This window comes from Streptomyces sp. NPDC043746 (assembly GCF_056436485.1).
Genome location: NZ_JBWKCM010000005.1, coordinates 272,767 through 330,437, shown reverse-complemented (window position 1 = coordinate 330,437; position 57,671 = coordinate 272,767). Strand labels below are relative to the sequence as shown.

General features: G+C 70.9%; 33 protein-coding genes, 1 tRNA gene and 1 pseudogene (1 of these 35 running past the window's edge). 16 read left to right on the top strand and 19 right to left on the bottom strand.

Going from position 1 to position 57,671, the window contains the following annotated elements:
* From AC0682_RS08600 to AC0682_RS08590, 3 genes are all read left to right on the top strand, one after another.
* Positions 1-801, top strand: partial view of a protein phosphatase 2C domain-containing protein gene (locus AC0682_RS08600; protein WP_478531730.1) — the 3' portion only. It extends 621 nt beyond the left edge of the window; only the last 801 of its 1,422 coding nucleotides appear in the window; its start codon lies beyond the left edge, outside the window; the stop codon is at positions 799-801.
* Positions 802-825: 24 nt separating this feature from the next.
* Positions 826-2,169, top strand: a complete 1,344-nt coding sequence (locus tag AC0682_RS08595) for a vWA domain-containing protein (protein WP_478531729.1) — start codon at positions 826-828, stop codon at positions 2,167-2,169.
* Positions 2,170-2,262: 93 nt separating this feature from the next.
* A complete protein-coding gene (locus tag AC0682_RS08590; RefSeq protein WP_478531728.1) occupies positions 2,263-3,645 on the top strand; it encodes an FHA domain-containing protein in 1,383 nt (460 codons plus the stop codon).
* Here the strand turns inward: AC0682_RS08590 and AC0682_RS08585 are convergent.
* On the bottom strand, positions 3,642-4,646 hold the full coding sequence (locus AC0682_RS08585; RefSeq protein ID WP_478531726.1) for a methyltransferase domain-containing protein: 1,005 nt from the start codon (positions 4,644-4,646) through the stop codon (positions 3,642-3,644). The genes AC0682_RS08590 and AC0682_RS08585 overlap by 4 nt on opposite strands.
* A gap of 115 nt (positions 4,647-4,761) precedes the next feature.
* Between AC0682_RS08585 and AC0682_RS08580 the strand changes: the two genes are divergently transcribed.
* Positions 4,762-5,166 (top strand): globin, encoded by a 405-nt coding sequence (locus tag AC0682_RS08580; protein WP_478531725.1) that lies wholly within the window; start codon positions 4,762-4,764, stop codon positions 5,164-5,166.
* A 75-nt stretch (positions 5,167-5,241) separates the two neighbouring features.
* On the opposite strand, the gene AC0682_RS08575 is transcribed toward AC0682_RS08580, so the two are convergent.
* From AC0682_RS08575 to AC0682_RS08545, 7 genes are all read right to left on the bottom strand, one after another.
* Positions 5,242-5,967 carry a DUF8010 domain-containing protein gene (locus AC0682_RS08575; protein ID WP_478531723.1) on the bottom strand — a complete coding sequence of 242 codons (726 nt, stop codon included), beginning with the start codon at positions 5,965-5,967 and terminating at the stop codon, positions 5,242-5,244.
* The gene (locus AC0682_RS08570; RefSeq protein WP_026237383.1) at positions 5,964-6,386 is read right to left on the bottom strand and encodes an acyl-CoA thioesterase; all 423 of its coding nucleotides are present in this window, start codon (positions 6,384-6,386) and stop codon (positions 5,964-5,966) included. Before AC0682_RS08570 ends, AC0682_RS08575 begins: the two co-directional genes overlap by 4 nt.
* Before the next feature lie 5 nt (positions 6,387-6,391).
* Entirely contained in the window at positions 6,392-8,056 is a 1,665-nt protein-coding gene (gene ettA / locus AC0682_RS08565) for an energy-dependent translational throttle protein EttA (RefSeq protein WP_079167604.1), read from the bottom strand.
* 173 nt (positions 8,057-8,229) lie between these two features.
* The gene (locus AC0682_RS08560) at positions 8,230-9,768 is read right to left on the bottom strand and encodes a Cys-Gln thioester bond-forming surface protein (protein ID WP_478531721.1); all 1,539 of its coding nucleotides are present in this window, start codon (positions 9,766-9,768) and stop codon (positions 8,230-8,232) included.
* A 189-nt stretch (positions 9,769-9,957) separates the two neighbouring features.
* Complete coding sequence (locus AC0682_RS08555; protein ID WP_478531719.1) at positions 9,958-10,443, bottom strand: single-stranded DNA-binding protein; 486 nt, start codon at positions 10,441-10,443, stop codon at positions 9,958-9,960.
* A 114-nt stretch (positions 10,444-10,557) separates the two neighbouring features.
* The gene (locus AC0682_RS08550) at positions 10,558-12,567 is read right to left on the bottom strand and encodes a YfjP family GTPase (protein ID WP_478531718.1); all 2,010 of its coding nucleotides are present in this window, start codon (positions 12,565-12,567) and stop codon (positions 10,558-10,560) included.
* Positions 12,564-14,207 carry a dynamin family protein gene (locus AC0682_RS08545; RefSeq protein ID WP_478531717.1) on the bottom strand — a complete coding sequence of 548 codons (1,644 nt, stop codon included), beginning with the start codon at positions 14,205-14,207 and terminating at the stop codon, positions 12,564-12,566. The genes AC0682_RS08550 and AC0682_RS08545 overlap by 4 nt, the downstream gene beginning before the upstream one ends.
* A gap of 364 nt (positions 14,208-14,571) precedes the next feature.
* Here AC0682_RS08545 and AC0682_RS08540 point away from each other — a divergent pair.
* Positions 14,572-14,644: transfer RNA gene (locus AC0682_RS08540), tRNA-Arg, on the top strand.
* Between the two features lie 497 nt (positions 14,645-15,141).
* Here AC0682_RS08540 and AC0682_RS08535 read toward each other — a convergent pair.
* The 4 genes from AC0682_RS08535 to AC0682_RS08520 form a co-directional block, all read right to left on the bottom strand.
* Positions 15,142-18,216: a pPIWI_RE module domain-containing protein gene (locus AC0682_RS08535; protein ID WP_478531715.1), complete on the bottom strand. Its 3,075-nt coding sequence runs from the start codon at positions 18,214-18,216 to the stop codon at positions 15,142-15,144.
* A gap of 82 nt (positions 18,217-18,298) precedes the next feature.
* Complete coding sequence (locus tag AC0682_RS08530) at positions 18,299-22,066, bottom strand: pPIWI_RE_Z domain-containing protein (RefSeq protein WP_478531713.1); 3,768 nt, start codon at positions 22,064-22,066, stop codon at positions 18,299-18,301.
* Positions 22,059-23,327: a pPIWI_RE_Y domain-containing protein gene (locus tag AC0682_RS08525; RefSeq protein WP_478531711.1), complete on the bottom strand. Its 1,269-nt coding sequence runs from the start codon at positions 23,325-23,327 to the stop codon at positions 22,059-22,061. The genes AC0682_RS08530 and AC0682_RS08525 overlap by 8 nt, the downstream gene beginning before the upstream one ends.
* Entirely contained in the window at positions 23,320-25,176 is a 1,857-nt protein-coding gene (locus AC0682_RS08520) for a PD-(D/E)XK nuclease family protein (protein WP_478531709.1), read from the bottom strand. The genes AC0682_RS08525 and AC0682_RS08520 overlap by 8 nt, the downstream gene beginning before the upstream one ends.
* A gap of 106 nt (positions 25,177-25,282) precedes the next feature.
* Here AC0682_RS08520 and AC0682_RS08515 point away from each other — a divergent pair, with 106 nt between their 5' ends.
* Positions 25,283-26,848 (top strand): serine/threonine-protein kinase, encoded by a 1,566-nt coding sequence (locus AC0682_RS08515; protein ID WP_478531708.1) that lies wholly within the window; start codon positions 25,283-25,285, stop codon positions 26,846-26,848.
* A gap of 66 nt (positions 26,849-26,914) precedes the next feature.
* On the opposite strand, the gene AC0682_RS08510 is transcribed toward AC0682_RS08515, so the two are convergent.
* Positions 26,915-28,936, bottom strand: a complete 2,022-nt coding sequence (locus tag AC0682_RS08510) for an HsdM family class I SAM-dependent methyltransferase (protein WP_478531706.1) — start codon at positions 28,934-28,936, stop codon at positions 26,915-26,917.
* 157 nt (positions 28,937-29,093) lie between these two features.
* Complete coding sequence (locus tag AC0682_RS08505; protein ID WP_478531705.1) at positions 29,094-31,244, bottom strand: UvrD-helicase domain-containing protein; 2,151 nt, start codon at positions 31,242-31,244, stop codon at positions 29,094-29,096.
* A 174-nt stretch (positions 31,245-31,418) separates the two neighbouring features.
* Between AC0682_RS08505 and AC0682_RS08500 the strand changes: the two genes are divergently transcribed.
* From AC0682_RS08500 to AC0682_RS08485, 4 genes are read left to right on the top strand one after another with little or no spacing between them, the layout of a single operon-like run.
* The gene (locus AC0682_RS08500; protein WP_478531704.1) at positions 31,419-31,802 is read left to right on the top strand and encodes a DUF4357 domain-containing protein; all 384 of its coding nucleotides are present in this window, start codon (positions 31,419-31,421) and stop codon (positions 31,800-31,802) included.
* Between the two features lie 24 nt (positions 31,803-31,826).
* Positions 31,827-32,768, top strand: a complete 942-nt coding sequence (locus tag AC0682_RS08495) for an ABC-three component system protein (RefSeq protein ID WP_478531703.1) — start codon at positions 31,827-31,829, stop codon at positions 32,766-32,768.
* Positions 32,765-33,055, top strand: a complete 291-nt coding sequence (locus AC0682_RS08490) for an ABC-three component system middle component 6 (RefSeq protein ID WP_282699382.1) — start codon at positions 32,765-32,767, stop codon at positions 33,053-33,055. The genes AC0682_RS08495 and AC0682_RS08490 overlap by 4 nt, the downstream gene beginning before the upstream one ends.
* Complete coding sequence (locus tag AC0682_RS08485; RefSeq protein ID WP_478531701.1) at positions 33,033-34,784, top strand: ABC-three component system protein; 1,752 nt, start codon at positions 33,033-33,035, stop codon at positions 34,782-34,784. The genes AC0682_RS08490 and AC0682_RS08485 overlap by 23 nt, the downstream gene beginning before the upstream one ends.
* Before the next feature lie 15 nt (positions 34,785-34,799).
* Here AC0682_RS08485 and AC0682_RS08480 read toward each other — a convergent pair whose 3' ends face one another.
* On the bottom strand, positions 34,800-35,060 hold the full coding sequence (locus tag AC0682_RS08480) for an ATP-binding protein (protein ID WP_478531756.1): 261 nt from the start codon (positions 35,058-35,060) through the stop codon (positions 34,800-34,802).
* Positions 35,061-35,495: 435 nt separating this feature from the next.
* Between AC0682_RS08480 and AC0682_RS08475 the strand changes: the two genes are divergently transcribed.
* The gene (locus tag AC0682_RS08475) at positions 35,496-36,347 is read left to right on the top strand and encodes a helix-turn-helix domain-containing protein (RefSeq protein ID WP_478531700.1); all 852 of its coding nucleotides are present in this window, start codon (positions 35,496-35,498) and stop codon (positions 36,345-36,347) included.
* Positions 36,344-36,547: a DUF397 domain-containing protein gene (locus AC0682_RS08470; protein ID WP_478531698.1), complete on the top strand. Its 204-nt coding sequence runs from the start codon at positions 36,344-36,346 to the stop codon at positions 36,545-36,547. Before AC0682_RS08475 ends, AC0682_RS08470 begins: the two co-directional genes overlap by 4 nt.
* 25 nt (positions 36,548-36,572) lie before the next feature.
* Here the strand turns inward: AC0682_RS08470 and AC0682_RS08465 are convergent, their stop codons facing one another.
* The 3 genes from AC0682_RS08465 to AC0682_RS08455 form a co-directional block, all read right to left on the bottom strand.
* Positions 36,573-40,733 (bottom strand): Eco57I restriction-modification methylase domain-containing protein, encoded by a 4,161-nt coding sequence (locus AC0682_RS08465; protein WP_478531697.1) that lies wholly within the window; start codon positions 40,731-40,733, stop codon positions 36,573-36,575.
* On the bottom strand, positions 40,730-43,690 hold the full coding sequence (locus AC0682_RS08460; RefSeq protein WP_478531696.1) for a helicase-related protein: 2,961 nt from the start codon (positions 43,688-43,690) through the stop codon (positions 40,730-40,732). Before AC0682_RS08460 ends, AC0682_RS08465 begins: the two co-directional genes overlap by 4 nt.
* Before the next feature lie 87 nt (positions 43,691-43,777).
* Positions 43,778-49,051, bottom strand: a complete 5,274-nt coding sequence (locus AC0682_RS08455) for a DEAD/DEAH box helicase (protein WP_478531694.1) — start codon at positions 49,049-49,051, stop codon at positions 43,778-43,780.
* A 245-nt stretch (positions 49,052-49,296) separates the two neighbouring features.
* On the opposite strand from AC0682_RS08455, the gene AC0682_RS08450 reads away from it, so the two are divergent.
* Both AC0682_RS08450 and AC0682_RS08445 read left to right on the top strand, forming a co-directional pair.
* On the top strand, positions 49,297-50,268 hold the full coding sequence (locus AC0682_RS08450) for a serine/threonine-protein kinase (protein WP_478531693.1): 972 nt from the start codon (positions 49,297-49,299) through the stop codon (positions 50,266-50,268).
* Between the two features lie 280 nt (positions 50,269-50,548).
* The gene (locus AC0682_RS08445) at positions 50,549-51,691 is read left to right on the top strand and encodes a Fic family protein (protein ID WP_478531692.1); all 1,143 of its coding nucleotides are present in this window, start codon (positions 50,549-50,551) and stop codon (positions 51,689-51,691) included.
* An 18-nt stretch (positions 51,692-51,709) separates the two neighbouring features.
* On the opposite strand, the gene AC0682_RS08440 is transcribed toward AC0682_RS08445, so the two are convergent.
* Positions 51,710-53,092 (bottom strand): tyrosine-type recombinase/integrase, encoded by a 1,383-nt coding sequence (locus tag AC0682_RS08440; RefSeq protein WP_478531691.1) that lies wholly within the window; start codon positions 53,090-53,092, stop codon positions 51,710-51,712.
* 463 nt (positions 53,093-53,555) lie between these two features.
* Between AC0682_RS08440 and AC0682_RS08435 the strand changes: the two are divergent.
* Both AC0682_RS08435 and AC0682_RS08430 read left to right on the top strand, forming a co-directional pair.
* Positions 53,556-54,620: pseudogene (locus tag AC0682_RS08435) on the top strand (IS701 family transposase); the annotation flags it as partial.
* A 679-nt stretch (positions 54,621-55,299) separates the two neighbouring features.
* The gene (locus AC0682_RS08430; protein ID WP_478531689.1) at positions 55,300-57,291 is read left to right on the top strand and encodes a glycosyltransferase family 2 protein; all 1,992 of its coding nucleotides are present in this window, start codon (positions 55,300-55,302) and stop codon (positions 57,289-57,291) included.
* Positions 57,292-57,671: the final 380 nt, after the last annotated feature.

The window sequence follows — 57,671 nt, the reverse complement described above, 5'->3', positions numbered from 1 at the left end:
CACCACCGCAACGAGGACTCCTTCGCGGTCTCCTCCACCGCGCTGCCGGACGGTTCGCCCGCCGTCGTCGCGATCGTCTGCGACGGTGTCTCCTCCGCGAGTCGGCCCGACGAGGCGTCGGCCGCCGCCGCGAGCGCCGCCAACGAGGCACTGCTGGAGTCCCTGCCACGCGGCACGCACCCGCAGCAGGCGATGCACGAGGCGATCGTCGCCGCGGCCGAGGCCGTCAACGCCCTGGCCCAGGACCCGTCCGAGGCGGCGGAGCACGAGGCCCACCGTCGGCAGAACGCCCCCGCCTGCACCCTGGTCGGCGCGATCATGGCGGGCGGGCTCCTGGTCGTCGGCTGGGTCGGGGACAGCCGGGTCTACTGGGTGCCGGACGACCGGAGCGGCCCGCCCGCCCGGCTCACCGAGGACGACTCCTGGGCGGCGCAGATGGTGGCGGCGGGGCTGATGAACGAGACGGAGGCGTACGCGGACGAGCGCGCCCACGCCATCACCGGCTGGCTCGGCGCCGACTCCTACGAACTGGAGCCGCACACCGCCGCGTTCAAGCCGGACCGCCCGGGCCTGGTCGTGGTCTGTACGGACGGCCTGTGGAACTACGCGGAATCCGCCGAGGAGATGGCCGCGGCCGTGCCTCCGGAGGCCCACCGAAGCCCGCTGCGGGGCGCCCAGGTGCTCGTCGGACACGCGCTGGACGGTGGGGGCCACGACAACGTGACAGTGGCGCTGCTGCCGTTCGCCGTGGAGCCGCAGGGGGCAGGATCGAGTCCGGGATCGGCCGCCGGCACCGGGTGAGCCACTAGGAGGGGGACAGACCAGATGGCCAATTTCTCCAAGTCGAACGTGCCGCGGTTCTCCGTCGAGGTGTACCAGAACGAGTACCTGCCGGAGGGCGGCCGCGAGGTCAACGCCATCGTCACCGTCACCTCGACCGGGGGCGGCACGACCGGCGGCGTCCCGCTGGCGGGGACCGCGCCCTCAGCCGCGGCGGACGCGGCCGTGGTGCTCATGGTCGACTGCTCCGGTTCGATGGACTATCCGCCGACGAAGATGCGCAACGCGCGCGACGCGACGGCGGCGGCCGTCGACGCCCTGCGCGAGGGAACCCGGTTCGCGGTGGTCGCCGGTACGCATGTGGCGCAGGACGTCTACCCGGGCAACGGCCGGCTCGCGGTGGCCGACGCGGCCACGAAGGAGCAGGCCAAGGAGGCTCTGCGGAGGCTGAGCGCGGGTGGGGGGACGGCGATCGGCACCTGGCTGCGGCTGGCCGACCGGCTGCTGGACACGGCCGACGCCGACATCCGGCACGGCATCCTGCTGACCGACGGCCGCAACGAGCACGAGGCACCCGAGGGTCTGCGGGCCGCGCTGGACGCCTGCGCGGGCCGGTTCACCTGCGACGCCCGGGGCGTCGGCACCGACTGGGAGGTCAAAGAGGTCACCTCGATAGCCTCCGCGCTGCTCGGCACCGCCGACATCGTCGCGGACCCCTCGCACCTGGCCGCCGACTTCACGCGGATGATGGAGAACGCGATGGGCAAGGAGGTCGCGGACGTGGCGCTGCGGCTCTGGACGCCCGTGGGGGTGGAGATCCGGTTCGTGAAGCAGGTGGCGCCCACGGTCGAGGACCTGACCGGTCGGCGCACCGAGGCCGGCCCGCGCACCGGGGACTATCCGACCGGCTCCTGGGGCGACGAGTCCCGCGACTACCACATCTGCGTCCGGGTCCCGGAGGCCGGGATCGGCCAGGAGATGCTGGCGGCCCGGACCTCGTTGATCCTGCCCGACTCCACGGGCGCGGCGGCTTGGCAGGTGCTCTCCCAGGGGCTCGTACGGGCGGTGTGGACGGACGACACGGTGGCCTCGACCTCGATCAATCCGCAGGTCGCGCACTACACGGGGCAGGCGGAACTGGCGCAGGTCATCCAGCAGGGGCTGGATGCCCGCAAGTCCGGCGACTTCGACGGGGCGACGGCGAAGCTGGGCCGGGCGGTGCAGCTGGCATCGGTGTCCGGGAACGAGGAGACTGCGAAACTGCTTTCGAAGGTGGTCGACGTGGTCGATGCGGCGACCGGTACTGTGCGACTGAAGGCGAAGGTCGCGGAGGCGGACGAGATGACCCTCGAAACGCGCTCCACGAAGACGGTTCGCGTCAAGAAGTAGCACGTCAGCGGTACCACGTCTTCGCGAGTACAGCAGCCACGATCGACAGCATGACGGCCCCGGGGCCGGACGAGGAGAGGGGGAAGCGCCGACATGCCGACCTGCCCGAACGGACATCAGTCGGGTTCCGAGGACTGGTGCGAGGTCTGCGGACACCGCATGACCGGAACGGGCGCCCCCGCCGGCGCCGTACCCCCGCCGCCTCCGCCGCCGCCTCCCGCGCCCGGCTACGGCTACCCGCCCGCCGACAACGACGGCGGTCCGCCGACGATGCAGGCGGAGCTGTGCCCGCAGTGCCGTACGCCGCGCGAGGCGATGGCGCCGTTCTGCGAGGAGTGCCGCTGGAACTTCATCACCAGCACGGCGACCTCGTACACGCCGCTGGCCCCGCAGCACCGCACGCCCGGTGGCTCGGGCGCACCCGGCGGCCCGCCGTCCGGCCTCGACCTGCCGCCCGGCTTCCTGGCCCAGCAGGGCCCGCCGTCCGGAGGCCAGGGGGGCCAGGGAGGTCCCGGCCGTGTCCCGCAGCAGCAGGACCCCTTCGAGTTCCAGGGCTCGCGGCCCTCGCAGATGAACCGCCCCGCCGAGCCGCTCGCCCCGGAGCAGCCCGGTCCGGGCGGCCAGGACGAGCGCGGCGGCTCCACCGGCCCCGGCACCCAGAGCGGTCCGGGCGGCCAGGGCGGCCCCCCGCCGCACGCGTTCCAGCAGGGTCCGCCGCCGCCCCCGCCGGTCTTCCAGCAGGGCCCGCCGCCCGGGCACCCGCGGCAGGCCGCTCCGGCGTTCGAGCCCCGGCAGTCGGCGCCTTCGCCCTTCGCGCCGCCCGAGCAGGCGCCCCAGCAGCAGCCGCAGCCCCAGCAGTCGCCGCAGCCTGCCCAGCAGCGGCCTCCACACGGGGGCGGTGACGACGACTGGGTCCTCTCGCCGCCTTCCCAGGCCCAGGCGCCTCAGCCCCCGCAGGGGTTCCAGCAGCAGGACCCGTACCGAAGCGGAAGCCCCGACCGGGACCAGGCCCCGTCCTACGGCGACGACGACTACGGCCAGGGGCAGGGTCAGCCGCAGCAGGCCGCGCCCACCACCTGGACCGCGGTCATCGCGCCGGACCGGGAGTACTTCCTGGCGATGATGCAGCGCAGCGGCCCCGAGGCGAGCGGGCTGAACCTGCCCGCGTACTCCCCCGAGCAGCGTCTGCCGCTCACGGGGAGCCAGGTCACCATCGGCCGCCGCCGCCACAGCACGGGCGAGTCCCCCGACATCGACCTGTCCGTGCCGCCGGAGGACCCGGGCGTCTCCCACCAGCACGCGGTGCTCGTGCAGCAGCCCGACGGCGGCTGGTCCGTGGTCGACCAGAAGTCCACGAACGGCACCACGCTCAACGGCGCCGAGGACCCGATCCAGCCGTACGTCCCCGTTCCCCTCCAGGACGGCGATCGGGTGCACGTCGGGGCCTGGACGACGATCACGATCCGCCGGGACTAGGAGCCCTCGTCCAGGGGCCAGGTGTACGGCCCCTCCGGATCGTCCAGCCAGGCCCACTGACGGCCGTCCGCGACCGTGACGCCGTACCGCTCCCGCTGCGGGCGCTCCTCGCGCTCCCAGAGGGAGAGGGCATCGTGCGGGTCGAGGCTGCCCGCCGTCAGGGTCAGCAGGAACCGGAAGAGCTCGTCCCCCATCGCGCGCCGCGGCACCCCGCCGGGGCGCGCGATGGGTTGAGGCGGCGGCGAGGCCCCGCGCAGGGGCACGAAGTACGCCGGGGTGTGCAGGAAGTGCCCCTCGGCGCGCGGACCGTGCGCCGTCGCGCGGACCTCCAGCAGCACGAGCCCGGTGGCGACCGGGGCCAGGATCAGCGCGCCCGGTGTGCACTGTTCCGGCCAGGCGGACGGTACGGAGGGCAGCGTGCAGGTCGCGATGATCCGGTCGTACGGGGCTCGCCGCGGGCAGCCCCGGGCCCCGTCGCCGGTGACGACCGTGGGGCGGTACCCGGCGGCGGCGAGGTGGGCGCGGGCCGACTCGGTGATCTCCGGGTCCAGATCGACGCTGGTCACCGCCGCGTCGCCGAGCCGGTGGGAGAGCAGCGCCGCGTTGTAGCCGGGGCCGGTGCCGATCTCCAGGACGGTATGCCCGTCCCGTAGCTCCAGCGCCTCCAGCATCAGGGCCATCAGCGAGGGCTGGCTGGAGGAGGAGATCAGCTCGCCGTCCCGCATCCGGGTGGCCAGCGCCTCGTCGCCGTACACACCACGCAGCCAGCGTCGGCGCCGTACGGGATCGGGGTCCTCGCCCCAGAGCCGCTCGTAGCCGCCGATGCCGTGCACGTAGTAGTACGGCACGAACAGATGGCGCTCCACCTCCTCGAAGGCGGCCCGCCAGGCGGGGTCGGTGAGCCCGCCCCGCGCGACGATGTCCCGTACGAGGGTGTGCCGCGCCTCATCGGCCTCGGGGTCGGAGCCGGTCCCGGCGGGAACTTCCCGGTGTGCGCCCATGACTCCACTGTCCTGCGGCGGGGCGGCGGAGGCGACCGCACGCCGGGCAGGAGGGGTCCCGGCCATTGGTCCTAGGACCCCTGACCTCGGCCGCCGCGTCTGCGACCATGGACGGGTGACAGAGATTCCGCGCGACACGCTTCAGGAGCAGACCTTTTACCAGCAGGTCGGCGGCGAGGAGACCTTCCGGCGCCTGGTCCACCGCTTCTACGAGGGGGTGGCGGGCGACGAGCTGCTGCGGCCGATGTACCCGGAGGAGGACCTGGGCCCGGCCGAGGAGCGCTTCGCCCTGTTCCTGATGCAGTACTGGGGCGGCCCGCGCACCTACAGCGACCACCGCGGCCATCCGAGGCTGCGGATGCGGCACGCCCCGTTCCGGGTGGACCGGGCGGCCCATGACGCCTGGCTGGCCCATATGCGGGTGGCGCTGGACGAGCTGAGCCTGGCGCCCGAGCACGAGAAGCAGCTGTGGGACTACCTGACGTACGCGGCGGCCTCGATGGTCAACACGGCGGACTGACGGCAACGGGCCGGAAGGAAGCTGACGAGCCGGGCTGATCGCCCGGCTCAGTTGTGCCCCACGGCCGGGATCCGCTCAGCTGTGCCCCACGGTCAGAGCCAGCGCACCCAGCCCGCCCACCGGATCGCGCCGCAGGGCGACCGAGCCGAACGGGGTCCGCAGCCGCAGCCAGCCGCCCGCGGCGAGGAGCGAGACGGGGAAGCCGGGGTCGGGGCGGAGGAAGCCGAGGGACTGGGCGGCGTGGACCGCCCGCAGCGGCAGCTCGGTGGCGCCGACCGGGCGGGACCAGATCTCCCGGCCGATGCGGTCGCGCTCGGCGCGGGTGCGCAGCTCCTGGGGCAGTGCCTCGTCCCGCGTACGGAATTCGGCGACGGCCTCGTCGAGGGCGGCGCGCAGGGCCTCGGGGCCGGGCAGCCCGGCCTGCTCCCGCCAGGGACCCCGGGGCGGCAGGACACCGGTCCAGGGCGGCCCGGTGACGGGAGCGGGCAGCGCACCGCCCCGCTCGCCGGCGTCCTTCCCGGAGGCGTCCCCCAGGTCCTCCCCGGAGACGTCGAGGGACTCCAGCAGTTCCCCGGCCGACACCGTGACGTCGAGCGTCTCGGGCCGGGCCAGGCGCGCCGCGCGGATGGCGAGGACCTCGAAGGAGGGCGGGCGGCCGAACACGGCCAGCGCGTCGCCGCCGCCCGCCTGCAACCGGACCGCGGCGGCCCGGTCGTAGTGGAGCAGCCGACCGAGGAAGGCGGCGAGATCCGCCGCCTCCCTCGGGTCGGCGAACAGCAGCGACTGCACAGGCACGGTCATGCCGCGGCGGGCTCCTCTGCCAGGTACTCCTGGAGGAAGAGCTTCTCCTCGGCGGAGATCCGCCGGGGCCGCTCCGCCGCCAGGTCGTACGGGACGACGACGGTCGAGGCCCGTACGTACACCTGCTCGGGGTCCTTGATCTCGTAGGCGATCGTCAGCGACGCGGCGCCTATCTTCGTGACCCACGACTCGACGGTGACCGGCTCGTGCCGGTGCACGAGCGGCCGTACGTAGTCGATCTCGTGCCGGGCCACGACGGACCCGCCCGAGAACGACGGCGAGCCGTCCCCCGGCGCCAGCCGGAACATGAAGTCGATGCGCGCCTCCTCCAGGTAGCGGAGGAAGACCACGTTGTTGACGTGGCCGAAGGCGTCCATGTCCGACCAGCGCAGGGGGCAGCGGTAGAGGTGACGAGCCAAGACCATCAGCCTCGCGTGAGCTTCTTGTACGTGGCGCGGTGCGGACGGGCCGCGTCCGGGCCGAGGCGCTCGATCTTGTTCTTCTCGTACGACTCGAAGTTGCCCTCGAACCAGTACCACTTGGAGTCACCCTCGTAGGCGAGGATGTGCGTGGCGACGCGGTCCAGGAACCAGCGGTCGTGGGAGATGACCACTGCGGCACCCGGGAACTCCAGGAGCGCGTTCTCCAGCGAGGACAGGGTCTCCACGTCGAGGTCGTTGGTGGGCTCGTCGAGGAGCAGCAGGTTGCCGCCCTCCTTGAGCGTCAGCGCCAGGTTGAGGCGGTTGCGCTCACCACCGGAGAGGACACCGGCCGGCTTCTGCTGGTCCGGGCCCTTGAAACCGAACGCGGAGACGTACGCCCGCGAAGGCATCTCGACCTGGCCGACGTTGATGTAGTCCAGCTCGTCCGAGACGACGGCCCAGAGGGTCTTCTTCGGGTCGATGTTGGCGCGGGACTGGTCGACGTAGGAGATCTTGACGGTCTCACCGACGCGGATGGAGCCGCTGTCGGGCGTCTCCAGGCCCTGGATCATCTTGAACAGCGTGGTCTTGCCCGCGCCGTTGGGACCGATGACGCCGACGATGCCGTTACGGGGCAGCGTGAACGACAGGTCGTCGATGAGGACCTTGTCGCCGAAGGCCTTCGAGAGGTTCTCGACCTCGACGACGATGGAACCGAGGCGCGGGCCCGGCGGGATCTGGATCTCCTCGAAGTCCAGCTTCCGCATCTTGTCGGCCTCGGCCGCCATCTCCTCGTACCGGGCGAGACGGGCCTTGGACTTGGTCTGGCGCCCCTTGGCGTTCGACCGCACCCACTCCAGCTCCTCCTTGAGGCGCTTCTGCCGCTTCTCGTCCTTGCGGCCCTCGACCTTGAGGCGGGCGGCCTTCTTGTCGAGGTACGTGGAGTAGTTGCCCTCGTACGGAATCGCGCGGCCGCGGTCCAGTTCGAGGATCCACTCGGCGACGTTGTTGAGGAAGTACCGGTCGTGGGTGACGGCGACGACGGCACCCGCGTACTTCGAGAGGTGCTGCTCCAGCCAGTTCACCGACTCGGCGTCGAGGTGGTTGGTGGGCTCGTCGAGGAGGAGCAGGTCCGGGGCCTCGATGAGGAGCTTGCAGAGCGCCACGCGGCGCTTCTCGCCACCGGAGAGGTTGACGACGGGCCAGTCGCCGGGCGGGCAGCCCAGGGCGTCCATGGCCTGCTCCAGCTGGGCGTCCAGGTCCCACGCGTTGGCGTGGTCCAGGTCCTCCTGGAGCTTGCCCATCTCCTCCATCAGCGCGTCGGAGTAGTCGGTCGCCATCAGCTCGGCGACCTCGTTGAAGCGCTTGAGCTTGCCCATGATCTCGGCGGCGCCGTCCTGGACGTTCTCCAGCACGGTCTTGTTCTCGTCCAGCTCCGGCTCCTGCATGAGGATGCCGACGCTGAAGCCCGGGGACAGGAACGCGTCACCGTTGGACGGCTGCTCCAGGCCCGCCATGATCTTCAGCACCGTGGACTTGCCGGCGCCGTTGGGGCCCACGACACCGATCTTCGCACCGGGCAGGAAGTTCAAGGTGACGTCGTCAAGGATGACCTTGTCGCCGTGCGCCTTGCGCGTCTTGCGCATGGTGTAAATGAACTCAGCCAAGAGAAACCGTCCGGCAGCAATAGAGGTGTGGGCAGATACACCCATCTTGCCTGACGTCCGTCCCCGGACGGAAACCCGTTGGGGGACGGACGGGCTCCGGCCCCGGGGAGCGACGGGCTCCGGCCCCGGGAACCGACCGGCTCGGTCCCGGGGGCCAGCCCCGGGACCAGCCGTTACGCGCCGGTCCGTGCGGCCTCTTCCTTCCGGCGCAGGACGAAGAGGGTCCCGCCGCCGACGGCCATGAGGACGACGGCGAGGGCGGCGATCATCGGAGTGGTGCTGGAGCCGCCGGTGGCCGCGAGGTCACCCTCCAGGCCCGAGGTCGCACTGCCGGTGGAGGCGGGAAGGTGGTCGCGGGCGCTCTGCGTGCCGATCCCGCCGTCCTCGTCGCCCGGGAGGTCCTTCTCGGCCGCGATGACGCTGCCGCTGGTGGCGCAGTCCAGCACGCCGGTGAAGTTCCTCCGGAAGCCGCCGGGGCCGGTGATGGTGAAGTCGTACGCCTGGTCCTCGGCGACCGGGATCGTGACCGTCTCGGTGGCTCCGCCGGCCACCGTGTGCTCGGTGCCGCCCAGCTCGAAGGTGAAGGGCTCGTCGCCCCGGTTGACGGCGGTGATGTCCACGCCGCCGGCCACGCAGTTCTTGCGGGCGGTGAGCGCGGGGGCGGCGCCCGTCTCGGACCAGGTGGCGGTGGCCCGCGCGGAGACCGTGGACCCGCTGGAGCCGGCCAGGATCTGGGTCTGGGTGCGGGTGGTCCCGGCGAAGGCCCGGCCGACCGGGACGGAGGTGGTGGTCTGGACGGTCAGTGAGGCGGAGCCGTCGGCGGAACCCTCCGGCACGTCGAAGTAGAGGCGGGCACCGTCGACGGCGGAGGTGACGGGCGTGCCCTCGTCGTCGGTCACCGCGATACCGCTCGCCGCCGCGTCCACCGGAGGCGACACGGAGACCTGGCCCGCGCCCGTACGCACGGTCACCGGGCCCAGCCGCTCGCCCGCCCGGCCGGACACCGCCGCGGGCTCCAGCGTCAGGGAGGCTCGGGGTTCGGCGACGTTGCGCGCGCTCTTGTGCAGCCAGTCGGCGAGCTTCTCGGCGTGCTTGTCCGACGCGGTGACGTCGGCACCGTCCGAGTACCGCCAGATGGCGACCTGGGTGCCGGCGGCGGCGGTCCGCTCGGTGAGCGGTCCGGTGCCCGCCGCCTGGGCCAGCGCGGCGAGGTCGTCGACCTGGGGGTAGGAGTGCTGGAGGATCCACCGGATCTTCCCGGCGTTCCGGTTGGCGCCGAGCGAGGTCTCGGCCCACGGGGTCTCCAGGTACTTCGCCTGGTCCTGGGCGGGATGGTGGAGGTCGACGCAGTACGTCTTGAGCCTGCCTCCGCCGTCCACGGTCATCTCGAAGAGCCCGGCGGGCAGCTCCTGCGTGCGGGCGGGCGCACCGTTCTCACCCGGCATCCGGAGCACGGCGTTGTCGAAGGTCTTCAGCCCGTCGAGCACCGCCGCCGCGCCGCCCTGGTGCCGCCCCGGGTCGGCGGCCGCCGCGCCCGCCCCCGCCAGGGTGGCCGCCGCCGTGACCAGACCGGAGAGCAGCAGCACGGCCACCGGGCGGAGGAGGCCCCGTCCGCGCCCGGAGGTCCCCCCGGTCCGCGCCCCTCTGCCGCGGGCGGCGTGCCCCGCCTGCGCGTCGGACGGCGAAGCGGACACTGAAGGCGCAGAAAACACAGAATTCCCCTCCGGGCGAGGCCCTCGCGCGTGGTGCGCGTGTGGGGAATGCCTCGCCAGCAGACTCAAGTGACCCATGAGCTCTGGGAATCCTAAGGAACGGGCGAACCGCAGTCCCCCGTCCCGCCTCCGCCCAACCATTCCGAATCGGAATCGTTATGGCCCTGTCGCCCACCCCCACCAGCTTTTTCAGGACACAGCGGCCCTTTCGGCAACGCGTTCGGAGACGCCTGGCGACAGGGCCGGTGACGCGCCGGAACCATCTCCTGACGCTCCGTCGGATTTACTGCGCGAGGCCGGGGCCGGAGGCGGCCCGGTCCTGACGACCCTGCGGAAGGCGGCAGTCCCCCGGCTCAGGTCATGGCCGACCGCGACCGCCTCCACATCCACGAACGTCCTTCGTCCGCCGTCCTGTTCCTCCTCGCGGACCTTCAGCCTGCCGTGCACCACGAGGGGTTCCCCGATCGCCACCGACGCGGCCAGATGCGTGGCGAGCGTCCGCCACGCCCAGACCGTGTAGAAGCTGGTGGGCCCGTCCGTCCAGAGCTGGGTCTCGCGGTCCCGGCGCCGCGGGGTCACGGCGAGGCGAAATCGCGCCATTCCCCCGGCCGCCGTCTCGCGGAACTCCACCGCAGTGGCGGCGTTCCCCACCAGTGTCACCATCGTCCCGTTCATTTCCGCCCCCGCATTCCGTCTCCTGTGTTCCGGGTGGCCGATGCCCGTCGTTCCCGGCCACCGGTACCGACTTCATGGTGGACGCCGCGGACGGAGTGCGCCGGAGCCTGTGGATTACCGGCCGGTTGTGGAGAACTCCGTCACCGCCGCGTACCGCTCGCGCACCTCCCGGTAGCGCACCAGCTCCGCCGAGACCGGGTCCAGGACCCTGGCCCGGCCGCACGCGGCCGCCGCCTCGCGCAGCCGCCGTTCGGCGTCCTGCCCGTAGCGCCGGGCGGGCCCCCGGATGGCCGCCGCGCAGGACCACTCCACCAGCGGCCCGCCGACGACCCCGGCCAGCATGATCAGGGCGGGGGTGACGAGCCCGGGCTCCAGCACCCCGACGATCTGGCCGAGCAGCCACAGCCCGCCGAAGATCTGGACCAGCGTCATGGAGGCCTGGACCAGCACGGCGGCCGGCCACCACTTCGGGCGGGGCGGTTTGGCCGGACGGCCGCCGAGCGCCACACCGGTCACCGGACCACCACGGCCCGCGGCACCGGCGCGCCCGCCCCCTTCGGGAGCACCCGCGCCCTTCCCGGACGGTTTGTCCGACCCCTTCCCCGAAGACCTGCCCGAGCCTTTGACAGGACCCGCCGCCGCCTTCACCGCCAGCTCGTCCAGCGCTTCCGGCAGCCCCTTCGCCCCGGTGAACGCCGCCTCGCGCACCGCCTGGGCCCAGGGGGTGGGCAGCCCGTCGGCGGCGTCGTCCGCGACGATCCGGACCGCCTGCTCGACGCGCTGCCGGGCCGTCAGCTCCTCTTCCGGCGGGGCGAGCGCCTGGCCCATCCGGTCCAGGCTGCCCGGCAGCCCCCGGGACTCGTACCAGCGCCAGAGCCGCAGCCACGGCGTCCCGCAGGCGCGCCCCGCGTTCCGGCGCCACTCCCGCTCGGCCGCCTGCCCGGCGGCGGCCGCACCGACCGCCTCGGCCAGTCGGTCCGTGAACTCCTCCCGGGCCCGCTCCCCCAGCCCCGGCCGCCCCTCCGCCACGTACACCGGGCGCAGCCGCGCAGCCGCCGCGTCCACATCGGCGGAGAGCCGGCGGGTGGCGGCCGTGCGGTCCTGGACGAACCGGCCGACCAGCTCGCGCAGTTCGGGCACCCCGTCGCCGGTCAGGGCGGAGAGGGACATGACGGTGGCGCCGGTTTCGCCGTGCTCGCCCAGGGCCATGCCGTCCTCGTCCAGGAGCCGGCGCAGGTCGTCGAGGACGAGTTCGGCGGCCTCGCCGGGGAGCCGGTCGATCTGGTTGAGGACGACGAAGGTGACCTCGGCGTGGCCGGCGAGGGGGCGCATATAGCGTTCGTGCAGGGCGGCGTCGGCGTACTTCTCCGGGTCGACCACCCAGATCACCGCGTCGACCAGCGCCAGCACCCGGTCCACCTGGTCCCGGTGGGCGGTCGCGGCGGAGTCGTGGTCGGGCAGGTCGACCAGGACGAGCCCCTGGAGCGCCTCGTCGAAGGCGGCGGGCCCGGGGTGCGGCCTGCGGCGGAGACGGCCGGGGATCGCGAGGCGGTCGAGCAGCCCCGCGGCCCCGTCGGTCCAGCTGCAGGCGATGGGCTGGGAGGTGGTGGGGCGGCGCAGCCCGGTCTCGGAGATCTGGGCCCCGGCGAGGGCGTTGAACAGGGTCGACTTCCCGCTCCCGGTGGCCCCCGCGATGGCGACGACGGTGTGCCGCGAGGAGAGCCGCTGCCGGGCGGCGGCCTCGTCCAGGACGCGTCCGGCCTCGGTGAGGGTGTCCCGGCCGAGCCGGGCCCGGGAGAGGCCGACGAGTTCGCGCAGGGCGTCGAGCCGGGCCGACAGCGGCTCGCCGCAGGGCCCGTACGCCTCGACCCGCGGCCGTACGTCGTCCTCGTCGGCCGCGGAGGCGGAGCCCGTACGGGAGTGGCCCCGGCTTCCCGCACGGGAGTCGCCCCCTCCCGAGTCCGTACCCCCTGACCCGTCGCCCCGCCCGTCGGCCGGGGCCGCGCGTCGGGCGATGAGCCCGTCGTCCCAGCGCCCGTCGTCCTTCCCGGGAGCCTCCTCCTCCCGCGGCCCGCCTGTGGCCGCCGTACCGTTTCCCTGGTTCTCGTCCGTGACGGCGGTCATCGCTGCCACCTCTCCTTCTGCATGACGGACAGCGCGGCGATCAGTTCGGCCTGCGGTTCGGGGGCGACGTCGAGCGCGTCGAGCGGGGCGAGGCGGCGGTCGCGTTCGCCACCGAGCACCTGGTCCAGACAGCTCGTCAGCAGTTCGCCGCCCTTGTCGCCCAGGCGCAGCGCGCCCTGGGCGCCGATGTGCTCGGCGAGCTGCTCCCCGGCCGTTCGGGCCCGCCGTCCGCCGAGCAGGGCCGCCGCGAGCAGGGCGGCGACGCTTTCGGGGTCGGGTGCCACACTGCGTTCGAGCTGCCGTACCTCTTCTTCGGCCAGTTCCTCCAGGACCCGCCGCCACCGTCGTACGGCCACGGCGATCCGCCCCTCGATGTCCTCGACGGGCCCCCACCCCCCGGCCTCCCGCCCGGCGCCCTCGAACCGGAAGACCCCTGCGGCGGCCTCACGGCCCCACTGCGTACGGATCTGCGCGTCGGCGGCAGAGACGGAGCACTGGAGGAGGGCGATGAGGCTGTCCACCAGGGCGTCGAGGAGTTCGCCGGGGGCACTGTAGAGGGGGTAGCCGCGCCACCGGGTCCGCGCGTCCCCGGAGAGGACCGCCCCGCTCTTCAGCCGACGCCGGATCCGGTCGGCCTCCTGGGCGTACGCGTCCTCGACGACTCCGGTGAGCCGGACCGACGCGGCGTACTGCGCGGCGACGGCCGATGCCAGCGCGGGCATCCGCACGTTGAGCGACTCGATGAGCCCGGAGGCCGTGCGCCCCACCGCCTGCTGCCGGGCGGCGGGGTCCTGGGCCCGGTGGGTGAGCCAGGCGCGCAGCGGGGCGACGGCGGTGGTGGGGAGCAGTCCGCTGCCGCCACCTGCGGATTCGGGGAGTTCGGGGATGGTGAAGCGGGGTACGTCCCCGAGTCCGGCGCGGGTCAGGAGCGCCGCGTACTGCCGGGAGACCTCGGTGATCACCTGGTGGGGGACCCGGTCGAGGACGGTGACGAGGGCGGCGTCGTACTCCTTGGCCGTACGCAGCAGATGCCAGGGCACCGCGTCGGCGTACCGGGAGGCGGTGGTGACCATCACCCAGACGTCGGCGGCGCAGATGAGCTCGGCGGCCAGGATCCGGTTGCGGACGACGAGGGAGTCGATGTCGGGGGCGTCGAGGATGGCGAGGCCGCGGGGCAGGCTGACGGCGGTCTCGATCCGCAGCACGTCGGCCTCGTCGTCCGCGCCGGTCCCGAGGTCGTCGAGCCCGTCGAGGTCCCGGGGCTGCCCCGGCGGCAGCCAGATCCGGGTGAGGTGCGGGAGCACCCGTACTCCCGCGAACCAGTGGTGGTCGTCGGGGTGACACACCAGTACGGGTGTGCGTGTGGTGGGCCGGAGCACCCCGGCCTCGCTGACCCGGCACCCCACGAGCGAGTTGACCAGCGTGGACTTCCCGGCCCCCGTGGACCCGCCGATCACGGCGAGCAGCGGGGCTTCGGGGTCCTTGAGCCGGGGCAGGAGGTAGTCGTCGAGCTGCGCGAGGAGTTCGACCCTGGTCTGCCGGGCGCGTTCGGCCCCCGGCAGGGGGAAGGGAAGACGCACGGCGGCGACACGGTCGCGCAGGGCGGAAAGTGCGTCGATGAGCTGAGGCCGTACGTCCATGGTCACCACATGCGAAGAATGCCCAATTTTGGCGCCCTTTTGAAGCTTATAGGCCCCTCTGCGCGGCGGTTCCTCCCTCCGGACAGCGTCCGGAGGGAGCCCTCGGACCGACCACGGCGAGACCACGGGCCGACCATGAACCCGCTCCGGACAAGGGGGACGAGTGGGACGCAGGCATAACGAGTGCACAACACCCGGGCCGCATGGCGCGAAAAGCAGTGCAGGATCCGCACTCACCTGCGATTATCGGTTCGCTTCACCGAACCTCCACATCGTGCCACGCAGGTGAAGCAACCGGGTCCAGGCGATCAGAGCCCTATCCTTGTCCCGGCACGGCCACGGAACCACCCGACCAGGGCTCCCGGCCCCCGTAGCTCAGTGGATAGAGCAGGCGCCTTCTAAGCGCTTGGCCGCAGGTTCGAGTCCTGCCGGGGGCGCACGTTTATGCAGGTCAGAGGCGGTTTTTAGCCCTTTGTGAGATCGCTCGCGAAGGGCTATTCCATTGCCCGAGAGGGCGATTTAACCTAGTTTGCCCCCCTAATGAGGGCCCTCCGTCCCGCATGCGTCCCCCGATTCGGGCAGCACATCACCACCCGCTGCAACTTGCGAGAGAGTAGTCGCTGGTCAGAGCCATACTGACGAGTTGTCAATCAAGAACAGGGCAAGCGTCAAAGCGGCACCTGCCCTGTTCTTTCTCGCTGGCGCGGGGCCGGTTCGGAGAGTGCGAAACCCAAGCGTTCGACGAGGCTTGGTGATCACCAGCTGGGAGGGAGCCGACGGGCTGAGCGGCCGCGCGTCGACCACCGAGGCGGAGGACCTTCTCTCGCGCGTCCCTCAGGATGAAGACGCCTGGCAGCATGGACGCTTCATCACTATGGAGACCCACACGCGGAACCGCGTTGTCCCGCAGCGCAACGCGTCGCACAGAAGAGCTTCACCCATCCTCTTCTTCCAATTCCATCTCGGGTTCCGTGGTCAACCCGGCAGCGTCCATCAGGTCCGGGTCCAGGTCGTTCGCCGTCGTACTCCGCTGTCCCCGCTCGTCAGTGGGCTCCGCCGTCTCCTGTCCTGGAGTCACATCACTTTCCGTGAACATCGGAAGGACATACGCCTGGGCCAGTCCCGCCAGGTGCAGAGGGAGCGGCAGGGACAGTGCCGCTGCATAGTCCGGCGCCTGGCGCAGTTGGTGTACGGCGAGGGCCAGAGCCTCGGCCTCATCCGGCTTGCCCAGTGCGGGGACGGCCGGATCGCCGTCCGCGTGGCAGCCGAGAACCGAGATCTCGACCAAGGTCGGGTTCCAGGCGCTGGTGCCAGCCTGTGAGGTGAGGTTGCCCGCGGCGTTCACCCGGGTGGCGAGGCGGTCGAGAGCGGGCGATACCGCATGGGTACCGGGGCGTTCCGTGGTGCTGTAGAAGATCCGGTCACGTGAGGGAACCCCGCCCGGCGGCGGGGTGGTCGGGGCCCAGAAGCCGGCTGGCTGTCCGTGCGGCTTACCGGGTCCCGCCAGGCCCCACCACTGCGCGGTCTCCCGTCCGCCACACCCGCGGACGCGCACAAGGCGCAGTTCGTCGTCTAGCCGGCCCGCGGGAGCGTGGCCCACCTGGATCAGATCCCGCTCGATCCGGCCGTCCTGCAGCCACGGCCAGTGCAGCCTGCTGTTCTGCGCGTGGGTGATCAGCGCGGTGGGCTGACCGCGCAGCGAGTGCAGTACGCGCTGCAGGAATGCCGACGTCTCCCTGCGCTGCTGGGCGAGGTTGGTACGCCACTGCTTGCCGGTCACACGGGAGCTCGCGGGGTACGGGTCGCCGTCCTGTGCGTCTGGCTCGGCACATGCGTCGGGGTCGATCTCGGCCTGCTTGACCAGGCCGAGGAGGAAGCGCGGATACGGCACCCACTCCCCCGCGGTGTCGTCCCAGCCGCGCACGGCCGCGAGGCCGACCGCGTCCGGCAGAGGGGTGGTCAGGACGGCCACAGGCAGGTGCTTGGGCAGCCGGGTCGGGCCGTCCTTGCGGCGCTTCACCATCCAGACGGCGGCGTACTGAAGTCCGTCGGGCAGGTCGTCGCCGAGAGTGTGCCGCGGCAGTACGCGAATGCCGAGCTGACGCAGTCCGTCGAGCCAGGAGCTGTGGGTGCGGTGCTCGATGCTGTCCGCGTTGTCGATCTGCCGGTCGGTGGACGGGGTCACGACGAACTGGGTCAGTACCCCTGCGTCGGCACACCCGAGGCGGACAGCGAACTTGGGGTCGGTCGTCAGCGGGCGGAAGGTACTGCGGTGGGCGATCTCCACCAGAGCGAGTTCAGGGTGGTCGGGGTCCGCACCGTCCGCACTCAGCCATGAGCGCAGAGCGCGGCGGCGCTCACCGATGGCCGTCGCGATGGCCGCGCCCTTGGCCTTGACGGCCGGGTCGGGCACCAGCCGGTCCCCGAGTCCGTCGGCCAGCGGCAGACACCGCAGTCGTAGGGTGAGTTCCTCCGTCCGCCATTCCAGAACGACCGGTGCCCCGGGCCTGGCCTCGTCGAAGTCCCGATCCGTGATCGCTGCGGCCGAGGCACCGCCATCCCCGTCCAGGCCCAGGGCGTGTGCGAACTGGGTCACCGCTTCCTTCCGCACCTCGGGTGACTGCCACAGCAACCGGACCTCCACCAGCGGCGGGCCGCTGCGGTGCGAGTGCCCGCCGACGATACGCGCCTGTGCCGCGAGGTTCGCCCTGCGCGCCTGGGTTTCGCGCAGCAGCTCGGTCTTCTTGGCCTCGTCGGTCCTCGGTTTGGGCCGCCGGTTCTCCGGTGCACCGATGCCCTTGCCGCGCCCCCGCCTCAGATCGGGTACCCGCACCACCGTCTCCGGAAGAGCCTGCTCGGCCCATTCGGTCAGCTGGGCGCGCTGGTTGGGCATGAAACCGGTACCGATCTCGTGCTTCCCCATCCTGGTGCTGTGCACGACGGCGGCGCGTACGCCGCGGCCCTCGCCGATCCAGGAACCCGGTTCGGCGAGGAGGTGTTCGGGGTCGGGGAAGTTCCCGGCGAGGCTGAGCCCGCGCAGGATGCCGGCGGTGTCGTTCTCCGACCAGGCAAAGGTGTCGGCCGCCCGGTCCCGGCGCAGCCTGGCGAGTGCGTAGCGCTCGGTGGCCGGTGCTCCGGGCAGCCAGGGGATGGTGGGCCGCAAGTAGACCGTGGTGGCCTCCCGGTAGGACAGGTTGAGGCGTTTGGTGGCGGCCCGTGGATGCGTCGCCCATCGTCGTACGCCCCAGTGCAGATGGAGGCGCGGCCTGGCGTCGAACGGCGTGGTGTGCAGCGAGATGTTGAGTACGACGGAGAACCACCACTCCTTGCGCTTGACGGTTCGGCAAAGAGGCTGCGACATGAGTTCGGCGCCTTGGTCGCGGGGTCCGCGAGGCACAGCGCGAAAGCGCAGCTCGCCGCCTTCGAAGGGGTAGGGGTCAAGGGTCAGGATGCGGCGGGCCAACGCATCGGTGGCGAGCTGGAACTGCCGGGGATCGAGGGCTGCGGTACCGCCCTCGGTGACGGGGGCGGTGAGCAGTTCGACACCGGTGACCGGCTGCCACTCGGGCAGGTTGCTCTTGAGCCCGGCGCTGCTCGCGAGCAGCAGCGAACGGAATCCTGGTTCCTGCCGCGCGCCCTTGGGACCGAGTGTGCGCAGCCAGGCGTCCAGGAGCTGCCGCAAGGAACGGTCCGGGAGCGGATCGGTCGCCGAGGCAGGGACGTACATCCAGTAGTCCTCGGCGATCCGTCGGGTCTGCTCCGGCCCAGGCTCGACGGGGATACGAGGGCGGGGGCGCACGATCACGTCGGGGGCGAGGGTCTGCAGCACGCCGTCGAGTCGGCGCGTGGGCAGGGTCAGCTGCCGCTTCTCCTCGTCGCGCCCGTAGTTGTGCAGTTCGAGAAGTTCCGCGTGCCAGTGTTCGGGAAAGGCGAGTGCGCGGAAGTCCTCGATCCAGGGCTCACCGCCCTGGGCAAGGTGGTATGCGGATCGGCGGATGTGCTGGTACATGTCGGTTCTCCTTGCGATGTCGTACGGGGTCGGTCGCACGCCGTGTCGTCGACGGCCTTGGAGGTGGCGCGGTCCCGGTGGGTCAGTCGGTGCCGCGCGCATCGGGCGCAGCATCCAGACCGCACAGCGCCTCGTACAACGGCCGATAGAGCAGCTTGACGAGTTCGGTGTCGGCCGGGTCGGGATCGGTGCCGCCGGTGGTGTTCTCCGTGCCGGTGTCGGTGAAGTACGGAGCGAGGACGTCCCGAAGGCGTACCAGGAGTCCCGGGTCGCTAGTGCGGGACCGCCCGCTCCTGTCAGCGACGGGTGCCTGTGCCGCCGCCAGCCGTGGTGCGAAGGCGGCGTCGACGAAAACGACGCGGGCCGGCACGCCACCGCGGACGAGGCGGCCGATGACCTGCCAGATGGTGACGAGCTGGTCCCAGACGAAGGACTCCTTCTCGTCGTCGGGAAGCGCGGAGTAGATGTAGGGGCGGGACAGTACATGCCGCCAGACACGGCGGGCGACGGTCCGGAAGGTGCCGCCAGCCGCGTCGAGACCGTCCGCCTCTGCCACCAGCTCGCCGAACGTTCCCTCCGGGCTGGTCAGTCGACCGCGTACGAACCTGCTCGCCCAGTCGTTGATGGCGAACACCGCCAGGGACAGGTCATCGGGACGAGGGTGGGGGCGGACCAGGAAGAACACCGTCCCGAACGCCGCCACCCTCTCCTCGCCGGGGCGCTGGGGGGTGGTGAGAATGTTGTGCCCTCGCTCGACGGCGAGTAGGGGGGCGACGAGGAGTTCCGCGTCCGGGTCCTCAGCGAAAGAGGCGAGGTCTCCGCGCCGCACCGCCCCCGTGGTCCGTGTCCTGCTCCCCGTCGACGCCGCGCCGTCGACCGCCGCTTCCAGTTCCGCGTCGTCGGCGGCCAGGACACGTACGCGACCACGCCAGCGCGGGATCTCGTCCAGGGCCGCGGCGGCCACCCCGGCCTCCGCGTAGCTGCCGACCAGAAGGAGGGCGCGCCTGCGGCGCTGGTCGGGGATCTGGGCGAGTTCGCTCTGCAGCGGGGAGGTGGTTCCGTCCCTGCGGGGACGGGCCAGCCGGTCGATCATCAGACGCAGGACGTCCTCGCGTTTGTCCGGGTCCTGTCCGGAAAGGCGGATCGGCTGGCCGGCCGCATCGTGGACGAACTCGGTGCGGAACACGGTGTCCCGGATGGACCGCAGCGCCCTGCTCTGCGGTTTGAGGACCGCCCGGACCGGAGCGAGGACATGGGCACGGGTGGACGTGCCGGCCCAGCTGGTGCCCGACATCAGCAGCACGTGCGGTCCGGCCTCCTCCCGGGCGGGATCGGCGCCGAGCTGGGGAAGGCCGAGGAGCAGTTCCCGGCCCACGCCCGCGCAGCGGAAGAAGCGCAGGGTTCCGGTGCGGCGGCCGTCCCTGTCGCGGGCGGCCGCCCGTTCGTCGATCAGATACTGGAAGCCGAGGACGTTGCCCATGGGTGCCTCGGGAAGGAGCGGCGCGTAGTCGAGGGGTGGCCGGCGGGTCAGTTCGTGGCTCGCCGCGTCGAGCCGCAGCGCTGCCTCCACCTGAGGCCACAGGAACGTCACCCGGTCCAGGCGCTGGTGCAACGCGGCAAGCACGAGGGTGAACTCCAGTCGTCTCGCATTCAGTTCACGCCACTCCTCGGTGAGAGGCACCTCCTCGCTCGGCGGCTCCTTGCCCTGGCGGGCGGTGGACCGCGGGCGCTGCTGAGGACCCGGCGCTCCGACGAGGAAGGAGTCGAGGAGCGCGCGGACCCGGCCGCGTGTCCGCTTCTCGTCGAGGGTGTGCAGGACGTCGTGGGCGAGGGCGGTGAGCTCGTCGGCGGGCGTCAGATAGGGGCCCCGCCCGCCGAGCGGATCGTCCCGGAAGGTGTCGAAGAACGCGGTGATCTCGCTACGGCGATGCGCCCAGGGCACTTGCGGTCCGGGGACCCCGCACGCTCCCGGCTGATCCTCGCCGCCGCTGTCGTCCTCGTCCTCATACAGTGCCTTCTCGTCTTCGACGTCCCCTGCCTCCGTGCCGTCGGGACGCTGGACGAAGCGACCGGGTGTCAGCGGATACCAGGCGTTCAGCAGCTTCTCCTGAAGGGTCCATGCGCTGAAGTAGTCGATCTGCGCCCAGTTCCGCAGCCCTTCGTCGTCGATGAGCATGGCGAACAGCCGGTCCGCCGCGGAGCCGACGATGTCCAGAGCGGCGGACCACCGTTCCACGTCCTGGTCGGAGAGCTGCAGTCGTCCCTGCCGGGCGAGTTCGGCGATCTCATGAGTCTGCAACTGGTCGAGCCAGGATTCGGAGACACCGGTGGTGACGAGAGTGGCCGACGGCGCGAACATCTGGTCCAGCTGCATCTGTACGCGGTCGGCCTCGTCGACGACCACGATGTCGCTGCGCAGGCAGGCCAGTTCCAGGTAGCGCAGACGTTCGGCGTTGAGCTGGCGCGGTACGGCCGTCTGGACCAGACTGGCGGGGTTCGCCACCCAGATCCGCGCGTCCACGAGGTCACGCGCGGCGGAGTGGCGGGGGCAGGCGCTCCACAACGGGCAGGCATGCGGGGTGCCCCACTCCTCCTCTTCGTCACGGTCGTCCTCGGGGGGCTGGCTCCCGGCGGCGCCACGGGCGCGTTCGAGTTCGCGTACGGCGTGTTCGGCCGCCGACTCCTGAGCGTCGCCGGAGTCGGCGGCCGGCCGCACGGGGTGCAGGCCGCCGCACGGTGCGTCGTTGTAGCGCAGCGGCTCCGATGTGTCGAGGGCGCGCAGCGCGTCCAGCGGGCAGGCGGTGCTGAGGTGTCTGAAGGCCGCGTCGGTGTGGGCGAGGAGTGAGTGCGCTCCGCGCGCGGCGAGCCTGCGGTGCAGCCTCTGGGTGTGCTGAGGCCGCGTGGTGCCGCCCTGGATCAAGGCGGCCTTCAGACCGAGACCGCGGAAGAGTTCGGTCAGGGTGAGCTGCTCGGCCACGTCACCGACGACGAGTGTGATGCGCAGGTCGTTGTGGTGCGCCCAGACCGCGAGCAGAGTCATCAGGGTCGACTTGCCGGCGCCGACCATGCCGACAAGGTGGGTGAGCCGGTCGAGCGGCAGCGCGGACGCCGGCGCGAAGGCGGTCCCGTCCGGGGTGCGGGTGTCGAGGTCGAGGTCGTGGAGGCGCTGGGCCCAGTTGCCCGCCTTTCGGCCGAGACGCCGCTCCTCCTCGTCCATCCAGCGCGCCACGTCGGCGAGTTCGCCGAGTGGTACGTCCAGCGGGCCCGCAGTGGCGGGGCGTGCAGTGGTGAGGGGGTGCCCCGGGAGGGGGTCTCGTACCAGGTCGGCCGGGATGGTGACGGAAGTGCGCCGGTGGCGGCGGTCCATGAAGCGGTACTCGCCCGCCACCGCCTGCTCCAGCGGCTTGACGGCGAATCCGGGCAGGTGCGCGAGCGCTTCGTCGTACGCGGCGAAGCGGTCGGCGGCGACCACGAGGGGAAGCCGGTACGCCGGTTCCCCCTCCGCCGGGACACGGTACGCGCGCAGTCTCTCCGGCAGTCGCAGGTAGGCATCCAGGGACTGGTGCCACATCCGCGCACGGCGCATCGGCCAGAGCAGGTGCCGGGCCGCAGCGAGCGCGACCTGTTCCGCCTCGGCGACGGACAGCTTCGCGGCGCGTGCGAAGGCGAGGCCATAGCCGCCCAGGAGTGTCCACGCGCCGTCGGCGGCGTGGCCGGGCGCCACGGTCTCCATCAGCCGCAGGGCGAGTTCGACCTGGCACAGCAGGGCGGGCCGGGTCCTGGCGTGCTCTTCGGGCCAGGGCCCCAACGCGGCCACGACCGGCTGGTACCAATTGCTGCGGTCACGCATAGTCCACTCCGTCCTGCCCGGCGTCCTCGGCCGGTGTCGTGTTGTCCGCGGGGCGGTTCCCGGTGGCTCGCCGACCGGGACCTGACGGTTCGCCCGCTCCGGTGGGAAGCGGGCCGATGAAGGTGTCCGGCCCGCGGTCACCTGCCAGACGCAGCCGTGCGGCCCGCACCAGCTGCCTGTCCGTCAGCAGCCGCAGTCCACCCGCATGAGCGCCCCGCTCCCTGGCATAGCTGTCGAGGTAGTCGCGGCGTGTGCGGACCCTGAATTCCGGGACGACCCAGCAGGCTTCGTCGTAGGGAGGTTCGGCGCGCACCGCGGTCGCGCTCCGGCCGAGGAAGGCGGGATGCGCCCAGTCCTTGACGTCCACGGCCCACACGTGGCCGTCGGGGAACGTGACACGCACGTCGTACGAGTCGAAGTTGGGCCACATCTCGACGGTGAGCCCCAGCGCCCGCAGCTCGCTCTCCAGGGAGATCTCCGCCTGTCCTGGCCCGGTGACGGACAGCCGCAGCGGTTTGCGCAGTTGGCGCACTTCTCCTACCTGTGCCGCCACGAGTTCCCGGCCGTGCGGCGCGGGACCCCGGTGTCGGCACTGGTCCCGCTCGCACCACCACTCGGTGTCGGAGACCGGATGCAGCAGGGTCAGGCAACGGTGGCAGCACAGGTAGGAGCCGTCCCGCCGGAACCCGGCGGGGACGGGGGCGTAGATCTCCTCGACGAGGAACCGGACCGGGTCGAGGAAGAGGTCGCAGCTGACCTCGGCCCATTCCTCCTCGGTGAGGACCGGCCGGGTGACCAGGAGGCGGCGGAAGGCCGTGTACGACTCGGGCGAGGACATGGCGCGGCAGGCCCGCAGGGCTTCGTGGATGACCATGCGGTCGTACTGGCGTCCGGTGCTGTCGCCGTATCCGCGGACGGCGAGTTCGTGGCAGAGCTGTGCGGGTTCCCCCGAGTCCTCGTCGATCAGCCGGTCCGCGGTGTCGAACAGGTCGGGGGGCAGCTGGTCGAGGGGCCAGTTGCCGAGCGGCCGGGCGCGGGCCCAGCGCATCATCTCGGGGACGCCGGCCGGGGGCTTGGCCTCGTTGCGCAGGCACTGGAGGACCAGGGCGTCCAGGGCGCGCTGCGCGCTGGGCGGGTAGGGCAGGGTGAAGGCGTCGAGGTCGTCGACGGCGGCCAGATGCAGGACGGCGGTGGCCACGTCCCGGAGCAGGACGACGTCCGGGTTGAACAGCCAGTCCGGTGTGGGCTGGTGGTCAGTCATGGACCGGAACACCTCCTCGCGACTGGGGTGGGACGCTCGGCTTCGGGCCGCCCGCGTGCGAGGGCACGTCGGCGCTGTACGGCAGCGGATGGTCGGTGACGTAGGCGGTGCCGGGCCGGCACCAGGTCCGTGCCTGGCAGCCGTGGCAGTGACGTCCAGTCCTCGGTTCGTACGTGGTGTCCTCCAGGAGCGGCTGGGCGAGGCCGGCGATGACGTCCCGGGCCTCGTCGACGATCTCGGCGCGGCCAGGGTCGACGCGTTCGAGCCTGCTCTCTCCGTGGCCCTCGCGCAGATGCTCCAGTTCGACCCAGGAGCGGCGCGGGTCGTCGCCCAGCGCCCTCGCATGGAACAACAGGACGCCGAGGGCCAGTTGCGGGTACGTGCGGAGCAGCGGCTCCCGGTCCCACAGCGGACGGGCGGACGTCTTCGTCTCGCGCCAGACCCACCGGCCGCGATGGGTGTACACCAGATCGGGTACGGCGAGGACGACGACATCGAGCTCCGGCACGTAGGCCGTGACCCGGTGCTGTACGAGTACACGCTCGTCGGCGTCGAGTCCGTTGAGCGGGCACAGCAGCCGGTGCTCGGCCAGCATCCCGGCGGCCTCACGCGCGGAGGCGTCGTCCAGACCGGTCTCGGACCGCAGCGCGGCCGGATCGGGTGCCGCGCGGTCCCGGCAGCCGCGCACCGGCCGTTCGCCGTGTCGCGCGTCCAGCCAGGAGTCGACGACCCTGCCGCGCCGCGCTCCGTCGTTCTCGGTGGACAGATCGTTGAGATGCAGGCGTCGCACCAGGTGGTACTGGGCGGGGCATTCGGCGTACAGCCTCAGATCCCAGGCGGAGACGGAGCGGCGCTTGCGTGCGAAGGACGGGGGCCGCCCGCCCCACAGGCCCGGGGTGCGCCTCAGGTCCGTACAGCCGGCGATGGCCTTGCAGTCCACGCAGCTCTCGCCGGGGCGGGTGCCGGTCGCGGTCGCTGCAACGAGGAACGCGGGCACCGTGTCGCCCTGGAACCGCTTCCTCGCCTCGCCGGGCCCTTCGCCGAACCGTGGTGCCACGCCTAGCAGCGGTTCCACCGAGCCGTCGGCGCATCCCACGTCGAAGACGCGCACCAGGGCAGGTGAGCGGGTGGTGTCGGTCGCCTCGGCCGGGGGTTCGTCACGCGCCCTGCGCCGGGGCGTGGGTGCCCCGTACGCCATCACCTGTGCCACGGCCCCGAGTTCGGCCTCGGGGCGGCTGCTCTTGGCCCGGCCCAGTGAGGGCAGCCACAGATCGCGCACCGTCCCGTCGGCGGAGGCGTACATGCGGCCCCACAGGGTGTGCTCGTACTGCCGGGCACCGCGCGCATCGGGGGCGTCCGTGCGGCGGGTGCGCCACGTCCACGAGAGCTTGACCGCCGCGGTCGGCGGCAGGCCCGACTCCTCGGCGGCGGCCTGCTCCCGGTCGCGGGCCGCGATGTACCGCTCCAGGGCGTGGGCGGTCCACGCGAGATGGACGGGGTGGACCGGCGCGCCCCGGCCACGGAACGGCCCGCGGGTGCCGCGCAGTTCCGTACGCACCCGCTCGACGGACCAGCCGTGATGCTCCACGAGGTCGAGCGCCGCGAAGAGCGGGGCGAACGAGAACTCCTCGTACGGCGTGGAGAGGAACGGCGCTGCCGGTTCGGCCACGAGCTGGGGCCGCATCGCGATGCGGCGGTGTGTGGGACAGGCCGCGGCGTCGGGCCGGGCCATCCGGGGACTCGCCCTGATCAGCCAGTCGTCTCCGGTGACGCCCGGTGGATTCTGCATGGTGACCCCCGTGAAGGGCGGCATGGGCAGGAAGGCGTCCAGGACCGTCGGGCTTCGCACACCCTCACACGAAGTCCCGGACACAACACCAGCATGACATACGTCTGTGAACTGAGTCCATGAACATCTCGCGAGAGGGTCACTTCACGCTACGCTGGTGTGCTGAATGGTGCGGGAGCCGAAGGAGCTGCGCGGCGTGGACGCGGATTCATACGCGGAGATGTACAAGCCCGGCACGGGCGATCTGATCGACGGACGCTACGAGTTGACGGAGTCGCTCGGCAAGGGCGGGATGGCCCACGTCTGGCGCGCCCGCGAGGTCTCCCCGGGCCACGAGGCTCCCGAGACTGCCGCGGGGCGCGAGGTCGCCGTGAAGTTCCTGCGCCACGACTCCGAGGCCCTGTACGCCCTGGACCCGGAGGAGAGGGCGGCCGAACTCGCCGTCAGGAACGCCCGGTTCCGGCGCGAGGCCACCCTGCTGGGCACGCTCGACCACCCGGGTATCACGGAGCTGTACGGCAGCGGATCGCACCGGGGTGTGCCGTACATCGCCATGCGCCTGGTGACCGGGGTGAGTCTGCGGACCTTCCTCGACGAGCACACACCGCTGCCGCTGATGTCGGCGATCGCCGTCGCCGTACAGATGGCGGGCGCACTCGCCTGTGCACACACGTTGCCGGTCGTGCACCGCGACCTCAAGCCTCCCAACATCATGATCGACGACGAAGGGGCGGTCGTCCTCATCGACTTCGGTATCGCCAAGCCGCTACGGGCCGATGCCACCCGGTACACGGCGCACGGTTCCACGCTGGGCACCCGCGGCTACCTGGCACCCGAACAGCTCCTGGAGCGCGAGCCGACCGCGCGTACGGACGTGTACTGCTTCGGCTGCGTCTTCTACGAACTACTCACCGGACGCCCGCCATTCCCGCTCGGCGCGGAATCCGGTCTGACCGAGAGACATCTCTACGAGGATCCCCTGCCGCCGAGTGTGTACGCCGCGGGCATCCCCGAGGCGATCGACGACCTGGTGATCCGTATGCTCGCCAAGCAGCCCGGACAGCGTCCGCCCGTCGACGAGGTCCTGGCGGTCCTCGCCCCGCTCGGCCCCCAGCCCGGCGACCCCGAACCCCGACCGCGCACCCACCCCGACCCCACGGCCCCGCTGCGCCAGCCCGAGGACCGGGCTCCGCGCACGCACCGCGCTCCCGCCGCGCCACCGGTAGCGCCCCCGGTGGCGGGCGAGGAGGAGTGGCTGGACGCCCGCACGGTGGAACTCCTCTGCACACGGGCCGAGTCGGAGATCGCCGCCGGTGAACCGGGGGACGCGGTCGGCCGTCTGCGCGAACTGGCGGAGCGGGTGCGCGCGGAGTGGGGAGCGCGCCGCCCGCTGGTGCGCCGCGTATGGCGGGGAGCGGCGGACGGGCTCCGGCTGGCCGGGGACTTCGGCTCCGCGGCCCGTCTCTACCAGGGCATCGACAACGCTCTCCTGCACGGCGACGGTCCGGCCGAGCGGGCGGAGCGGGCGGTGGTGCGGCTGCGGCTGGCCGAATGCCGCCTCGCCTTCGGTGAGCTGGACGCCGCCGTCGCCGCCGTCGACGCCGCGGGACGTACGGCCGCGGGCCTGCCGGGCGAACTCGCCGTACAGGTCGAGTCCGTACGGTGCGAGGTCGATGTCCAGCTCTCCGCCCGGCTCGCGGATGCGCACGACCAGGGCGGGCCAGGGGCCTGACCGCACGGCAGAGCGACGTCATGCGCCTCGTCTCGCCGCACGCGGCGCCTGCACCTCTCGGGCGTTCTACACCTCGCCCGCCAGCCGCCCGGCCGCCAGTTCGTCGCCGAGGCTGTGGACGAGGTCGGCACCGAGGTCGGCGGTGCGCCGCGCCAGTTGTTCGAAGGCGGCGAGCTCGCGGAACGCCTCGCCGTAGCGCCGCTGTTCGCGGAGCGGCACCTGGCGGACCTGGAGGCGCCGGACGTCGATGCGGGAGGAGCTCGTCGCGTGCGTCCCGGCCTGCCGGACGTTGGCCGGAGCGCGCAGCGAACCGGCGAGGAACCAGGCGTCGAGCTGCTCGGGCTGCACTCGCACGGCGTGCAGTTGGGGACCCAGGGCGGTCGGCGGCCCTTCGTGGACCCAGGCGGAGAACGTCCGCGCCACCCCCACGACCACGATGTCCCCGGGCTCGGCGATCACGGCCTCGCGCACCGCGGGGTCGTCGACGGCGAGATACCCCCTGGGTTCACCGCCCGACAGCAGATCGGGGACCGTCAGGAGCGGAATGTCCTCGGCGGACGGCGCCCCGGTGCGGACCGCCACCTCCGGTGGCTGCTGGCCGCCGCGCAGGGTGAGCGCCCCCGCCCGCGCCAGCTCGGCGACGGTGGTCGCCGTCGGCGGGTCCTGTGCGGCAGAGGTCAGCTCGAGCGCCGCGAGCAGCCGGGCCGACTTGGACACCCTGGCAGTCAGGTCCTTGAACTCCCGCCAGGATGCGGCCAGTCGGGGCGCGGTGTCCGCCGGGGACGGGGTGATGTGGCGTCCCGGAGTGAGGTCGACCTCGTCGTCGAGGAGCTCGATGACGGGTACAAGCCGTACGAAGGGAGAGACCTCGGCCGGATCCGTCCGCCCGACGGCCTCACGCACGAAGTCGCCGATCGCAATCCAGTCGGGGGCCCACTCACGGCCCTGGTCCCGGGGAAAGCGGGACACGCCGTCGGCCACCAGCAGGTGGCCTCCCGTATGTGGCTTCTCACCTGGTACGGGCGCCCGCAGCACCCACAGGTGCAGGGAGACGCTGTGCGGCGCGGCGCAGCCCGGCGGCAGCGCCACGACAGCCTTCAGCTGGCCGGTGCGCAGCAGCGATCCGCGGATGCGTCGACCCGCTTTTCGCGCCGCCACGGCGGGGGGCAACAGCAGCACGGCCGCGCCGCCGGGTCGCAGCCCGGCCAGGCAGTGCTGGACCCAGGCGAGTTCGGGTTCGGTACGCGGCGGCAGCCCGTGGCTCCAGCGAGCGTCCGTGGCCAACTCCTCGTATCCCCAGTCCCGTTCGTTGAACGGCGGGTTGCACAGGATGATGTCGGCGGGGACGCCGGCGAACAGGTCGTCGCGCAGAGAGTCCCCTTCCCGTACGTCGATACGCGCCGGCTCTGTCTCCGATGCGTCCTCGGCGAGGCGCAGGCGGACTTCAGCGAGGGCCGCGAGTACGGGATCACGGTCGCCGCCCAGCAGGACCGGTGACCCACCGCCTGCCCCCTTGACCACTTCGGTCGCGGCCATCAGGAGGTGGCCGGTGCCGCAGGCGGGGTCCATCACCGTGAGGCCGCCGTCGACAGCCGCGACGCGGGCGGCGAGCTCCGCCATGAGCGCGGCCAGCGGCTCGGGGGTCGTGGCGATCTGGCGTACATGGACATCCAGCCAGCGGCGCAGCAGGAAGGCGAAGGTCTCCGGGCCTCCCTCGCGCCTCCCGAGATCCACGGCCCGCTCGATCAGCGCCGCCACCTCTTCAGGGAACGCGGACTCGCCTGCCGCACCCCGGCCGGCGAGCCTCCTGCCCACCTCCGCGACCGCCGCCCCTGTCTCGTCGCGTCCGCCGAGCGCCTCGAAGCGGGGCCAGAGCCATTCGCGCTCGGCGGACTTCTTGAGCTTCTTGTTGTCGCGCAGCCAGTTCTCGACGTCGGTGAGGGAAAACTGGGGGTTGACGTCCGTGCCGGCGATCCGGGCGGGGAACGACGGATGACGCCGCCGCCAGTTGCTGACGGCTGCACGCCCGACGCCCGCGAGACGAGCGATTTCCGCCAAAGACACAGGTACGGCACCGGGCGTGGACATCTGGACTCCCTGGACGTTTCTCAATGACTGCGGACACTCCCCCACCTACGGGCGCGTGTTCAAGCCACTTTCCCCTCCCGCGCGTCCGGCAGACTACTACGGCAAGACGCGAGCATTGACATTGTTCACAGGCCGACCGCACGTATCGCCTCTCCCGCTATCTCACCCCGTCGAGGAAGATGCTCGGCCGCCCGCTGTACGACATGTACAGCGCCTCTCTCGCCCGGGTGCTCGCCACGAACAGCAGGCACCGTTCCGCGGCGAGGTCCGTCGCGTTCTGCAGGGGATCGACGTCGGCCGGCGTCACCGCCGGCGAGAACGGGAACGCCGACGCGGTCACCCCGGCCACGGCCACACAGCGGAATTCAAGGCCCTTCAAACTGTGCAGACTCGACACCCGCACCCCGGCCGCGTCATCGGACTCCCCGTCCTTGACCCGCACCACGGGCAGTCCCGCCCGAGCCAGTCGGTCGCCGATCCGCGCGGTCTGCGTGTGGAACCGGGCACACACCGCGATCTCGGACGGCGCGACCCCGGCCGCCACCCACGCACCTACCCTGCGCACGACGGCATCAGCTTCGGCCGCCTCGGTCCCGTGCCCCTCGCACAAGGGCCGCTCCCCGTGCAGAAGGGACCGGTAACCGGAGAGCGAATCCGGCGCGTCACCGGTCAGGTCCGCCACGGGCTCCCCGTCGAGCAGCGCCCGCGACCAGCGCAGGATCTCCTCCGTGGAGCGGTAGTTGAGGCGCAGCCGCGCGCCACGCCCCGCGACGGAGATACCGAGCGAGCGCAGCGAGACCCGGGAGTCGTAGATCCGCTGGTGCGGGTCGCCGGTGAGGAACAAGTCGTCGGGCCCTTCGGGCACCAGGGCCCGCAGCAGCCGCCACTGGGCGGGGTGCAGGTCCTGCGCCTCGTCCACCACCACGTGGTCGTACGAGGGGCCCTCACCCGGCCTCTCCTTCAGCAGCCGGGCGGCCTTGGCGCACAGCTGCAGCCAGGTGCAGGCACGGTCGCGGGCGAGCTCCTCCTCGAACTGCGCCATGGCCTGCCAGAGCCGCGGACGCTGCCCGGCCGCCAGTTTGCTGCCGCGCCCACGCCGAAGACACTTCTCGTACTCCTCGCGGGTGCGCAGGTCCTGGGCGAGCAGCACATGCCGGTACTCCTGGGCCAGGAAGGCGTCGCTCCACGGCAGTTCGAGCCTGCGGGCCAGACGCTGCCAGCGCCGCCGCTCGTCCTTGTCCCCGAGGACGCTCCCCGGGTTCCCGTGCATCTCCCGCACGATGCGGTGCGCGGTGGCGTCGACCGTGGTGACGGTGACCCGGTCGAGGAGCGCCCGGTCGTGGTCGAGGAGCAGGGCGAGGCCGGAGCGCAGCGAGCGGGCGAGCGCACTGGTGTACGTGGTCAGCAGGACGCGAGCGTCGGGTGAGCGCCCGAGCAGATGCTTGACCCGGTGCAGGGCGACCACGGTCTTGCCGGTGCCGGGGCCGCCGGTGACCTGGGCGGGCCCCGTGTACGCGGGCCGGTAGGCCACCCGCCGCTGGGTCGGGTGGAGGAAGATCCGCCACGCGTCGAAGGGCTTGGCGAGGATGCCGGCGAGTTCCTCGGGCCCGGTGACAAGAGCGATCCGGCTGCGGGTACGACTGACGGCGGCGGCCAACTCGCCCTGCATCTCCTCGGACCCGTCGCCGACGACCGCCTGCCGCGCCGCGACGAGGTCACGGTAGATGTCGTCGGGGGCGAATCCTTCCGCGAGCAGCCACAGCGCCTCGAACTGGTCCTCGGGCATCAGCGACCCGAACGCCTCCAACTGCGCCTTGCCGGTGATGACGCGGGCGGCACGCAGCGTGACGTCGTCGACGCCGAGGTGCCGCAGCACGGTGTCCGACCAGTCGGCGAACAAGAGCTTCGGCGCGGCCTCGGCCTCCTCGGCAAAGTGCGGGGTGATCTGCTCCATGGCGGTGAGGTCACGCACTTCGAGACAGCGGGTGACCGCGTTGACGGAGTACAGCCGCCGCTTGGCCCAGGAGTACGCCTTGTCGTGCGAGACCACATGGACGAAGACGAACACGTCACTGCCGTCGTCGGGCGCGAGCAGCACGATGCGCTGTCCGTCGTCGACCCGGATGGTGCGCATGCGCGGATCGCGGGAACCGACCACGGATTCCAGATGCAGACCCTTGTCCGCATGCAACTGATGGACTGTCAGCTGCTGGAACTTCGCCATCGCCTTGTGGACGCGGGCGCGAGACGGCTTGTCGAGCCGGTCCACACCCTCCCAGAAGGTGTTGGTGATCGCGATCTGCGGCACTTCCTCGCCCCTTCCCCCACCCAGTAGCAGCCAATTGACTGAGTTTACAGTCGAACAACACTCCGGCAACGACCCACCCCGCGAAATCGGACTTGACGACGAGTCGTGAGGTCGGTTACTTTTTTTCTCCTCATGACACAAGGAGAAAAAATTACCCGAAGAAAGGGAGTCCCGGTGCCCGAGCACCACATCACCGTTGACGCCGAAGTCTTCGCGCGCCTGCAGCGCGAGGCCAAGCCGCTGATCGACACACCCAACAGTGTGCTGCGACGTCTGCTCGGCCTGGACGAGGCGATGGTCCAACCAGGCGCGCTCGCCAAGCTGCTCGCCGCAGGTCTGCTGCAACCGGGGCAGCGATTGACCTGGCGCCGCCGCAACCTCGGGCAGGAGCACCGCGCGCACGTCACCGCCGAGGGAAGCCTTCGCCTGGAGGACGGCCGGATCTGCGCATCGCCGTCCGGCGCATGCGAGGCGGTGACCGGCGCCAAGGCCAACGGCTGGGACGCCTGGCACACGGACGACGGCACTTCCTTGAGTGCTCTTCGTGGCAGAGCCTGACGACTTCGACGGGGGATCGACCACGTGGACTTCACTCAGCGCATGCTCGCGCAGCTCACCCTGCGCCAGCAGCTCACCGACATGCCGGGCGAGAGCTTCGAGCAGCTGATCCACCATCTGCTGAGCCTGCGGCACCCCGACTTCGTGCCCGTACGCACCCACGGAAATCTCGGCGACCTCGGTGCCGACGGGCTCCTCCTGTGGGACCGGGTGCTCTGGGCGTGCTACTCGCCGCAGACCGACGACATCGGCCGGGTCAAGCGCAAGTTCAGCAGCGACCTGGACAAGGCGCTCGCCAAACGGCCCGGCGCCTTCGACACGTTCCGCTTCGCGGTCAACGATCTCAAGGGCGTGCACCCGGAGTTGAGCGTGATGATGTCCGAGGCGCAGGAGAAGCTGCGCCCGCGCCGGGTGGAGCACTACGGCTGGCACCGGCTGTGGAACGACGTCATGCGGCTCGACAGGATCGCCACGGAGGAGCTGCTCGGCCGTGAACTGCCGGTCCAGGACAGGACATACGGCATCGGACTCAGCGATCTCGAGGCGCTGCTCGCCCGGCTCGGTGAGCAGCGACGCACGGCGGAACCGCTCGCCGTCATCCCTGAGGTCAACAAGTACAAGATCGAGTGGAACGGCCTGACCGGTGACGTCCGCGGCGCGCTGATCCAGGGGATCGGGCACAGCCACCTCGTCGAGGGGTACTACGCCGGGCTCGGCGCACCAGACGAGGCGGACCGGGTCGCCCAGGGCTTCCGGGTGTACTACGACCAGGTCCGGGCCGGCACCGACGACCAGGACAAGCTGTGGGCCGCGCTGCAGGAGTACATCCTCGGGAACGCCGCGCCGAGCCTGAACTCGATGTACTGCGCCTGGATCGTCATCGCCCACTTCTTCCAGCGGTGCGACGTCTTCGACGTGCCGCCCGACGGCTGGGTCCCGGGCCCGGCGGACCGGAGCGCCGCGTGATCACTCCGACGAAGGGTATCTCCCCGGACCGCTCTCTGCTGGCCGTCGGCGCCCAGATTCTGCGGGTTCTCGACATGCCGCTGACCGTTACCCAGACCTGGTCGAGGTTCCGCGCCGAACGGATCCGGCTCGGCCACCACTCTCCGGTCTCCTTCCAGTGGTTCGTCCTCGGGCTCGATGTGCTGTACGCGCTCGGTGTGATCGAATTCCGCGACGATCTGCTGACGAGAAGGCGAGCCGATTCGCCGATCAGAAGGAGGGACGATGCTGCGTCGTCTGAGCGCTGACGACCCCCGGTTCCGTGCCGTCGAGTTCCGGCGCGGCCTCAACCTTCTGGTCGCCGAGGCGCACCCCGGGGCGACGCGAACGGACAGCCGCAACGGCACCGGCAAATCCAGCCTGGTCGAGCTGCTGCACTTCGCCCTGGGCTCTCAGGCCGGCAAGGGCACCCTGCCCACCCGCCCCCGGCTTCGGCACACGCTCTTCACGCTGACCCTGGACTGGCCCGGACGCGAGGAGCCGGTACGGGTGAGCAGGCGCGGGGCCCAGCAAGGCATCGTTCTGACCGATGCCCCGGGTGGCACCGAGGGTGAGTCCGCAGGGCTCTTCGAGATCAGCCACACCCGTGAGATGCCGGTGACGGAGTGGAGGACACGCATAGAGGCGGACCTCTTCCGGCTGCCCGCCGACCACCCCGGCATCTCGGGGCGCGCCCTGCTGTCCCTCCTCGTACGCCGCGTCGGATCGCACGCCTTCAACGACCCGGTGCGGACCTATCCGCAGCAGCCCACCGCCGAGGCCGCGGCCAACCTCGCCTATCTCCTCGGCCTGGACTGGCGGCTCGCCGCCGACTACCGCGAGCTCGCCGCGCGGGAGGCGACCCGAAGGCAGCTGCGGTCGGCGATGAACGATCCGTCCTGGCACCAGGTCGTCGGTACGACGGCGGACCTGCGCGGCCGGATCATCGTCGCCGAAGAGGACGTGAAGCGACTCAGCGAGCAGATCGCCGCCTTCCGCGTGCTGCCGGCGTACGAGGAACTGCAGCTGCGGGCCGACGAGTTGGACAGGAAGGTCCGCTCACTGCCGGAGCAGGATGTCATCGACCGGCGGAACCTGGCAGAACTGCGGCGCGCGGTGGACGAGGCCAACGAGCCCGACACGGCATACCTGGACGCCGTCTACCGGGAGCTGGGAGTCGTCCTCCCGGACCGAGTGCACCGGTCCTTCGAGGACGTACGCGGCTTCCACGCCTCCATCGTCCGCAACCGCCGCCGCTACCTCGCCGACGAGATCGAGGAGACGCAGGCCAGACTCGCGGCACGCGAACACGAGCGCGCCCGTCTCGGCGAGGAGCTCACCGAGACCCTGAGCGCGCTGCGCGACGGAGGCGCCCTCGACGGCCTCACGGCACTCCAGCAATTGCTCGCCCAGAAGCAGGCGGCGCTGGAAGCCCTGCGCAAGCAGCTTGAGACGGCGCAGTTCGTGGAGGCCAGCCAGCGGGAGATCACGGCGCAGCGCGTCGAACTCCAGGAAGAACTGGAACTCGACCTGGAGGAACGGGGCGAGCAGACCCGGGAGGCCACCTGGCTCTTCGCCCGCTTCGCCCGCCGCCTCTACGGGCAGGACCGACAGGCCTACCTCACCATCAGGGCCGGTACCAGCAGCCTGGAGATCTCCGCCCATGTCGACAGTCAGGGCAGCGTCGGCATCAACAAGATGGTGATCTTCTGCCTCGATCTCACGGCCGCGGTGATCGCCCACCGCCACGACCGCGGACCCGACTTCCTGGTCCATGACAGCCATCTCTTCGACGGGGTGGACGACCGCCAGGTGACCGAGGCGCTGACGCTGGCATCCGAGGTCGCCGAGGAAGAAGGCCTCCAGTACATCGTGACGTTCAACTCGGACAAGCTCGAACGCGCCCGCCTGGGCGGCTTCGACCCCTCCCCCTATCTCATCGAGCCACGCCTGACCGACGCCTACGACGAAGGCGGACTGTTCGGGTTCCGCTTCTGACCCGACCGCCGCATTTCACCGGCGGCACACGACCCACACCGTCTTGCCGCCGGGGCGGTGCGGGCGTACGCCCCACTCGTCGGCGAGGGTCTCGACGAGGAGCAGGCCGCGCCCCGATTCCCCGCCGCTGTCGGGGTGTTGCGGTGTCGGCCACCGGTCGCCGCGGGCGTCGGTGACCTCGACCCGCAATTCGCCCGCGTCCAGGCGGACGTCGAGGCGGGCCGCGCGACCGCGTACCCGGCCGTGCAGAGCGGCGTTCACCGTGAGTTCGGCGATGAGGAGGGCAGCCGTGGCGGCGAGGTCGTCGGACGACAGATTTGCGCCGCGAGCCAGCGCTCGGCGGTGTGGCGGACGGCGTGTGCGCCGTGTCGCGTGGTGGCGAAGAGAGTTCTGAGGCTCACGTGACCTGCGTGCACGTCCGGTTGAGGGATCACGGTCCCGGATTCCTGATTCACTTCACCGAGGGTGACGTTCCCGATCTACCGCGGGGAGTGTCCGGCACGGTACGGAGAGTGACTGTCCAGCGGTGCGGGCAGGCTGTCCGGGTGGGCGGCCGGACTTGTGCGGATGTTGTCCGGGTGTCCGCCCGCGACCTGCGCTGCGGGCGGTCGGTGAGCAGGAGATCGGCAGGCAGCCGGTCAGGTGGAAAGTACGGCGATCCGGTCGGGCGGGCCGGGACGGACGGGTGGTGCGCGATGGCAGCGGTACGGGGTGACGCGGGCGCCGGGGACCCCGGCGGGCTCGGAGGAGGTCGCGGACCTGTTCCGCGCCATCGGCCGCATGATCAAGGCGGCTCGGGAAGGGGCCGGGATGAGCCAGCGGGAGCTCGGGCAGGCGGTCGGATACGGCGAGGAACAGATCTCGTCGATCGAGCGGGGGCGGCGGACTCCGCAGCCGGATTTTCTGGTGACGGTCGACGAACTGCTGGGGTGCGGTGGGTCGTTGGCACTTCTCGGGGAGGATGTGGAGCGGGCGAAGGCACGGCGGAGGGTGCGGCATCCGGAGTGGCTTCGGGATTACGCACGGTTGGAGCCGGACGCGGTAGAGATCAACTTCTACAACAACCATGACGTTCCGGGCCTGTTGCAAACCGAGCGGCGGACCCGTGCCTTGTACGAGATGCGCAAGCCGCTCCTGGACGAGGAGACGATCGAGCAGCGGGTGATCTCTCGGATGGGCCGTCAGGAGATCCTGACCAGCTGGCCTCCGCCCATGATCACCGCCGTCGTCGAGGAGACCGTGATGCGGCGATCTCTTGGCGGACGAGAAGTCCACAGGGAGCAGTTGGAGCAACTGCTTAAACTCGGCCGACTGCGCAATGTCGAACTGCAAGTTATGCCGACCGATCGCAGCGAGCACGCGGGGATGGGCGGCGCGTTCGTACTGCTCACGCCCAAGGGAAAAGCGCAGTTGGGATACACCGAGGCGCAGAATTCCAGCCGGTTGATCTCGGCCCCGGAGGAAGTCCGTATCCTTGCCGCACGGTACGGCAGCATCAGGGCGCAGGCACTCACCATGCGTGAGTCCCTCACCCTGATCGAGAACTTGCTGGGGGAACGATGAACACTGCGGAACCCGCGCGGCTTGCTTGGTTCAAGAGCAGTTACAGCGGCAACGAGGGTGGCGAGTGCGTCGAGGTCGCCGCCACCAAGACCGCCGTCCGCGTAAGGGACTCCAAAGAGCGCGGCGGCCCGCAGCTCGCGTTCACGCGTGGAACGTGGGCCGGATTCGTTGCCGAGGTCGGGCGGAACCGGTCCAGCTGACCGGCCCCGCCTGGGACTTCCCGGCTCAGCCCTCGTGACGGGGGCCCTTGCCCGGCGGCGGATCCAGCACGGTCTGGTACACGCTGCCGGTCTCGCGGGCCTCTGCCATGCGGTCGTAGATGTCGAGGATGAGGTCCTTGGTGCGGTAGGCGCCGCACAGAGTCTCCTCCCTCTTCTTGACCGTGGGGAATGTCTCCATCACGTAGTCCACGTCAGCGTGGCTGAGCCCGTAGGTGTGGGACAGCGCGGCGTCCAGCTCCGCACGCAACAGCTCACGGCGTTCCGCGTTCCAGCGGAACGGGGCTCCTTCGTCCCCATGACTCCTGGCGAAGGACGCCATGTCCTGTGACGTGTAGGACAGTTCCAACACTCGGAGTGTGATCCACTCCGCCAGGTTCCTCCCATTCGCAGCGGTGAACGGAAGGTCGACGTCCGGCGCTGGAACAGGAAACTGCATCACGTAGCCATAGGTCATCGACGTTCCGGCGACCTTCTGGCGTGCTACGTAATCGAAGACGTACGACGCCAGAATCCCACTCAACGCCGCAGCCCCGCCCTGGACAAACATCAGCGGGAACTTGTGGCCGACACCGTACGCGGGAAGAGGCGTACTGATCACAGTTCGCGTGTCCGTTGAGCGAGCGACGTCCCGCCACCCCATCAACCACCCGTTCCACCACTCCCGCTCACCCAGCCGAGAAGCCACCCCCGGCCACATGATCCGGTTGCCCTTCTTGTCCCGCTTCCCCGAGTCCACGTCGAACTCCGGCACCCAGTACCGAGGCAGCGGCGCGAACTCCGGATCGTCATGCTGCTCCGGCGTCACCCTCGGCAGCGTCCCCACATTGGCCTGCGCCTGCGTCTGTCCCTCGTACGTACCCAGCCGGTGGTCGAAGTGGTGCAGCATCTTCGCCTCGTACAACGGCAGATAGCGCCGCCCGTCGGAGGGGTGCGTGAAGATGTTGCCCTTCAGCTTCCAGCCCTCGCCCTCCAGCTCCGCCTTGCCGCGGAACAGATGCGAGTCGTTGGACATGTGGAACATGGTCATGAAGGTCAGACCCCACGGGTCCGTGCCGCCCTTGCCCTCCGCGTCCGGTTCTCGTCTGAGGACCGGGACGCGCCGGTAGATCCCCAGCGTGATCTCCGCGTCCCTGCGCGTGCGGAACACCGGCAGCGTGCCGGTGTTGGGGTTGACCAGGAGGATCTCCTCGGGCGGCATCGCGAAGCGGCGCTCGTCGAGGTCTTCCATGTAACGGGTGCCGAACGCGAAGGACGCCGAATCCACCCGCTCGCCCCGGCCGGTGACGGTGAGCAGCGAGAACCGGACCGAGTGGTGCACGTCCCGGCTGAGGATGAACGCCTCGTTCTCGAAGTCCAGGAAGGAGGCGAGCCGTGAGGTGCGCACCAGGTCGGAGAAGAACGGCGCGGTCGTCGCGTCGGTGGCGATGCCGGTCGGCAGGACGAGGCCGAAGCGCCCGGTGGGCGCGATGCCGAGCGAGGCGGCCTCGGCGAAGACCGCGTACGTGTTGACGTCGCCGCGCCCGGCGAGCGGGAAGCGGCCCGAGCCGCGCAGCAGGTGGCTGACGCCCTCGGAGAGGCGGCGCGCGGCGATGAACTCGGCGTGCAGGGCCCGGTCGGCCTCCTCCTCACTGGCGGCCAGCGCGGCGATCCGGCGCTCACGGGCCGCCTTGTTCGCGGCGTTCGCCACCGACGCGTCACGGGTGGCGAAGAACTCCTGCTCCTGGAGCTTGACCCGCTCCCACGGCGGATTCCCCAGCACACAGCTGAACCCGCCCCTCCACCCGGTCCGTTCGTCCACTCCCGCCGCATCCGGATCGGCCGGCACCCGGAACACCTCCGGGAACTCCAGGTGCCAGTGGAAGAAGTGGTACTCCTCGCGCAGGCGCGCCACCTTCTCCACCGTGCCCGCCGGCAGGCTCGCGCCCCCGTCGGAGGAGTGCAGCGCGAGCAGGGAGTCCGTGGTGAGCGCGGGCGGAAACGTCTCGTCCGTCCGCTTCGTGCCGTCGGTCCGCTCGGTCTTCTCCCAGACGAACGCCGCGCACCACGCGTCGGCGAGCTCCAGGGCCCGCAGGTAGTCCTTGGAGGTGGTGAGCTCGTGGTACGCGCGGGCCTGGTTCCGGACGTCCTCCAGCTCCTCCGACGGTGCGTCCGTGATGTCCGACGTCGCGCTGGTGATCGCCGCGTTGGAGATCTCCAGCGCGTGCTGCTCCGAGAACAGGGCGTCCTGGCTCGCGTGGTGTCGCAGTGCCGCCAGCCACCGCTCCCGCTCGCTCGCGTTGCGGGCCTTCAGGTTTCTGACGGCCTTGGACTCGTCACCTTCGAGGACCTTGAACGCCTCGTCGGGCAGACCGCCCGCGAGGAGCTTCGGTGTCGTGCCGAGCAGTCCGTTGCCGTGCTTGATGTGCGCGTCGAGGAACGTGAGCGGGCGGCCCGGCTTCATGGCCTCGATCCACAGGGAGACCTTGGCGAGTTCCACGGCCATCGGGTTGAGGTCGACGCCGTACACGCAGCGGGAGACGACCTCGCGCAGGGCGTCGCGGACGGCCTCGGCGGTCGGCTCCGGATCGTCGGTCTCGATCTCCGCGAGCCGGCGGGCGATGCGGCGGGCCGCCGCGACCAGGAAGTGGCCGCTGCCGCAGGCCGGGTCGCACACGGTCAGGGCGAGCAGCGCCGCCTTGCGCTCCTCCTTCGTCGTGCCCGAGCGGACGGCCCGTTCGATGACGGGGTCGAGGGCCGAGTCCAGGAGGCCGTCGATGAGCGGCGAGGGCGTGTAGTAGGAGCCGGAGGTCTTGCGGTCGTTACCGTCCAGCTTCGTCAGGACGTAGGAGCCGTCGTCGTCCTGGCGGGGTTCGAGTTCGAGCAACGACTCGTAGACCGAGCCGAGTTCGTCCGCGCCCAGGTGCCGGTAGTCGACCTTGCGGGGGCGGCCGAGCTTGGCGTCGAAGATGACGGCGAGGGCGCGCACCGCCTCGTACAGGGACTCGTTGGTGAGGGCGAGACCCTCCAGTCTCCCGTCCACCGGGGTGGGTTCGAAGAGGCCGCCGAGTGCGGGCAGGCCCAGTTCGGGACGCCCGCCGGGTTTACCGAGGCCTTCGATGACGAGGGTGAGGGCTTCCCACTGGTCGCCGTGCGGGCTGCCGGGGCGGCGGGCGAGGCGGCGCAGGCGGCCCGTGGAGAAGTACTTCTCGTAACGGTCGCGCGCTACGTCGTCGGCGTCCGGGTGGAGGAGCAGGCCGCGGTCCTCGGTGACGAAGAGGAAGAGCAGCCGGTAGACGAGCCGCAGCAGGGCGGGGTGGAGGTCGCGGACGGTGAGGGCTCGGGTGCGCAGGGCCTCGCGCAGCTCCGCGTTGTCGGGGTGGGCGATGAGCCCGGAGCCGATCACCGTGAGGGCCTTCTCGACGCCCTTGCGGAGCTCCTTGAGGGCACGGGTGCCGGAGTCGATGGCCTCGGTGCGCCACTTCTCCAGCGGGCAGGACGCGGCGGGGTCGCCCTCGAAGCGGGTGCGGTGGAGCAGGCGCCACAGGAGGACGAAGTCGTCGGAGCGTTTGCCCTCGAAGATCGCCTGGAGGTCGAACTCGATGAACGCGGCGCCGGTCAGCGACGCGGACTCGCGCAGCAGCCGCAGCTGGCGGCCGTTGGACAGGACACCCCACAGGGCCTTGTCGCCGGAGCGGTTGAGGTACTCCTGGACCATGGACTGCGTTGCCTGCGGCGCCACTTGGGGGGTGCGGGTGTCCAGCGGGACGTTCCAGCCGGTGAGGTGCACGGGTACATGCGCCCACGTGTGGCTGACCGGGAAGTTCTTCGTCTCATCGTGGGCGGGGAGGCCGGGCTCCGGCACGGCGGACAGCGCGCCGAAGCCGAGCTGCTCGAACAGGGGCAGCAGCCAGCGTTCAGTGGTGAGCCCCACCGCGTGCACACCGGGATCGTCGTCCGCTCCGTCACGGGCGAGGGCGTCCTGGTAGGCGGCCCACACGCCGCACAGGTAGCCCCAGGAGCGCTCGGCGGCGTCCCGTACGGACTCGCCCTTGGCGAACAGCCGGTAGTCGGCGGGCTTCGCGCCGGACTGCTCCTTGCCCTCCTTGATGCGGACGAGGAGGTCGTACGGCAGCAGTCCGCCGACGGTGGCGACGGTGTCGGTGACCAGGGTCCTCGCGGTGCTCATACGTCGGCTCCCAGCTGGATCGTGGCGGCCGGACGGTAGAGGAAGACACCGAGGACGTCCGGGTCGCCCTGCGGGGCGGCCTTCAGACCGGCGAGGCGGGCCCTGGCGGCGGTGCGGACCCGGTGGTGCGAGGCCTCCAGCTCCTTCGCGGCCGCCTTGGAGCGCAGCCGCAGTTCGTCCATGAGGCCGGTGTCGAGGGCGGCGAGGATCGACGCGATGTGGTCGGTGGCGAAGCCCGGATCGGAGTTGCCGGTGGCGCGGGCCTCCAGGAGCGCCAGCGCCTCCTCGTCGGGCAGCCACTGGGGCGCCTCGGGTCTGCCGTGGAAGGCAACCACCCGCGCGTCCTCGGCGAGTTGGGTGCGTACGCCGCCGTGGCGGGTGGGCAGACTCAGCTGGAAGCGGTGCCGTACGAGGAGCATCGTGGTGGGCCGTCGTACGGCGCTCGTACGGATCACGCCGCAGCGGCGGGCCGGACGCTGCCAGGCGGGGAACTTCTCGTCCAGGGCGGTGTCCAGGACGAAGCGGGCGGTCGCGGCCACCACCGGGTCGGTGCGGGTGAGCGCCACCTCGCCGCGCGGGGCACTCGGCGCGTCGTGGAAGACGACCGGGCGCGGATGGCGGGGGCCGAGCGCCGCCGTCACGGCGTCGCGCAGGCCCTGCGGAAGGGCGTCGGTGTGCGCCGTGAACCCGCCCTGCTTGCGGTCGGCGGGCGCCCCGCGCAGCGCGCCGAGCGCGCGACGGGTGAACTCCCTGACCTCCTCGCCGGTGCCGAGCGCGGCACGGATCTCGGCGACCTCGGCGGCCACGTCCTCCTTCTTGATCCGGTTCTGGGCGTAGAGGGACCGGGACGCCTTCTCCCGCTCGGCGGAAGATTCCCAGGCGAGCTCCAACTGTTCGGCGGCGGGCAGCTGTTCGCGCTCGAACAGGCCCTCCTGCTCGAAGGAGGGGGTCTCGACGTTCAGGATCAGCTGTTCGAAGACCGCCTGCATGGCGCTCTCCGCCTGCTGCGGCACCGGGACGGAGATGCCGGTGGCTCGGCGGATGCGCTCGTGCTTGCGCAGCAGCACCTTCAGGACGATGTCGTCGACCGGGTTGTCCGCCCCGTACAGGGTGAGGGCCTTCACGGTGTCGGTGCGCTGCCCGAAGCGGTCGACCCGGCCTTCGCGCTGTTCGTGGCGGGTCGGGTTCCAGGCCAGGTCGTAGTGGATGACGGCGTCGAAGGACTCCTGGAGGTTGACGCCCTCGGACAGGCAGTCGGTGGCCACCAGGACGCGCCGCTCGGGGGCCGGCTCGCCGTTCTCGTCCGTGCCGGTGAGTTCGGCGATCCGGTTCAGGCGCATGTCGGGCGAGAGCTCGCCGGTGACGGAGGCGACCGCCACCGGGTGCTCGGTGCCCCTCTTGTTGACCACCTTCTTCAGGTGCTCGGCGACGTAGTCGGAGGTGGCGATGTAGCGGCAGAACACGATCGGCCGGTAGCCGGAGTCGAGGAGGTCGGTGACCGTCGCCACCAGCTTCTTCAGCTTGGTGTCGCGGGTGGGGCCGGCGAGCCTGCCCGCGGCCTCGGCCATGGCGACGAGGCGGGCCTTCTCCTCAGCGTCGAGATCGTCGGGGCCGGTCTCTTCGGACGTGGACGTGGCGGTGGGCAGCAGGCTGCCCGGTACCTCGTCCGCGGACTGCGCGCTGTCGGTGTCCGCCGGATCCGAGACAGTCACCTGCCCGGTGCGGTCCGCCTCGTCGGGGGTGTCCGCCTCCTGGACGCCGGCCCTGGTGTGCAACGACCGTACGGCGGCGGCGGGCGAGGAGGACAGGGTGCGCAGCAATGCCAGCGTCGACCACCAGCGCTGCCGCTGCTGCAGTGCCCCGTCGGCGGAGCGCACCGTCTCGCGGGCGTATGCGAGGACCTCGGCGAGCAGGGCGCGGTAGTCGCGGTGCAGGGTGTAGGAGACCTCGGCGCTGTCCCGGCCGGAGGGGAAGTGCGCGCCGTCCTGGAAGTCCTCGCGGATGTCGGCGCGGCGGCGCTGCACGAAGAACTGGGCCAGCAGCTCACGGCCCGCCCGGGACTCGAAGCCCACGGTGGCGAGGCGGGCGTCGAGGAGCCCGAGCAGCCTTCGGAAGGGTTCCTCCTTGCCGCTGTGCGGGGTCGCGGTGACCAGGAGGAGATGGCGGTCAGGGTTGTCGGCGAGCGCGCGCAGCAGTCCGTACCGCTGCTGCGAGGTGCGCGCCGAGACCTGCGCCGTGGAGTCCGCCACACAGGTGTGCGCCTCGTCGACGATCACCAGGTCGGGACAGTGGCGCAGGAAGTCCTCGCGGTGACGGGGCGACTTGATGAAGTCCGTCGACACGACGTAGGCGCCGTCCGGGCGGAACACCGACTGCCCGTACGGCGTCTCGCGCTCCAGCCGGCCGATCGTGGCGGGCAGCACCAGGCGCGCGTCGATACCGAACTTGCCCCGCAGCTCGGCCCGCCACTGCTCGGCGAGCGCCGGGGAACACAGCACGACCAGGCCGCGGGCGTCGCCCTGGGCGAGCAGTTCGGCCGCGATGAGACCGGCCTCGACGGTCTTGCCGATGCCCACGTCGTCGGCGATCAGCAGCCTCACCGTGTCCTGGCGCAGCGCCATCATCAGCGGCACCAGCTGGTACGGGCGCGGATCCACGGCGATCGAGGCGAGGGACCGGAAGGGGCCGGCCCCGGCCCGGAAGCCGATCCGCAGGGCGGTGCGCAGCAGACCGGCGGTGTGCTGGTCGCCGAGATCACCGGGCGTGGGCGGGGCGAACGTGGCGGGCACCACGGTCTCCAGGCCGGGCAGCACCCCCGCGATGTCGACGTCGGCGCCGCCGAGCGGGCGCAGCACGAGGAGGTCCTCGGTGGAGTCCGGCAGCACCACCCATTCACGGCCCCGGGCGTGGACGAGGGAGCCGACGGCGTACTTCGGGTCCGGCGCGGCGGTGGTCATACGGGCCTTCCAGGTGGATGCGTACGGAGCGGAGCGGTGAGCCGACGGGCCGCTGAACCCGTCGGCCGATCTGTCTGAAGAAGCAGGTCAGCGACGTGGTTCGCCGAACACCTGAGGGTACTCGGCGACCTTCTTGGACCAGTCGTCGTCGTAGCGGACGCGGACCACTTCCCAGCCGAAGTCCTTCAGCCGTTCCTCCGCCTCCTCGTCGCGCAGCACGACGTCGTCGTGGTCGTGATGCGGGCCGTCGACGAAGACCGCGATCGGGCCGAACCCGGTGTCGTACACGAAGTCCGGCTTGGACAGGGCCTCGCGCACCGTGATCTGCTGGTGGTCCGGGAGTCGGTGTCCGTGCGACCTCAGGTATTCGACGAAGCGCTCCTCCAAGGTGGAGTCCGAGCCCTGCCGCAGCGCGTCGGCGTGCTCGTCGCGCGAGCGGCCCGGGGTCGACTCGCCGACAGTGCCGTCCGCGAACGCCTGGAGCAGCTCGCGCGCCAACTGCCGGTCGATCACGCGGTGGTGGCGCTGATTGCTGAAGGAGAGCAGGCAGTCGTAGCAGCCCTTCTCGCACGGGTCTCCGTTGGTCTTCTCGTCACCGCGGTCACGCCCCAGTTGGTCGAAGTGGGCGATCTCCAGAGCCTTGCGCGCAGCGCGGGCCAGTGCACCGGGCTCGGACTGCAGACGCCGGAGCACCCCCGCGCCACCCTCCGCGCTCTCGATGAACAGCAGCCGCTCACGCGGCCCGTCGTACGGCGGCAGTTCCTCGGTGTCGAGTTCGGCGTCCTCCAGCTGGAACTCGGCCTCGATGCCCCGCTCCAGGGCGTACTGGAGGGTGACGGCGGTGTCCCGGTCGACCGGCTCGGCCAGCTGGAGGACGAGGATGTTCCGGGTGTCCTGCACATACGGGATCACCGGCATTTTGCGGCCCGCCTTCTCCGCGTCCGCGAGCCCTTCCGGCTCCTGGGGGGTCTCCCGGCCGCCCTTCTTGGCCGCGCCGCCCGCGAGCCACTCGCCCGTCACCGGATCCATCCAGAAGCCGATCTCCCCCTTGGCGACGGAGCGGCGATAGCCGAGGTTGGTGAGCCGGACGGTGGCGCTGTCGCCGTACGCCAGCTCGGCCAGGGCACGGCCGGACGCGGACTGCGCCATGGCCCGCAGTGACCCGTCGCGGCCGTCCTCGTGTTTCTTGAAGCGGTAGGAGATCTCCACCTTGTAACCGGTGCGCTGGCGCTCCTCCTCGTCGGAGGAGATCCGGTCGCGCCGGTGCGTGAAGACGGTGTGCAGGTGCAGCAGACCGGTCCGCGCGTCACCGAGGCCACTGCCGCAGCCCCCGCAGACGTCCTCGCGCTGCTCCTCCGGGGACAGATAGCCGCAGCGCCCGCAGACCTTCGCGCTCTCGGTGGTCAGCTCGCCCGCGGTGTCCGGCGGCAGCTGCACCCGGTCCACCTTGTAGCGGCTGCCCTCGTGGTAGATCAGCGCACCGGGCCCGAACTCCCGGATCGCGATGAACCTGGAGCGCTGCAGATAGTCGCCGTCGTAGCCGCCGCGGCTGGTGCGGCCGGTTCCCGGAATGTAGGCGGCGAGCGGCAGCCGGGGGAAGGAGTAGCCCGGCAGGAAGCCCTCGGAGGCGAAGTAGCGGTACGGGAAGAAGTCCGACATCACGGTCCGCTCGCCACCCTGCTCGTTGCGCAGCAGCGCGAGCTGGCTCTCGGCCTGGGCGCGGCGGCGCTTGGCCTGGTCCTTGGAGCGGCCCGTGGCGGTGCGGTTGAGGATGTTGCGGTGCTGGATCTCGCGCTCTTCGAGGGCGCGCCTGAAGAGATTCCGCCAACGCTCGCAGGCCCGGCGGAAGCTGCCCGGCGCGGCCTCGACGGTCTGCTCCAGCCACTGCTCGTGCCACCAGGACGTGGCGCGCAGCAGGTCGCCACAGCCGTCGAGGACCGTACGGGCCCGCGCCAGAGCACGGCGCCGGGCGGCCGGCTCGTCGATGGCCCCGGCCACGGACGACGCCAGTTCCAGCGAGGGGCTATCGCCGTCGGAATCGATCAGCTTGGCCATGCTGGTGCCGAGATCGAGCCGGGTCTCGGCGAGCCAGATCGCGTGCACATGAGAGGCGAGCAGATCCTCGTTGGCTAGGTCGAGCCGAGGCGGGGCGACAGCACCGGACACCATCTGCCTGCGCCGGGTGAAGTAGTACTGGTCGTGGCTGTTGCCGGTCGCGCAGTACGTGGTGACCAGCGCGGGCTGCCCGCTGCGGCCGGCGCGGCCCGAGCGCTGTGCGTAGTTGGCGGGGGTCGGCGGCACGTTGCGCAGGTTGACCGCGTTGAGGCTCTTGATGTCGACGCCGAGTTCCATCGTCGGCGAGCAGTACAGGAGCGGAAGCCGCGTGCCCTCACCGAACAGGTCCTCGCGCTCCTGGCGGACGTCGGGGTGGACCTGGGCCGTGTGCTCGGCGGCGTGCAGACCGGCGAAGGTGGCGGCGATGTCCTTGTAGAGCCGCTTGAAGAAGGCGTTGACGCGGGGCCCGCGCTCGTCGCGGTAGGTGCGGCGCAGGCGGTCCACGGCGCCGTGGTCGTCGTCGCGGGCGTGCCAGCGGATGACCGTGTGGTTGATCCGGTAGCCCGGCTCCTCGCCCCTCCCCTGGGAGACCTCGGTCAGCACTCCGCCGTCCGCCAGAACCCGGAGCAGGTCGCGGATGACGTCCTGGGCCTCGTCCAGGGACAGCCCCTGCCCCCAGTCGGGGAAGGTGCCGCTCTTTCGGACGTGGCGGCCGAACGCGCCTCGGCCGGTGAGGTTCAGCTCGCTGCGAACGCGCCCGGTACGGCCGGGGCGTCCGGCGCGGGCGACGGCGACACCGGCAGGAGGCGGCGCCGCCTCCGTGTCGGCGATCCCCCACGCGTCGTTGAGCCGGGCCGACTCCTTGCGCAGTTCGGCGAACTTGGCCTCGGTGAAGTACGGGGTGTCCACGGCGCGCTGGCGGCGCAGCTCATCCATGAGGACCGTGGACAGCCCGTGGCGCACCTCGGAGGTCGCTGTACGCAGCGGGCCCGCGGTGTCCTGCCACCGGTCCTCATCACCGGCGATCGCCGCCAGACCCGCGTACTCAAGGCCGAGCAGCCCGGTCTGCTCCAGGTTGGGCATGGTGACGCGCCAGCCGCGCTCCAGGTCGAGGAAGAGGCGGTACTCGGCGACCGCGGCCAGTGCCTCCAGCGTGCTCTCGGCGAGCTCCTCGATCTCGGTAGGCTTGGCCGCGTACTCGTGCGGGGAGAGCCCCATCGCCGCCACCACTTCCTTACCGAGTCGCTTCCAGCGCAGCCCCTTGTCGCCGGCCTCGACCATCGCCCGGTAGAGGGCGCCACGCAACTGCGTGACCATGACGAAGTCGTTGAAGTGCCCCGACTGGAGGCTCGCGTCCTGCCGGTTGTCGACGAAGGTGAGCAACTTCCTTGCGTCCTTCTTGAGTTCGCCCTCGGGGATGCTCTTGAGGTGACGCACGATCGAGGCGCTGATGACCGACGTGGCGGTCGAGCGGCCCTCCTGGTCGAGGGTCATCAGCTTGGCGAAGTCGCGCTCCTTGACCTGCTCGTAACCGACACCGCACTCCAGGCAGAAGAGGAACGGGGCAGGCAGATACGCCGCGTAGATGCCCCCGTTCGCCTTTCCCCCGCCGGTGCCGTCCGGGCGCACCCACACCGGCTGCGGCGCCCGCTTCCTGCGGCTCGCGGTGAGCACCGGGGCGCCCTTGCGCTCGTCGAAGGTGAGCCAGCTGTCGGGGAAGCGTCGCTGCTCGATGGCGTCGCCGACCTGCTCCGGCCACGGGTTGACGGCCGAGATGTACAGATACCCCTGCTCGTCGTCCTCATCCTCGCGGGTACGGAAAGCGACGCTGCCGTCGCCGTCCTGGTCGCGGGCCACCATCAGGTACTCCTGTCCGCATTCACGGCAGAAGGACAGCGGCATCAGGAGCTTCTCGGGGGCGTTGGGGACGCGCTGCTGGTAGGTGCGGGTGATATGGCGGTCGGCCTCTCCCTCCAGGGAGACGTAGACGGATCCGCCCTTGGACAGGAACTGGTGCAGCCTGAAGGCGAACAGCGGGCGGTCGCCCTCCTCCCGGCGGGCGGCCGCCCCCGCCTGGAGGGTGGCCCGGATGGCCTCGGCGCACGCCTCGTACCAGCGTTCCTCGGGCTCGCTCTCCTCGATGCCGAACGCCTCGGAGCGCAGGCGCAGAGCGGCGGCCTCCACGGTGACCGGTTCGGCGCGGACCAGGAGCGTGCTGCCATCCTCGTTCTCGGTCTCCACCAGGCCGAAGGTGGTCTCGATCCAGCGGGCCAGCGGATCGGCAGCCAGCCGCCCGTACTCGGCCGGAGGGTTGTTCTCCCTTACCCGCTCGGCGAGTTCGGACGGCGTGGGCACGGCATCCCCGGTCGCCCGCACCAGGGTCTCGCCGACCACCCGCTCCGGGGAGATCTCCGTGTCGAAGAGGGTCGAGGCGACGCGGGCGACCTCGCGGCGGCGCGCGGCGGGCGTGCCCCCGGTGGCCATCGTCGCGGACGTGCCCACGCACTGCAAATTGGGCGATTCGCAAGCCTCACGTACGCGCCGCACCAGCATTGCGACGTCGGCGCCCTGCCGCCCCCGGTAGGTGTGCAGTTCGTCGAGGACGAGGAAGCGCAACCCCTTGGCCGCCCCGATGAGCTTCTCTCGCTCCTTGGGGCGGGTGAGCATCAGCTCCAGCATCACGTAGTTGGTGAGCAGGATGTCGGGCTTGGACTCGCGGATCGCCTCCTTCTCGTCCTCCTTCTCCTGGCCGGTGTAGCGGGCATAGGTGACCGGCTCGTTCCCCTCGCCGTATCCGGCGGTGAGGAACTTCGCCAACTCCCGCTCCTGGCTGTTGGCGAGAGCGTTCATGGGGTAGACGATGATCGCCTTGATGCCGGGCGCGGTACTGGCCTCCTTCTCACGCAGCACCCGGTCGACGATCGGCACGATGTAGCCGAGGCTCTTGCCGGAGCCGGTGCCGGTCGTCAGGACGTACGACTCCCTGGAGTCCGCCGCCTTGATCGCCTCCAGCTGGTGCTGGTGGAAGTGGATCGGGCGGACGGTGGCGCCCCGCTCATCCTTGCCCGTACGGAAGATGTCCGCGCACGCCGGGTGAAGCAGCCCTCCCGGCCGCGCGAGATCCTCGACCGACCCCCCGGGCGCGAAGCTCGGATTGAGGGAGAGATAGGGGTCGGGCCACTGATCTCCGTCGGCAAGCGACTTCGACACCTTGGCATCGATGCGCCGGTCGTCGATCACCACCGACCCGGACGTGTACTCCTTGTAGTCCCGGATGAGCCGCTGGTGCACCTTGAAGACGTCCACGTGTTCCCCACTTGTTCCCGGAGGCGGTCCGGAGCAACGGTAGCCACCCGTCGGCCGCGGTGCGCCACACTCCCCTTGATCGTACGTCGCACATCACAGCATGCGACTGTGAACTCAGTCAATAGATGCAAAGTGCGAAAGGGTCGGTTCACGGGACAACGTGCTCATGCCACACTCTGTCCGAGGCGCCCGCCCGGCGGTCGCGCCGGGCCAAGAAGACGGACGCGGACGGAGTCGCCCCGCACATGGACATCGGACCTGTGATCGCCAAGCGCTACCGGATCAAGCGGGAGATCGGATCCGGGGGCATGGGCGTCGTCTGGCTCGCCCACGACGAACACCTCGGCCGCGACGTCGCCCTCAAGACCATGAACACGCCTCCTGGCTTGACACAGGACCAGCGCACCCGGGACGCCGAACGCTTCCGCCGCGAGGCCCGCGCCGCCGCCCGCCTCGACCACACCGGTATCGCGACGGTCTACGACCTCGGCGAGGAGCGAGGCACGCGGTTCCTGGTCATGCAATACGTGACCGGCATCGACCTTGAAGACCGGATCGCCGAACAGGAACGACTGAGCATCGAGGAAGCCGCTGCGGTCGGGGTGCAGATCGCCTCCGCCCTCGGCTCCGTGCACGCCCGCGACGTCGTCCACCGCGACCTCAAGGGACGCAACGTCATCATCCGCACCGACGGCGTGGTCAAGGTCCTCGACTTCGGCGTCGCCGCTTTCCTCGAACCCGGCACCGCCAAGCTCACCACCACGGGCGAGCGGCCGGGCAGCCTGGAGTGCATGGCGCCCGAACAGATCCTGGGCAAACCGGTCGACCACCGCACCGACCTGTACGCCCTCGGCTGCCTGCTCCACAAGATGCTGACCGGCGAACCCGTCTTCGAGCACCGGTCGGAACTCATGCTTCCCGGCCTGATCCTCGACCACTCGCCGATCCCGCTGCGCGACCTGCGCCCCGACACCCCCGAGGACCTGGAAGCCCTCGTACTCGAGCTCCTCTCCAAGACACCGAACGACCGCCCGCCCCATGCCGGCGAGGTCTGGCGGCGGCTCGCCACTTGGCTTCCTGAACGCGGCGACCCGGCGGCCGCGCTCACCCCCTGGGCCGAGGTCGATCCACTGCGCCCCTTCCGCCACCCGATGGGGCCGGAAGCGCGCCCGGTGCGCTCATGGGCGAGGTCCCCGCAGGCCGACCGACCAGGCTGACACAAGCGCCCATCCAGTATCCACCACGCAGTGGAACGCCTCCCCCGCGAGGCGCAGGGCGCGGATTCCGGACCCCTGGCCGGTTGCCACGCCAGCACCCGCCCGGCAGGGATTTACGGTTCCCCGTTTCTCAGCTCTGCGCCAGAGCCGGCTCGGGCCCACAGCGGTGCTCCACAGACCCGGCACCGAAAGCCTGCCAACGCCGGAGGGAACGACTGGAGCGAGGCACCGATCCAGGCACACACTTGACTCCATGACACAATTATCATGTCATGGAGGCATGTTGTACGCGACTCCCTCTCTGGACGCCGACGACCAGCGAGCCCTCGACGAGATCGAGAGCATGCGCCGCTCCCTGCGCCACATGCTCCGGGCCACTCCTCGCTGGACCCGCCAGCTGCGCCGCAACCTCACCGCCCGCGCGATCGCCGGATCGAACACCATCGAGGGATACGCTGCGACAGTCGACGACGTGGAAGCCCTTATGTCTGGCGAGGAACCCCTGGAGACCGGGGAAAAGACACGTGCCGAGCTAGAGGGCTACCAGCGCGGCATGACCTACATCCAGGCCCTCGCCGACGCAGGAGGCGACTTCCGCTACGACGCCGGCCTGCTCAACGGCCTGCACTTCATGCTGCAAGGCCACCACCTCGACAAGCGCCCCGGCCGCTGGCGCGACGGACCCGTCTACGTCACCAGCCCCGACGATCCCCTGATCCCGGCCTACACCGCCCCGGACCAGGCAGACGTCCCCGCGCTGATGTCGGAGTTCATCGACTGGCTCAACGAGGGCGACCTCGACGCCCCCGTCCATGTCCGCGCCTCCATGGCCCACCTCAACCTCGTCAAGATCCACCCATGGAAGGACGGCAACGGACGCATGTCCCGCGCCCTGTCCACCCTCGTGTTCTCACGCGAGGCCCTGATGCCGCCGGAGTTCTCGTCCATCGAGGAGTGGCTCGGCCGGGGACAGAACACCTACGCCTACTACCAGGTCCTGGAGGATGTAGGCGGCCCGCACTGGAGCCCCGAACGGGACACCCGCCCCTGGATGCGGTTCTGCCTGACCGCCCACCACCGCCAGGCACAGCAGGCCCAGCGACGCTTCGACGTGATGTCCCGGGCCTGGACCCGTCTGGTCGAATCCGTCGAAGCGACGGGCCTGGACGAGCGTGTCGTCTACGCCCTCCTACCCGCCTTCTCGGACGCGAAGGTCCGCCGCACGGTCTACCAGCAGGACGCCGACCTCAGCGACCAGCAGGCCATCCGCGACATCCGCGAGCTCGTCGCCCGCGGCTGGCTCATCCCTCATGGCAAGGCCCGCGCCCGCTACTACGCCCCCGGGCCCCTCATGGACCCGGTCCGGGACGAGGTCCGCCAGTCCATGGAGCCGTACACGGATCCCTACCGGCGGGAGCGGTGACCCACCCATTCTCGATGGTTATGCCGCCAGGGTGGCCGAGGCGTTCTGCATCTTGTCGAGCCGCCGCCGCAGATCTTGCTCCTGGCCACTGATGCACTGCGCGTACGTGGCGAACAACACAGCGACACTGGTGCCGGCCCACGCGGCCACCTCAGCAGGCGGGATGCCGTTGTTCAGCCACATCGTCAGTCGGGTGTGCCGAAGGTCGTACACGCGTCGTCCTGTCGGTGATGCATATACGTGAGGTGGCAGGGTTGCCCTGCGGGCGTGGTCCCACATCCGGCGGTAGACGGAGCCAGCGAGAACTCCGCCATGCTCCCCAGGGAAGAGGCGGTCGCCGGGGAGCAGGCCCGCGTCTTTGATGCGCGCCCGCAGGACATGGGCAAGCGCGGGAGGGCACGGGACTATGCGCGTCTCGCCTTCTGCCCTCCCCTTCAGATACCTCTGATCGTGTCGGGTTCCGCTGTCAGTCCACGTGCGTCCGATCTCAGGCTCGGCGGTGTGCACAACGATCTCGGCCCACCGACGCTCTCCCGACGCAGGCATGACAAGGCCTGAGACATGCAGCGCAACAGCCTCTTCCGGTCGCAGCCCCGTGAAGTACAGCGTGGCGAAGAACGCATGCAGTCTTCGCCCGCTCCGCGGCTGATCCCGTATCCAGTCGAGCAGCCGCGCCGCTTGCTGCGCATTGAGCAGACGGCGTCGATCGATCGCGCCAGCAGGCTGCGGAGTGAGGTTCCGCCCTTCGGGAACCGGATCGAACAGCAGAATCCCGCGCGCGATCGCATACTTCATCACCAGATGCAGAACCCGTCGATGCCGCTTCACGGATGAGGCCGCCGCTCGTCTACCGTCAAGCAACGTACCCAGCACCAGCAGCACGTCCTGCACCACGAGCGGATCGGTCCAGGCGTCCATGGTCGGAGTATGCCGTCGCACCCAACCGAGTACCGCGACGATGCCCTCCGGCGCACCGCCACGGCGGTTGGCGTTGAAAGCCCAATCACTCAGCGCCGTACGGACACGGCGAGCGGGAACACCGGGCGGATCCCGGTCCATCAGCGCGGTGGTGACGATCATCAATGTGCGCGCAGTGTTCCTCCGGTGATTCGCCGAAACCCGGGGCCACTGAGCATCCGCGAACTGTACGGCGAAGTCATACCACCCAACCGAGGAAGCTCTCGGCTCGTGCCGCTCCGGCAGGCCCGTCGAAACGTTGAACGGCTCGCCAGCGTGCGTCGCAGTCACCAATTCTGCTCGGAAACCGTCGGCCAGCGCGAACGTCTGGAAAGACTTGCGATGGCGTTTCCCGGCGACGGACCAGCGCACTCCATAGGACTCGCGAAGCCGCCCGGATCCTCTCTCGATTTGCCAGACCCTGACGTCGAAGGTGGTGTCCATCGTCCGCACCTCGATCCGGACCTGCCTGCGGCGCCCGCCTCGTGGCGACCGACCCTTCCGGACCACTACGGGCTGCTCTACCACCATGGTCCCACCGGCAGCGGGAGTGCGCTGGAGCCCTGCTCGCTCAAGCGGTCGACGCCCTGGTCTCTCACCAACGCAGCCGAATACGCGAGCACCTCACACCCTGCCTCGGACAGCCGGTGTAACCGAGCAAGATCGTCCCACATACGTCCCCCAAAACGGCTGACGATACGTCATCGCACCCCAAAATTGCAGGTCAGACGGATAGAGGTATGATTAGACTAAGTGCCTTTTAATGCTCCAGTCTGACTTCGCGATCTTGAGTCGGGCCCGGCTGGGAACGGGTACGGCCACCGCGTGATCATCGGGGGTTGTGTGGACTCCTGAAGATCGTGCGGTGGCCGCGGGCCATAGCGTAGACCCTGTCCGTTGGCGGTCGATGTTCGACTTGGTCATGGCCCGGATCGCGGGCCGGTTCGGGCGGGTGGAGCCCCGGGCGACCGCCCGCGCCTACCTGCCCGGGCTGCTGTCGAGTGTCGAGCGGAAGAACTGCTGGCAGCTGGCCGAACTGGCCGGCCACGCCCGGCCCGGGCCGATGCAGCGCCTGTTGCGCTACGCCCGCTGGGACGCCGATGCCGTCCGCGACGACGTACGCACCTATGCCATCGAACATTCGGGCAGCGACGGCGGTGCTCTCGTCGACGACGAGACCGGCTTCCTCAAGAAGGGCCGGGCCTCGGCGGGGGTGCAGCGGCACTACACCGGCACCGCGGGACGCATCGAGAACAGCCAGGTAGGGGTGTTCCTCGCCTACGCCACCGACCGGGGACGGGCTCTGACCGACCGTCGGCTCTACCTTCCCGAGCACTCCTGGTGCTGCGATCCGGAGCGCCGCCGCGCAGCCGGGATACCCGAGACGGTGCAGTTCGCGACCAAGCCCCGCCTGGCCGGGGAGATGATCGCCGCCGCGCTGGAAGCGGGCATCACCGCTTCCTGGGTGACCGGCGACGAAGCCTACGGCCAGGACCCGCACCTGCGCGCCCGTCTGGAGGACAGGGGCATCGGCTACGTCCTGGCCGTGGCCTGCTCCACCAAGGTCCGGATCAACCAAGGACGCACCCCCGTCCGTGCGGACACCCTCGCCGGCCAGCTCCCCAGCACCGCCTGGCAGCGGCACAGCGCCGGCAGCGGTGCAAAGGGCCCGCGCTACCACGACTGGGCCTGGGTCCACATCGGCACCGGCGGCCACCGCCACCTGCTGATCCGCCGCAACCGGAGCACCGGTGAACTCGCCTTCTACCTGTGCCGGTCACCCACCGACGCGCCCCTGTCCGCGCTGGTCCGCGTCGCCGGTGTCCGCTGGAGCGTCGAGGAATGCTTCCAGGCCGCCAAGAGCCAGGTGGGACTCGACCACTACCAGGTCCGCAATTGGACCTCCTGGCACCGGCACATCACGCTCGCCATGCTCGCCCTGGCCTTCCTCGCTGCCCTCGCAGCCGACGCGGCTCCCGACCGGCCCGCCGATCCGCACCACCCCACCCGCAGCCGCGAGCCGATCGCGTTGACCGTCCCGGAAATCCGCCGCCTGTTCACCGTCTTCCTGATCCCACCGGCCATGTCCGTGGCCAGGCCGCCGCACTGGTCCGCCTGGCGCAGACGCCACCAGGCAACAGCCCGACGCAGCCACTACCGACAACGGTCCACCCACGAAACCGCTGGATAGATCACGAAACCGCACTGGAGTACTAAGCGCTTGGCCGCAGGTTCGAGTCCTGCCGGGGGCGCACACAGCCTCTCACCAGCAGCTATTGGTGAGAGGCTTCCTGCGGCCCGGCCCGTAGCGCGCGATCGCGTCAAGCGCCCTGCCGACGCCATGCCTCAGGCGTGGCGTCCAGCCACCGCCGAGACGTGGCCCTACCGGGCCCTCCGCACCGCCGGTCGGACCCGCTCCACTCCTCCCGCAACGAGACGCCCCCTTCCGCGTCGACACCGCGGTGCCCGCGGCCAGATCGGAAGCCCTTACTCCGCTCGTTTACGGCCATTTTAAGGAAAAGCAGTTGATCCCAGGCAACCTTCGAGTGCTTCCACCCATCAAACCTCACGTACTCGGCGAAATCCTTCGTCCATGACGCCGCTCTGGTGGCAGTGAGTACACCCCACTGTGCCCAGCGACGAGGAATGCGATGTCCCAACCCAGAGTCAGCGTGATCGTCCCCGCCTACAACGCCATGCCCGAGCTGACCGATTGCATCACCTCGGCGATGGAGCAGACCATCGGCCTGGACCAGCTTGAGATCATCGCGGTGAACGACGGATCGACCGATGGCACGGGCGAGGAACTCGACCGGATCGCCGCGACATGTCCTTCCCTGCACGTCATCCACCAGGAGAACTCGGGCACCGCGTCCGTGCCGCGCAACGTCGCGCTGGACGTGGCCCGAGGTGAGTACGTCTTCTTCCTCGACTCCGACGACTACCTGGGCCCCGACGCCCTGCGCCGCATGGTGGCCATGGCCGACGACAACAAGACGGACATCGTGCTGGGCAAGATGGTCTCTCCTGACGGCCGGCCCGTACCCACCGCGGTCTTCAAGAGCACGCAGCCGCGTACGGACATCTTCTCCTCGGCCGCCTACTGGACCCTCGGCTGCTGGAAACTCTTCCGCCGCTCGCTGCTGGAGCGGCTGAACCTGCGCTTCCCGCCGGTCCGCAACACCGAGGACAAGCCCTTCACCGCTGCCGCCTACCTCAACGCGGACGGTGTGTCCGTCGTCGCGGACTACGACTGCTACTACCAGCGCCACCGCGCGAACGGGAACAACCTCACCCTCACCGCGCAGAACCTCAGCCACCGGATGGAGGGCACTCGGCTGTGCTTCGAGACGGTGGCCCGCTATCTGGAGCCGGGGCCGCGCCGCGACCAGATCATGCGTCGGCATGTCGAGTGGGAGTTGTGCGGCCCGCTGTGGTGGCTGCTGCTCCGGGAGAGCGAGGAGGACATCCGCGAGCGCCTCTACCCGGAAATCCGCGACTGGGTGGAGAAGTGGGTCACCGACCCGATCATCGACAAGCTCGTGGCGCGCGACCGGCTACTGCTGCACCTCCTGCGGGCCGACCGGTTCGATGAGGTGATCGCGGTCATCCGCAACGCCAAGGAGGACGCCGAGCGCGGTCACGTCGTCGACGGGGGCCGGGTCTACTGGGACCACCCGCTCTTCCGCGACGCCTCGGTGGGGGTGCCGGACAGTGCCTTCGACGTCACCGACCGGCTGCCGGTGCACCAACGGATCGCGTCGACAAGCTGGCTGGAGGGCGGGGTGCTCCGGCTGACCGGCCACGCCTACATCGAGAACGTGGCCTCCCTGGACCCAGCCACCGAACTGGTGCTGCGTTGCCATGACGGGGGCCACCCGGAGGTTCGTCTCCCCACGCGGGTCCACACCGTCGCGGAGCTTGCGGACGAGCGGTACGCGAACGCGGCCTTCGTCGCGGACATCCCCCTGGCCACGGCGGCAGCCGGCGCCCCGCTGGGCCGGGGCGGGTGGAACCTCTTCCTCGACGTTCGGGCGCAGGGTGTCAGCCGTACGGTGCGGCTGAAGAGCCCCGATGCCGAACAGACGCCTGCGCAGGAAATCGTGACGACAAGTCCGGGCAGACCCACGACCGTCACCCCGTACGTGACGAAGTGGGGGAACCTCTCTCTGGACGTCGGCCGGGAGGTACCGCGCGACGACACCTCCTGCCAGGTGACCGGCGCGTCGTGGCACAGGTCGAGGAAGGGCACCCTGGTGGTGGTCGGCAAACTGTCCGGTGAGAGCGAACAGGGCCACGGAGCACTGCGCCTGCGCATGGAGAACGGCACGAGCGACCACCGCGAAACGCCGGTCGCACCCAGCCGGACCGGATGTGGTTTCACGGCGGAACTCCCGGTCAAGGGCCTGCGTCCCGGCCGCTATGCGGTGACCCTGCCCACGTCCGGCCCCTTCCCCGTCACCGCCGTCCCGTACTTCACCGGCATGGGCCGCGCCCTCTGGTTCCGCCGCGCTCGGCCCTACACCGCCCGCCCGGTGAGGAAGGCGTCGGAGACCACCCTGGTGGTGGAGGTCCGCGCGGTGGACGTGCGGAGGGCGGCGCGGCGGAAGCTGCGCGAGGTCGTACGGAGGGTGCGGGGGTAGCGGTCGCGGACAGCGCGGGGCGGGACGGGCCGCAGCGGTGTTCCGCCCCCTTCGGGGCCGCTCCCTCCCGTCCCACGACCCGCGACGTGGCCCCTCGTGTCCGCCACGCACCCCTCACACACCCCGTCGCCAAAGGGGCGGCACAGCAGCCAGGGCGAGGGCCGTGGTGCAGGCCCTGACCAGGAGGAGGGGCCGGGGCCAGGCTGCCCACGGTGACCCGCCCCGTAGGCCGGCACCACTGGTCGGGCCGGGTCACCCGGGTCCGGCTCTGCCATGGGCCGGGGACGTAGCTCTTCGCCGTCAGCGGGATCGTGGTCGGCGCCCGGCCGATCTCCACGTCGGTGAGGCCCGGCGCGACCAAGGACCATGGCCTCCCGCTC

Excerpts from the sequence above, each read along its gene's own strand:
- AC0682_RS08595 (WP_478531729.1), top strand. The coding sequence starts at position 826 with ATGGCCAATTTCTCCAAGTCGAACGTGCCGCGGTTCTCCGTCGAGGTG.
- AC0682_RS08590 (WP_478531728.1), top strand. The coding sequence starts at position 2,263 with ATGCCGACCTGCCCGAACGGACATCAGTCGGGTTCCGAGGACTGGTGC.
- AC0682_RS08585 (WP_478531726.1), bottom strand. The coding sequence starts at position 4,646 with ATGGGCGCACACCGGGAAGTTCCCGCCGGGACCGGCTCCGACCCCGAG.
- AC0682_RS08575 (WP_478531723.1), bottom strand. The coding sequence starts at position 5,967 with ATGACCGTGCCTGTGCAGTCGCTGCTGTTCGCCGACCCGAGGGAGGCG.
- AC0682_RS08555 (WP_478531719.1), bottom strand. The coding sequence starts at position 10,443 with ATGAACGGGACGATGGTGACACTGGTGGGGAACGCCGCCACTGCGGTG.
- AC0682_RS08550 (WP_478531718.1), bottom strand. The coding sequence starts at position 12,567 with ATGACCGCCGTCACGGACGAGAACCAGGGAAACGGTACGGCGGCCACA.
- AC0682_RS08545 (WP_478531717.1), bottom strand. The coding sequence starts at position 14,207 with ATGGACGTACGGCCTCAGCTCATCGACGCACTTTCCGCCCTGCGCGAC.
- AC0682_RS08535 (WP_478531715.1), bottom strand. The coding sequence starts at position 18,216 with ATGTACCAGCACATCCGCCGATCCGCATACCACCTTGCCCAGGGCGGT.
- AC0682_RS08530 (WP_478531713.1), bottom strand. The coding sequence starts at position 22,066 with ATGCGTGACCGCAGCAATTGGTACCAGCCGGTCGTGGCCGCGTTGGGG.
- AC0682_RS08525 (WP_478531711.1), bottom strand. The coding sequence starts at position 23,327 with ATGACTGACCACCAGCCCACACCGGACTGGCTGTTCAACCCGGACGTC.
- AC0682_RS08515 (WP_478531708.1), top strand. The coding sequence starts at position 25,283 with ATGGTGCGGGAGCCGAAGGAGCTGCGCGGCGTGGACGCGGATTCATAC.
- AC0682_RS08510 (WP_478531706.1), bottom strand. The coding sequence starts at position 28,936 with ATGTCCACGCCCGGTGCCGTACCTGTGTCTTTGGCGGAAATCGCTCGT.
- AC0682_RS08485 (WP_478531701.1), top strand. The coding sequence starts at position 33,033 with ATGCTGCGTCGTCTGAGCGCTGACGACCCCCGGTTCCGTGCCGTCGAG.
- AC0682_RS08470 (WP_478531698.1), top strand. The coding sequence starts at position 36,344 with ATGAACACTGCGGAACCCGCGCGGCTTGCTTGGTTCAAGAGCAGTTAC.
- AC0682_RS08465 (WP_478531697.1), bottom strand. The coding sequence starts at position 40,733 with ATGAGCACCGCGAGGACCCTGGTCACCGACACCGTCGCCACCGTCGGC.
- AC0682_RS08460 (WP_478531696.1), bottom strand. The coding sequence starts at position 43,690 with ATGACCACCGCCGCGCCGGACCCGAAGTACGCCGTCGGCTCCCTCGTC.
- AC0682_RS08450 (WP_478531693.1), top strand. The coding sequence starts at position 49,297 with ATGGACATCGGACCTGTGATCGCCAAGCGCTACCGGATCAAGCGGGAG.
- AC0682_RS08445 (WP_478531692.1), top strand. The coding sequence starts at position 50,549 with ATGTTGTACGCGACTCCCTCTCTGGACGCCGACGACCAGCGAGCCCTC.
- AC0682_RS08440 (WP_478531691.1), bottom strand. The coding sequence starts at position 53,092 with ATGGACACCACCTTCGACGTCAGGGTCTGGCAAATCGAGAGAGGATCC.
- AC0682_RS08430 (WP_478531689.1), top strand. The coding sequence starts at position 55,300 with ATGTCCCAACCCAGAGTCAGCGTGATCGTCCCCGCCTACAACGCCATG.